This is a genomic window from Ferdinandcohnia sp. Marseille-Q9671 (assembly GCF_976954385.1).
The window spans coordinates 461,370-519,040 of the sequence record NZ_CDRJTA010000003.1; the positions used below are offsets into that span (position 1 = coordinate 461,370).

Genomic DNA, 57,671 nt, shown 5'->3' on the forward strand with positions numbered 1-57,671 from the left:
ATGCCAACTGGTGGAGTTAGCCTGGATAATATTGATCAATGGATTAAAAATGGCTGTGTAGCAGTAGGTGTTGGAGGTAATCTAGTAGCCCCTGCAAAAACAGGAGAATATGAAAAGATTACTGAGTATGCAGCGCAGTATGTAGCAAAAGTTAAAGAAGCAAGAGAGGCGTAATCGATGAAAAAGATTGTGACATTAGGTGAACCTCTACTTCGCTTATCAACTAATTTGGGAGAACGTCTTTTTCAATCAGACCAGCTCACCTTGCATTATGGTGGAGCAGAAGTAAATGTGGCCGCTTCCCTTTCGCACTTTGGCTATAATGTGTATTTTGCAGGCAAGGTACCCCATAATCCCCTAGGTCAAGCAGCTGAAAGGCACTTACGATCATTCGGTGTAAAAACGGATTACCTTTTAAAGGGCGGGGAGAGGTTAGGTACTTATTACTTAGAAACTGGTGTTGGTGAAAGAGCTGCACAAGTTACATATGACCGCAAAGGCTCAAGCTTTTCTCAGATTACGAGAGATGAACTGAATCTTGCTGAAATGCTACAAGGTGCAGACCTTTTCCATATTACCGGTATTACACCGGCACTTTCAGATTCATTAAAGGAAGTAACACTACAGGCTTTAAAAACTGCAAAAGAATTTGGTGTGACAACAAGCTTTGATTTTAATTACCGTGCAAAATTATGGAGTCAACAGGAAGCATCTGAGACGATAAAGCCGTTTTTACCATATGTAGATATTTGTTCCTGCGGTGAATTGGATGCGCTTTATCTTTTAGGATTAGAAAAGGCAGATGAATCTTTAGATAAATCTCAAAAGCTCGCTTTCTATTATCGAAAAATAACAGAAATGTATCCGAATATTACGTGCTTATATTCGACTTTCAGAGACGTATATTCAGCTTCACATAATACATTGCAAGGAAATTTATTTGTGAATGGTGAGCTGTATCAATCAAAGGTACACGAGATCAATCCGATTATCGATCGTGTTGGTGGAGGGGATGCATATTCTTCAGGAATCCTATTTGGATTGTTAGAAGAACATGATCCTTTGCAAACAGTTACTTTTGCTACTGCAGCTTCTGCTTTAAAACATACGATTCATGGGGATAGTAATGTCTTTTCGGTCGAGGAAATAAAGGCTTTTGCTGAGAATGCGCCTGGAAAAATCGTCCGTTAAAGATATTCAATATAAAATAACAAAACTTTAGGAGGAATTTGATTATGGAAACACGTTATGCAAATCATCCGGAGGAAATTAAAAGATTTAATACAGATGAATTAAGAAACCAATTTTTGGTTGAAACAATTTTTGAGCCTGGACAGGTACATTTAACATATACACATAACGATCGCATGATTTTTGGCGGAGTTACGCCTACTGATAAGGAACTAACAATTAAGCTTGATAAAGAATTAGGTGTGGAGTACTTCTTAGAGCGTCGTGAATTAGGAATTATCAACATTGGTGGAGAAGGCCTAGTTGTTTTAGATGGTGAAGAATACAACATGGTTCGTCAAGATGGGCTATATGTTGGTAAAGGAACGAAGGAAGTATTATTCCGTTCAAAGGATCCAAACAATCCTGCAAAATTCTATATTAATTCAACACCAGCACACCACAAATATCCAACTGTAAAAATTGATATTAACGAAATTACCCCTTTAGAAGCAGGAGAGCCAGGAACTCTAAATGAGCGTAAAATCTATCAATATGTACATCCAAATGTTTGTGAAAGCTGTCAGCTACAAATGGGATTAACGATGCTTTCACCAGGAAGTGTTTGGAACACAATGCCATGTCATACACATGAACGCAGAATGGAAGTATACCTATACTTTGATATGGAACCTGAGACTCGTGTATTCCACTTTATGGGTCAACCTGAAGAAACAAGACATCTTGTTATGAAAAACGAACAAGCTGCCATTTCACCAAGCTGGTCAATCCATACAGGTACTGCGACAAGCAACTATACATTCATCTGGGGTATGTGTGGAGAGAACATCACTTACACTGATATGGACATGGTACCAATGGATAAATTACGTTAATTTCAATCACAAGTAGTCCACTAGTACTGTGAGTGGATTGATAATTGCAAGAATCTATCAGTTTTAGTTGAGTTCAAGCCTTAGCTGAAAAAAGGTAATGCCTTAGGCGGAATGCTATGTTTTTGCATAACGAACGCAATTTCCGCCAAGGCGCATTTGAATTGGGGGATATTGAAATGACAACACAATTATCAGATTTCTCATTGGACTTTTTCTCATTAAAAGGAAAAGTTGCAATTGTTACCGGTGGTGCTACTGGACTAGGTCAAGGCTTTGCGGTGGCGTTAGCAAAAGCTGGAGCAGACCTGTTCATTACTACACATGGCACTAGCTGGGATGAAACAAGAGAATTAATTGAAAATGAAGGTCGACGTGTCGAATTTTTCCAAACAGATTTATCCAAACGTGAAAATGCTAGAGCAGTTGTTGCAGAATGTGTAAAAGCATTTGGAAAAGTGGATATTCTAGTAAACAATGCCGGTACAATCCGCCGTTCACCAATCCTAGAATATAAGGAAGAGGATTGGGATGCAGTTATTGACTTAAACTTAAACTCTCTTTACTTCTTAAGTCAAGAGGCTGCAAAAGTAATGGTTGAGCAAAAGAGCGGTAAAATTATTAACGTCGCATCTATGCTTTCATACCAAGGCGGAAAATTTGTTCCTCCTTATACTGCAAGTAAGCATGCTGTTCACGGACTTACCAAGTCATTTGCAAACGAACTTGCAGAATATGGCGTTCAAACAAATGCAATTGCACCGGGTTATGTAGCTACAAATAATACTACACAAATCCGTGCAGATGAAAAACGCAATGCAGAAATCCTATCACGTATTCCTGCAGCACGCTGGGCAACTCCAGCCGACCTTATGGGAACAGTAGTATTTCTAGCAAGCCGTGCATCTGACTATATGAATGGCCACACACTAGCAGTCGACGGTGGTTGGTTAGCAAGATAAAGGGAAGCTTCAAACAAAGGGGATAAAAGCTGTATCGCAGTTCATTGCGATACAGCATTTTTTATTTGGGTCAGAGGGACAGGTTCCCTGACCCAGAACACATTTGGTTTTAAGAAACATGTCGAATTGTTTTGACTTGTATAACGTAACAGTGTTATGTTACACTGTGTTCATAGGAAGGAGCCGTTTGAAATGAATGAAGAGTTGGTATCAAAAAAAGATTTACTGGAATTGACAGGCATTTCTTATGGTCAGCTATATAGATGGAAACGAAAAGATCTTATCCCGGAGGAGTGGTTTATCCGAAAATCCACATTTACAGGGCAAGAAACCTTTTTTCCAAAAGATAGAATCTTAGAACGAATTGAGAAGATTCAACAGATGAAGGAGAATCTTTCTCTTGATGAGCTGGCAGAAATGTTTTCACCGAGTATTGGGGAAGTAAATCTAAGTAAATTTGAAATAGTGAATCGAGGTCTTGCGTCAGAAGTTACAATGAATCTTTACCTCGAAAAAAGAAAATCTAGTCTCGAACAGTTCCATTTTGAAGAGATAGTAACAATTTACATTGTTGAAAAACTTCTGCAGTCAGGGGATATCAGTCTTGATGAAGCAGGAATGGTTATCCAGGTTAGTGAGGCTTACTTTTTAGAAAAGAGGCAGCAGTATGGAGAATTGCTCGTTGCAAGAAAATTAGGTGTTTCTATATGTTTAATTGTACCAAACGCCAATGAATTAGTTATCGAACAAGGCACAAAGATTATCGTCAAATACGCATTTGCAAAAGCAATAGAAGAACTGCGGTCAAAATTATAGGTAGTTATTATAATAAGGAGGTTAACATATGGTGAACGTAGAAAATCCAGGGAACTTACTGATTAATGGGATGGGATCGTCTGGTGGTGGCAGCTTTAATAAAGTTAGTATTAATGGAAAAGGTACTGTGCATGGTGATGTGGAATGCAATGAGTTTACCTTAAATGGAACCGTAACCGTTAATGGAAATCTTAAAGGGATTGATGGGAGAATAAGTGGAAGTGGAAATATAGATGGTTCGATAGACTTCGAGAGTTTTACCATTGATGGCACAGGTGGTATTCGCGAAAATGCGAAAGTGAATACGCTGAGAATTGCAGGTAAAGGAACATTCGGTGGTAGTGTAAAAGGGGACGAAATAAAAATTAGAGGAAAAGCAACAATTAAAGAGGATTGTGAAGCAGAACGTTTCAAGGGAGAAGGAAGTTTTACAATCGGTGGCCTGTTAAATGCAGATAGTATTGACATTTCAATTGCTGGTGAATGCAGTGCTCGTGAAATTGGTGGACATACCGTCAAGGTTAAGAAGGGGATATTCGGTTTACTCAATAATCTTATCAAGTCGATCTACCCAATTTCATTACGTGCGGAGATCATTGAGGGAGATGACATTGAGCTTGAATATACAAACGCCAAAGTTGTAAGAGGTAATAATGTTCTTATAGGTCCGAACTGTGAGATAGAAGTTGTGGAATATAAGGGAAAATATAACCAGGATCCGTCTGCTAAAGTAAAGGAAAGTAGAAAAATATAACAATGTTACGTTGATGTCCTTCATAATCATGTGAGGGACTTTTTAATGTGATGGTGTAGATATAGTCATTATTTTCGATTCCTTTTTTAACTGTCTAGTTAAATGAGATAGGTAATTAATGCGTTGGAAATCGGATTGCTTATGAGAGTCGTAACTTTCCAGGTATTAGTAGGGTGGTAAGGTTACACAAATCGCTTATGAAAGTAGTCATTCTCCAGAAATTAGGAAAGTGTGGTTACTCAAACCCCTTTAGAGAGCTGTCATCAACCAGAAATTAGGAGGTTAAGGGAGCCCAAATCACAATTGAGAGCCATGACTATCCAGAAATTAGGATAGAGACGAAACTCAAATCGCTTTTGAGAGTTGTTATTTTCCAGGTATTGAAGGATGCGGGTATTCAAACCCCTTTAGAGAGATGTTATCAACCAGAAATTAGGAGGTTGAGGGAGCCCAAAGCACAATTGAGAGCCATGACTATCCAGAAATTAGGATAGAGACGAAACTCATGTTGCATTTGAGAGTCGTCACTTTTCGGGTATTAGGGTGGTAAGGTTCTTCAAGAGTATTTTAGGCGAACTCTCATTCCATAAATTAGGAAACTGAAGCTCCTAAATTCACTTCTAAGAGACCCTGCTTTCCAGGTATTAGTTAGTAGGAGATGCTTATGCACCTACTAGCAAACAAAACCAATCCCGAGGCCTAAAGTAGTTTTGCACTTTACCCAAAAGATGGTTAGAATATTAACTAGTCAATTAAAAGCGAAATGAATAAGGCAGGTACATAAAATGACAAATTGGTCTCAGTTAGAAGCAATGAAACCGTTTTTGCAGACGGTATGGAAAGAATCCGGATTTGAAGCTCCGACAGGTATTCAGGAGAAAGCAATCCCTGCGATTTTAGAGGGGAAGGACGTTATATGCGAATCTCCAACAGGAACAGGGAAGACCTTAGCCTATTTACTGCCGGCTATCAACAAGCTTGATGAAGCAAAGAAGGGGATTCAAATCGTAATTCTAGCTCCATCCCGCGAGCTTGTTATGCAAATATTTGACGAAGTTAAGAAGTGGACAAAAGGTACTGAAATCATAAGTGCTTCCTTCATCGGTGGTGCTAATATTAAGAAACAGGTAGAAAAGCTGAAGGAACGTCCACAGATTGTAATTGGAACTACAGGGCGTATAGTCGAGCTAATTAAATTAAAGAAATTGAAAATGCATGAAGTTAGTACGGTAATCGTTGATGAAGCTGACCAGCTTGTGGCGAATGAACATCTATCCAATGTTCAAAGTATCATTAAATCAACACTCAGAGATCGCCAAATCTTATTTTTCTCGGCAACGATATCTGAACAAACGGAAAAGGTTGCAAAATCCATAATGAACGAAGCGGAGGTTATCCGTGTAGAGCAATCACTTGACCAAAGCAACACATCCCATATCTACTTTTTATGTGAACAGCGGGATAAGATTGATGTTCTTCGAAAAATCATGTTCACAGAACCAGAAAAGGCAATTGCGTTTATTAAAAGTCTTGAAAAAGTAGAAGAAATTGAAGCAAAATTAACCTTTAATAAAATTGATGTTGCAGTACTGGCTGGGGAAGCGAAAAAATTGGAACGACAGCAGTCCTTGAAAAATTTCCGGTCAGGTAAAATTCCATTACTAGTTACAACAGACGTTGCAGCTCGGGGATTGGATATTCAGGATGTCACCTATGTCATCCACTTTGATTTCCCGAAAACAACGAGTCAATATGTCCATCGTTCAGGGCGTACTGGAAGGATGGGAAAAAAGGGCGTTGTCATATCTATTGTTAATGCACGTGAGGAAAGTTTTCTCAAAAAAATGGGTCATGATTTAGGTTTAACGTTTACCAAAAAAGAGTTTTATAAAGGTGAAATAGTAGATGCTCGTGAAGAGAAAGTAGTGGCTCCTAAAAATCATAGGGCACCTGGGAATACTAAAACAAGCAAGAATTATAGTCAAAACCAAAAGAGAAAGTAATGAATACTTAATAGAAAAGGTAGCGGCCAACTTGTTCAAGACTGCTCCTGATAAACGTTGTCGAGAAGGGAAACCTTTCTCGGCTTTTTTTGTATCACATAAATAAAAGTGAGTATGGGGATACTAAAGTTCTTAAATGGACTACTAAAGCCTTTGACTTAATAAGTAGTTTGTGAACCAATGAGAGAAAACAAGGGGATCGGAATGAATCAAGAAAAAATAAGTGGACTTCAGCTTTTTTATGTAATAGTTGGCTTTGAGATTGGGAATACATTAATTTATGGTTTAGGTGCGGGAGCGAAGCAGGATGCTTGGCTCGTTTTATTGTTGGGTATGATTGGTGGGTTAATTTTAATGTATGTCTATACAAAATTAGCATCCTATTATCCTGGGGATACATTGGTAGAGATGATTCCAAAAATTATTGGAAAATTTCTCTCATATCCAATTATTATCCTTTATATCAGCTATTTTACCTACCTTGGTGCAAAAGCTTGTCGGGATTTTGGTGAATTACTAGCTTCGACAATCCTAGATGAAACCCCAATGATTGTTGTAATCATTAGTTTTATGGCATTGATGATTTATTGTCTTCGTGGAGGACTCGAGGTATTTGGTCGGATGGGGGAAATTATTTTTCCTGTTTACTTATTTTCTATTTTACTAATCTGGATTTTACTTGTAACAGTTGACCAATTTACTCTCTCGAACTTACTACCTGTAATGGGTAATAGTGTTCAACCTATTTTGAAAGAATTGTTTCCAACTGTTTTGACCTTTCCATTTGGAGAATCGATTATTTTAACCATGTTTTTTCCTTTTCTTACAACCAAACATAAGGTTAGAAAAATCGGCATGGCAATTATTCTCGTATCGGGGGTTTTATTAACATTTAATCTCATCATGATCCTTTCTGTCCTTGGACCTGAAATCTATAGCACGCAATTTTATCCGCTTCTCTCAGCTACCCGTATGGTCTCGATTGCAGACTTTCTTGAAAGATTTGATGCATTAATTATTTTATTGATGGTTGCGGGAGTATTTTTTAAGATTGGTGGCTGGACATACGGAGCAGTAATAGGTATTTCGCAGTTATTTAAACTGAAACAATCACATTCAGTGACATTTGGAATAGGTACCATTATTGTCCCCTTATCTCTTTTAGCAGCAACCAATCAAGTTAAATATAATGAAATTGGATTAGAATTTGTAACCTTTTACGTACATATTCCATTACAAATTGTTTTGCCTACTATCCTTCTTTGTATCGCATTCTTTCGTCATAAGTATGAAATTAGCAAAACTGCATAAACGTGCTCAGTTTATTTCGAAATGTATAACATTTCCTTTGTTGGAAAATAGTAAAAAAGAGATACCTTGTAAAACTGGAGTTATGACGCTTACTTTATGTAGAGTTTTTTATATGCTAATAGGGAGTTATCCAATAAATGAAAAAGGAAAATATAAGTGGAATCCAGCTTTTTTATCTAATGACTGGCTTTGTTTTAGGTACCGCACTCATCTTAGGAGTAGGTGGAGAAGTAAAGCAGGATGCTTGGTTATATACAGTAGTAGGAGTAGGGAGTGGCCTTATCCTGATGGCCATATATAGTCGGTTATCCACTTATTATCAAGGTGATACATTGGTTGAAATGTTGCCCAAAATAATTGGAAAATCTCTTTCATACCCTATTATCGTGTTGTATCTCGCACATTTTACATATTCAGCTGCTAGAGCATGTAGAGAATTAGGAGATTTAATTGGATCTACCATATTAACAGAAACACCAACCATCGTAATAATTGGTAGTTTTATGGTGTTGACGGTATATTGTCTTGCAGGTGGACTAGAGACTTTAGGGCGAATGTCGGAAATTGTTTTTCCTATATATTTCTTTTCTCTCATACTAATCTGGATCCTTTTGCTAACGGTTGAGCAATTTAACATGGGGAATCTTACTCCTATCCTAGGACAAGGTGTTTTGCCATTTTTGAAAAAGTCCATACCGAATTCCATCAACTTTCCATTTGGAGAAACAATCGTAATTATGATGTTTTTTCCATTTCTAGCTAATAAGAAGAATGTAAGAAAAATAGGAATGTTTAGTGTTCTTTTAGGTGGGTCGCTACTTGCCTTAAATTCGGTCATGGTCATATCCGTAATTGGTCCTGAAATTTTTAATGTCAACATTTTCAACTTTCTCGCAGCTGTCCAAATGGTTTCGGTTGCAGATTTTCTCGAACGATTTGATGCTATTGTTATTTTAATGATGGTAGCTGGAGTGTTTTTTAAGGTTGGAGCTTTTACGTTAGCAGCTACAATCGGAATCACTCAATTATGTAACGTAAAACAGACACGTACGATCGTACTTGCACTTGCAACCGTTATTACCCCATTATCCCTTATAAGTGCAACGAGTTATATAGAACATTTAGAAATTGGATTCAAATACTTTATTCCCTATGTACATACCCTATTACAAATCATTATTCCATTCCTGTTGTTATGTATAGCAATCATTCGCAAAAAGCTTGAGAAAAAAGAACGTTCCCAGTGATGGAAGGTTGTGAACCATGAGAGGTTATAGAAGGTTGCAGAAAGAGTATTTTTCTAAGACTAAAAAACAAAGCCAGGACAATCAACAGGAAGTAATGCCTGAACAAAACAATGAAAAAAACCTAACAGGGAACCTGCAAGAGGTTGGTAAGGAAATTAAGAGACTTTTTGAAGGAGCAGCCGATTTTAGTTATCGTGAATTCACTTTTAATGAAGGTAATACAGCAATGATTATCTATCTCGACGGGCTCATCGATATTGAGAAGATAGAATTACATGTGATTACTCCTTTAACAAAAGTTAATACTTCAGAAGATGAGCGGAAAACGTTAGAAGTGGACCATGTGTTAGAAAAGTTAAGCTCGGCAAATGTAAAGCTAGGTGATACTTTACAAGCGGTCATTGACCAAATTTTAGTTGGGAATACAGTACTACTAATTGATGGAATTACTAAGGCTATTTTTGTTAGTGAACAATTATGGGAGCAACGTTCTGTCAAAGAGCCTGTATCAGAAGCTGTGGTTATGGGCCCAAGAGAAGGATTCACAGAAAATATCCAAACAAATATGAGTATGGTACGAAGACGTTTAAAAACACCAGAGCTTAAATTTGAGGGAATGGAGATAGGAAAATTATCGAAAACATCGGTTATGATTACCTATCTTGAGAATATTGCACAATCCTCAGTTGTTGAGGAGGTTCGTACTAGATTAAAGCAAATCGATATTGATTCAATTGAGGACAGTGGGTACATTGTAGAATTTATTGAGGACAACCCTTATTCGGTGTTTCCGCAAGTACTACAAACAGAACGCCCAGATAGAGTGGTAGGAAATCTATTAGAAGGAAAAGTCGGTATTATTGTTGAAAATAGCCCTTTTGCACTTATCGTTCCCGTTACCTTTTTTCAAATGATGAACTCACCAGAAGATTATTATGGTAGATATATCATGTCTTCGTTTATACGATTTATTCGATATTTATTCTTATTTGTTGCATTGTTATTTCCCTCCATTTATATTGCCGTTACAACTTTCCATGTAGAACTTTTGCCGACTAATTTGTTGTTTAGTGTAGCGGCTTCAAGAGAGAAGGTCCCATTTCCAGCAGTTGTTGAAGCACTATTAATGGAAATAACTTTTGAAGCATTGCGAGAGGCTGGACTTCGATTGCCAAGACCAATTGGATCAACCGTCAGCATTGTAGGAGCATTAGTAATTGGGCAAGCTGCTGTTGAGGCGGGAATTGTATCTGCACCATTAGTTATAGTTGTTTCAACTACCGGTATTGCCTCCTTCATGTTTCCGAATTACCCATTAACAGGAGCAATACGGCTTTTGCGTTTCTTAATGATATTTTTAGCTGCAACGTTAGGATTTTACGGCATTTTACTTGGAGTATTTTTTATATTAGTACATCTTGTTCAGCTTCGTTCCTTTGGTGTCCCTTATTTGGCACCAATGGCCCCATTTAACCTAAATAATATGAAAGACATATTCATTCGAGTTCCATGGTGGAAGATGGATGAACGCCCAGAGCAAACAGGGAAGAGAAATAGAAAGAGGTTAGGTGTTCGACAACGAAAATTTTGAAGTGAAAGTGAGGAAAGCACTGATGAAAAAGATCAGAATGCTTCTGTTAGCGGTAATCTCACTGAATGTGTTAACAGGCTGTTGGGATCGTCTTGAAGTAAATGATATCGCAATTGTTACTGCAATTGGATTAGACCTTATTAAAGACGACCAGATTCGCTTATCACTACAAGTGGCCATTCCAGCAATGTTGGGACCAACCGGAGGTAGTGGAGGGGGAGGTCATGGTAAAAGTACATTTGTTATTTCGGAAACTGGTAATACTGTTTCAGAGGCGTACCGAAACTTACAAATGAAGATTTCAAGACGTATCTTTTTTTCACAAAGTAGGGTTTTATTAATTGGAGAGGACATGGCAAAGAAGGGTATTGCCAATATCATTGACTTTCATTCCAGATACCATGAACCCCGAATAAATAGTTATATCATGTTCACAAAGGGTGAAGCTACGGATACATTAAAAAGTCTCCCGAAATTAGAAAGTGTTTCTTCTGAAGAAACAAAAGAGCTTGTTAAGCTAAGTGTAGGGTTATCCGTTTATGTAAGGGATTTTTTGAACATGCTTCTTACGGATGGAATGGAACCATTTGCCCCCGAATTTGCCCTAACTTCATTAGAAGTAAATGAAGAGAAAGGTTCGGAAAAAACCCAAATTTTAAATGGGGTTGCAGTGTTTAAAGATGATAAACTAGTGGGTTGGTTAAATAAAGCTGAAACTAGAGGTATGCTATGGGTTCGGAATGAAATGAAGACTGGCGTTGTAACCGTAAAAGTCCCTGAGGAAGATGGGGGTGGGAATATTAGTATAGATATCATTCAAACACAGGTCGATGTTATTCCAATTATGGAAAAAGACAGACTCTCTATAACTATTGATGTTACAGCAAATATGAATGTCATGGAGAATGATTCAAAACTAGGTTTAGATGATTCTAAAGTAATTGAAGAACTGCAAAAGAAAGTTGAATCAGAGATTCAGGAGAGAATACAGTTAGTCGTTGATGTTGCTCAAAAGGAATACCAGTCTGATATATTTGGATTCGGACAAGCTATTTATAAAAAGTATCCAAGGGAATGGAATGCAGTCTACAAGCATAACTGGGAACAGGAATTTACGCAACTAGAGGTAGAAATTAAACCAGAGGTGTTCATAAGAAGAATCGGATTGAGTAAAAAATCAAATGAAATCTGAAAGGGATTATGAAGTTGATTAAACTATTGACGGTGATTCTTATATTTGTTGTACTCTTTTCTTTTGAAGCTAGAATGCTGATAAAGAAAAAGGAAATCAAAGAGCTATTTGTATTTTCTTTTTTACTTCTTATCGGATTTGTATTAAGTATCATAGCAGTCACCAAATCATATATTTAACGTTTAAAATACAAAAATCCCCGTTTTATTGGTAATAATGTAGTCACCCTTTTATAATAAGAGAGATAACGTTTACACACAAAATGGGGGAATGATTGTGACTCAGAAGGTAAAGTTTGGAATTGTAGGATCGGGACATATAGCGCATACACATATTAAAAGTATCTTAGAGAATAAAAATGCAGAAGTGGTTGCCATATATTCGCGTAATAAAGGGACTGTTCAGGAGCTTGGAGATACATATAACCTAAGAGCTTTTACTGATTACCAGGAATTTTTAACTACCTCCGGAGTTGATATCGTTTCCATCCTGACACCTCATGGAACACATGCTGATCTAGGAATAATGGCAGCAAAAGCTGGAAAACATGTCGTCGTGGAAAAGCCAATTGATGTTTCTATGGAGAAAACAAACCACCTTATCGAAGCCTGTGAAAAAGCTGGAGTAACATTAAGTGGGATCTTTCAGCATCGTTTTAATGAAAATGTACGCAATCTAAAGAAAGCTGCAGAAAATGGGGACCTTGGACAAGTAAACTTCGGTGCTGCTAGAACTACCATCTTTCGTTCGCAGGAATACTATGATAGTGGCAAATGGCGTGGGACTTGGGATATGGACGGTGGAGGACCCCTTATTAATCAAGGCATCCATTATATTGATTTACTTCTTTATATTATGGGGCCAGTTGAAGAGGTCCACGCTTATTGTGCAACACGGGCACATGAGCGGATTGAAGTTGAGGATATAGGAGTTGCTACTGTGAAATTTAAATCAGGTGCACTCGGATTAATTGAGGCAAATACAACAGCATATCCTGGCTATTCTTCTACTCTTGATATATTTGGTACGGATGGTAGTGTTGTACTTGAAAATGGTAATGTAAAGGAATGGAATTTTAAAAGTGGCTTAGAATATGAAGTTCAACAAAAAGGGAATGACACAACGTCGAATAAAACTTCATTTATCAGACAATATGAAGACGTTGTTCAAGCCATAATTGAAAATCGCAAACCACTTGTAACAGGTCTGGAAGCGAAAAAGTCATTAGAATTGGTCTTAGCCATGTATCAATCTGCACGAGAAGGACGACCAGTAAAATTAGGGTTGTAATAATTTATAAACTAACACGAAGCATGAATTTGTAAGTCTTACAAGTTCATGCTTTTTTTTATTCATTTCCTAGATTTCGGACAAGAAGGAAGAGGAGCGGTAAGCGACTATCTCCTGAGAAACCTTTCCAACAAGAAATGTCTATTGAAAAACAATGCGTTTTCTTTTATGATTAGAAGAGGTTAGTTTGTTTAGTAGCCGAATTAACTTAAAATAAAATATTTTCTTGGTATAACTTTAAAGGATATTGATAGTGAAGATGAAAGGATGACAGATATGAAGACATTTATTACTGATGATTTTCTTTTGTACAATGATGTAGCAAAAGAGTTGTATCATAATGTGGCAAAACATTTGCCAATTATAGATTATCATAACCACTTAAACCAGGTTGAGATTTTAGAGAATAAGAACTTTGATAACTTATCTGAAATATGGCTCGGTGGTGACCATTATAAATGGAGACTAATGAGAGCGAATGGTATCACTGAGGATTTCATAACAGGTAATAAACCTGACTATGAAAAATATTTAGCATGGGCAAAAACTGTTCCAAACACGCTTGGAAATCCATTATATCATTGGACCCATTTAGAATTATTACGTTATTTCGATATAGATGATTTATTAGATGAAACAACTGCTCCTGCTATTTGGGAGAAGGCTAACAAAAAACTAGCTTCTCCTGAGATGTCAGTTCGTTCTATTTTCGAAAAGTTCAATGTTGAATTTGTAGGAACGACTGATGACCCAACTGATGATTTAGCTAGCCATATTAAACTAAAAGATGAAGGGTATAAAGTCAATGTTTCCCCATCATTCCGTCCTGATAAAGGAATAACAATTGAAAAAGATGATTTCGTAGCATGGATTGAAAAGTTAGGACAAGTAACTAACCAAACAATTGAAAACTATGAAACATTCTTACGTGCATTATCATCCCGCGTGGATTACTTTGATGAACATGGTTGCAAGAGCTCTGACCATGGATTAAGCTTCCTTTTCTATGAAGAAGCTACGAAAGAAGAAGTATCAGCCATTTTTGATAAGAAGCTAAAAGGGGATCAACTCTCTCAAAAAGAGGTTGACCAGTTCAAAACATATACATTGGTTACATTAGGTGAACTTTATGCTGAAAAAGGCTGGGTTATGCAGCTTCATATTGGTGCAACTAGAAATAATAACACTCGTATGTTCAACATACTAGGACCAGATGCTGGTTTTGATTCAATTGGAGACATCATGATTGCACAGAAGCTTTCAAGACTATTAGATGCCCTTGATGTTCAAGATAAGCTTCCAAAAACAGTACTTTATAGTCTAAATTCAAATGATAATAATGTATTAGCTGCTATGGCTGGTAACTTCCAAGGGTCTGGAATTCCTGGGAAAGTACAGTTCGGTACAGCTTGGTGGTTCAATGATACAATCGATGGTATGGAAGACCAAATGAGAACATTAGCTAACATGGGATCAATTAGCAACTTTATTGGAATGTTAACAGATTCCCGAAGCTTCCTTTCATTTACAAGACATGAGTACTTTAGAAGAATCCTATGTAATATTTTAGGTACTTGGGTAGAACAAGGTAAAGCACCTAGAGATATGGCTTTATTAGAAAAATACGTTCGTGGAATTTGCTATGAAAATGCAAAACGCTATTTTTCTATCTAGAAATTAATAAGAGATAAAGATACAATAGAGTTTTGAGAGCGTAAAGACAAAATGGCAGTTTTTGAGAATGTTCAAAAGCTGCCATTTTTGGAATTGAGGAAATAGATAAAGTTCTTAAGATTTGAGGATATGCGTTTCGACATCCAGTTCCAGCGCCTAGCACCTCGAGGCAGACTCGTCGGACTTGCAGGATGTGCTGACATCAACGAACTCCACAGGACGTTGTGGATGTTAGTCGGTGTTGCTCTTTTGAGGCGCTTGCACCTTTGGTCATGAAGGGAGTGATGAGTGATACTCGAGTTTTTTAATATAGTAAGGGATATTATACTGCCTATATTTATCATTATAGCAATTGGATATGCCCTTCAAAGAAAATTCCAAATGAATGTATCAACACTAGCTAAAATAAATATGTACTTTTTGGTACCGGCATTTATCTTTGTGAAACTGTATAGTACAGAATTGTCGTTTCAATTATTTGGGTATGTTTTAGCATTTTTCATTGCGGTCATTATCATACTTTATATTATATCTGTTATTACAGCGAGGCTAATTGGACTAGAAAATGGAAAGAAAGTGTCATTTTCAAACAGTGCGATTTTTTTTAACTCAGGTAACTATGGAGTCCCTGTGAATGATCTCGTATTCAAGGGTGACCCTTTTGCAATGTCCATTCAAGTGATTGTGTTAACATTGCAAAACATATTAATCTTTTCATATGGTGTCTTTTCTTTGCAGTCTGTTAAGATTGGGAAGATAAAAGCATTGCTAGGGTATTTTAAAATGCCAGTCTTATATGCAATGTTAGCGGGTATTCTATTAAACTATTTACGAATTCCAATACCTTCATTTGTATGGGTGCCAGCAAACTATATAGCTGATGCAATGATTGGGATTGCGTTATTTACATTAGGTGCACAGGTTGCGCAAATCAAATTCAATGCTGGATTATCGAAGGTTTATTGGAGTTTGTTCATTCGTCTTTTAGTTGGTCCGGCAATTGCATTAGGAATGATATTTTTATTTCATATTGATGGGATATTTGCTCAAGCACTTTTTATTGCGTCAAGTATGCCTACTTCAGTTAATAGTGCGATTATTGCGGAGGAATATGACAATTATCCGGGATTTGCTGCCCAAATTGTATTGTTCTCGACCTTATTTAGTTCGATTACAATAAGTATTGTGATTTATCTATCAAGGTTATTATTCTAGAAAATAAAAATAACCCTGTCATTTTACTGACAGGGATTGTAAAAGTTTGTATAAGAAAATAGCAAATTTAGTACCTACGGATAAAAGTGTCTATACATAGTAAAGACCCTAACCCCTCGAGGTTTCTTTGTCAGACTTGCACTTTTGTAATTAAGCGGTTTGTTTTTCTGAAATGGTTAACTGAATTTCAGGAACATCTAAAAATCTTTGTATACCTAATGCGCAAGCACCGGCTACACATGAGTCGTTACCAAGGTCAGATAGGACAATCTCACCATATTCACTCACGGTGGAGACTAAGTGGCCCTTTATTTTTTCTATAGACTCAGGGTATAACTTTAGCAATTGGCTATTAATCACAATCGTTTCAGGATTGTATAAGTTTATGATGTTATTAAGGCCAATCGATACATAGCGTAAAAATTGGTCTAGTAAGCTATTAACTATCGCATGGTTATCTGATTTTAGTAAGCGATTAATATCTGTTATAGACAAATTGGTTAGACCGAGTTCTTCTTCTAAACTTTGGATGAGCCTTGGTTCAGCAGCATACATCTCCCAACAACCGTGATTTCCGCATCTGCATTCATCACCATTGGGGTTAATGATCATATGGCCCATCTCTCCAGCATAACCATGGAACCCTTTTTGTAACTCACCATCAACAATTATGCCTGATCCAATTCCAGACGTTAATATGACAGTGAGGAGGTTTTTGCTGTGATGATGTTTATAAACCTTTTCCGCATATGCAGATAAGTTAGCATTGTTTTCTACAAATATAGGAATACTTAATTCGTTTTGTAAATCTTCTTGGATGTTTTTCGTATGCCACTTGTATCTCGGGATAAAACGTATACTTTGATTTGTTTTATTTACGGTTCCGTGTATACCAATCACAACATTAACAATACCAAAAGGTTGGTCTGAATATTCAAGTTGGTAAACTTTAATTCTTTTAATTATTTCTTTTATAATAGATTCATAATCTGCAGAATCATTTTTGTATTCGTGTACGGCTACCTGTTTTCCATTAATATTGGCAATGGTATATATAATTGATTTGTAATCCAAATCGATCCCTAAAACATAGCCCGCATCTTCATTAATTGATAGCATGATCGGTCTTCTTCCTACTGAACTATGCTCCTGCTGCGTTTCCGAAATTAACCCTTCATCTAAAAGGTCAGCTACCTGTACGGATACTGTTGCTTTGTTCAAGCCTGTAATTTTTGCTAATTCCGCTCTAGATATTAATCCATGTTCAATAATCTTTTGTATAATTAAACTTCTATTTATTTTCTTAATATATTGACTATCCCCTGTCACCATTTTGACTACTCCTTTAAACCAATTCAAGTTACAAAAAAATGTTAAACAAACAATGTAAAGGTTTACAAAATAATAGTAATTAATTCGTTTGCTAGATAATCTAATTATAACAGATAAAGGGGAATTCGCCATGGAAATTCTTCGGTTATTGAATAAACTTTTAACTAGATAAAAATGCCATAATTTTGAAAGTAGCTAAAATTCGTCAAAAATTTTCCTAAAGTGCATTAAAAAAAGCATTCTGAGTCAATTTTTTATAGAAATTAAGCTTTCGAGGTCAAATAATTTCATATTTTTTGTGATATGATAAGTTTGTCAACATGATTGAAAGGAATGGTAGTGGTGAGACAACCCATATTGCCATTGTACCGATTAAATGGTAGGCAAGACTTTATACAGGATTACCATTCTCATCAGGAATATGAAATCTATTTTTTTCATAGTGGTTCTTGCCGTTATTTGATTAAAAATCAGATCTATGATCTAGTGCCAGGAGACATCCTCTTAATGGATGGAAAGTCCCTGCATAAACCGATTGTATCTCCTGAAAAAGAGTATATTCGTAGTGTTATACACTTTTCACCACAATGGATTGAAAGCGTTCTGAAAGAGCTACATGCTTTGGATTTGCTGGATGTATTTCGCAAACTACAGTATTGCCTAATTAGGACAAATGAAAATCAACAATCTATGCAGTTGGAGAAATTAGTTTGTTCACTAGACGAATTATATAGATTGTCAAATAACGACTCATCTAGGAATGAAACCGAAATGAAGGTCCTACTTATTCAAATATTAATTCTTGTGAATAAGATGGGACGGGCAAATTCATATAGGGAACCCGAAACAAAGGACGATAAGACTGACTACGTTGAGAATATCGTTACCTTTATTCAGGAACATTATATGGAGAAACTCACAATTGATTCAATTGCAAAATCACTTAATTTAAGCAAGTCATATCTTTCTCATTTATTTAAAGAGATGACTGGATTTACAGTTATGGAATATTTAATGGCTACACGATTAACACAGGCAAAATACATGCTCGTATTAGAGTCAGATAAGCCTTTAAAGGATGTAGCATTTGATTGCGGATTTGAAAGCGCATCGCATTTCAGCCGTTATTTTAAACAAAAAGTTGGAATATCCCCAAAGGATTATCGTAAAGGAACAAAATAATAAAGCTATAGAGAGGAAGTAAGAGAATGAAAAAAGTTAGATTAGGTATCGTTGGTTTAGGGGCACAAGGTGGAGCATACGCTGGGTTTATTGCAGAAGGAAGAGTTCCAAACATGGAAATAGGAGCAATTTGTGATATCGATCCAGAAAAGAAAGCAGTCGCTGCAGAAAAGTACCCAAATGTACCATTTTATGAAGATTATATTGAAATGATGGAAAGTGGAAATGTAGATGCAATTGTAACGACAGTTCCACATTACCTTCACCCAGAGATGACCATTGAGGCACTTAAAAGAGATATACATGCATTAGCAGAAAAACCAGCAGGTGTTTATACTAAACAGGTAAAAGAAATGAACGAATTTGCTGCAACTAAACCTGAATTAACATTTGCAATTATGTTCAATCAACGTACAAACGAGCTATACAAAAAGGTGAAAGAAATTATCGATAATGGAGAAATTGGTGATATTCGCCGTACGAACTGGATTATCACAACTTGGTGGAGACCACAAGGCTATTATGATCAAAGTGAATGGAGAGCAACTTGGGAAGGCGAAGGTGGGGGTGTCCTAGTTAACCAAGCTCCGCATCAATTAGACTTACTTCAATGGATTTGCGGTATGCCGAAAAAGGTTTACTCTAATGTAAAATATGGCTTCCAAAGAAATATTGCGGTTGAAGATGAAGTAACAGCTTTACTTGATTATGGAAATGGAGCTACTGGGGTATTTGTAACATGTACACATGATATCGTAGGTACAGATCGCTTTGAAATTTTAGGGGACAAAGGAAAAATCGTCGTTGATGACAGTAAGAAGGTAACGATTAAACGTCTTCAAAGACCTGAAAGTGAAATGAGTAACAGCATGAGCATGCAAGATGTTATGAAAATTTTTATGGGTCAAAGTGACGATACTATTTACACTGAAGAAGTAATAGAGTTCGAAAGTGTTTGGGGTGCACAGCATAGCTCAGTTTTAGAAAACTTTGCAGCAAATATTTTAGACGGAACTCCACTTATTGCCCCAGGTTCTGATGGAATCAACGGTGTAGCATTAGCGAATGCGATTCACTTATCAAGTTTCCTTGGAAAAGAAGTAGAAATTCCAGTTGATGAAGAGGTTTATTTAGCAGAATTAAATAAGCGCATTGAAGAAGAAAAACAGAATCCTATTAAATAATACTTAAACGAAACGGCATAAGTTTCGTATATAGTTTCAGATGTCTAGCTCCTGGCGCCATCGTCTCGAGGTCATAGGTCAATCGCTTCTGAAGGCAAATGCGCCTTCTGTCAGCGCTTGCCTTATGCTTGACGCCGATAATCGGGTGCCTTGCGCTTTTCTTATAATCTTCACTCTTAGAGGAGGAAGGATATCGTGCTTAAAGTAGCAGTTGTTGGCTTAGGAGATATTTCTAAGATTCATATCCCTGCCATTCAAGACAGTGCAAAGTCAGAATTAGTGGCAGTCTGTGATACGAATGAAGACCTTCGTAACACTGTAGAAAATGTGAATTTTTATACAGATTTAGAAGATATGCTTGAAAAAGAAGAGTTAGACTGTGTACATGTTTGCTTGCCGCATCATCTTCACTACTCTATTACAAAGACTATAGTAGAGAAGGGTGTCAATGTCTTTTTAGAAAAGCCATTAGCAAGAAGTGCAGAGGAAGGTATGTTTCTTGTGGATTTGGAGGAACAACATAAGGATGTAAAAATATGTGTTAGTCTCCAAAACCGACTTAATGAGACATTTATAAAGCTAAAGGAAATCGTGGATAGTGGGGAATTAGGTAGTGTTACAGGGATTAAAGGTCTTGTTACGTGGTTCCGTCCAAAATCCTACTACGATGTAAAACCTTGGCGCGGTATTATGAAGTTGGCTGGAGGGGGAGTTATGATTAATCAGTCAATTCATACACTTGATTTAATGCAACTAATTGGCGGAGAAATTGATACAATTCGTGGTTCGATCGATCAATTATTGGATTATGGCTACGAGGTCGAGGATACAGCTGTCGCCAATATTAAATTTAAAAATGGTGCAACAGGGCTGTTCTTTGCTACAACAACATATGCAACCAATTCTTCTGTTGAATTTCAAGTTATCCTTGAAAAAGGTAAATTAACGATAAAAGATAGTGTTCTTTCTATTACAAATAGTGAAGGTGTTAAAGAAAGACTTATTGAGGACTCAAAGCTACCAGGAAGTAAGTTTTACTATGGAGCTAGTCATGATACGTTAATTAACAAATTCTATGACGCAATTATTAACGATACACAAGATTATATACATGTTGAAGAGGCTCAAAGATCAATGGAGATGATTAGTGCGATTAGAAGATCTTCAGAGGTAAAAATTCCAATTCAAATGGAGGTATACAAATGAAAACTGGTAAAATTGGCGTTCAAATGATGATGCTCAAGAAGAAGGTAGAAGAAATTGGTGTTTATGAAACAATGAAAAAACTTCATGACCTTGGATTCGGAGCTGTGGAAGTTTCTCAAATTCCAATGACAGAAGAAAATGTAGCAGAACTAAAAAGAGCAAGTAAAGATTTTAATATAAAAATTGCTGCTTTATCTGCAGCTTTAGAACCAATGTTCGAAAATGCACCAGGTGAGGCTTTATCAACGCATTTCGATAAAATTGTAAATGATTGCAAAACATTAGACTGTAACTTCGTTCGTATTGGTATGCTGCCTTTTACAGTTATGGGTGACAAAGAAAAGATTATGAGCTTTATCGATCGAGCAGAAGCAATGGCACATCGTTTAGCTGAGCATGGAATTGAACTATACTATCACACACATCATGTTGAATTCGAGAAATATGATGGGGTATATTTATTAGACCTTATTAAACAAAACACAACAAAATTAGGCTTTGAATTGGATGTACACTGGATTCAACGTGCTGGTGAAAACCCGGTTAAGATTATTGAACAATATAAAGATCGTATCTCATTGCTTCACTTAAAAGACTATCGAATCACTAAATTTGAATTTAATCCAGAAGATATGAAGGATATGGCAGGATTCATGAACAAGTTCTCTAACATCATTCAATTTGCCGAGCTTGGAGAAGGAAACATGGATATGGCAGCTATGATAGAAGCAGGTCATAAGAGTGGAGTACAATACTACCTTATTGAACAAGATGATACGTATGGTCGCGATCCGTTCGAATGTCTTGAAGTATCTGCTAATCACTTAAGAAAAATTGGGTATGCTGACTGGTTTTAAATGGAAAAGCGTAAGGAGCCCGTCTATCGGCGACAAGCATAAGACGAGCGCTGACAGAAGGTGCTTTTTACCTTCCGAAGCGATTGGCTTATGACCTCGAACCGATGGCGCCTGGAGCTAGACATCGAAAACTATTTAAATATAAGCAAGCACCTGGTCCGTATTTTAGGTGCTTGCATTTTTGCTATCTAAACAATAGGAGTGATCGTACATGAGTAAAGATGGAATGAACTATGCACCAAAGGGAAAACCGAATCCTGTCGTAAAAGAGGGAGAGTTTTGCATTGCAGCTGTAGCTCTTGACCATGGACATATCAATGGTATGTGTAATGGTTTAGTTGAATCAGGTGCAACCTTAAAATGGGTTTATGATCCAGATCCAGAAAAAGTAGCGAGCTTTATTGAAGCTTTCCCAGGAGTAAAGCAAGCAGAGTCACTGGAGCAAGTTTTAGAGGATGAAGAAATTAAACTTGTTGCAGCTGCTGCAATTCCAAATAAACGAAGTGAATTAGGGATAAAAGTAATGGAGGCTGGAAAAGATTACTTTACTGATAAGACTCCGTTTACTACTCTCGAACAATTAGAGGAAACAAAGCAAGTAGTAGAGAGAACTGGCCAAAAATACATGGTGTACTTCAGTGAAAGACTGCATGTAGAAGGTGCTGTATTTGCTGGTGATTTGATTAAGCAAGGTGCAATCGGAAGAGTTATTCAAATAACGGGATTTGGTCCACATCGCCTTAAAGCAGACACTCGTCCTGATTGGTTCTTTAATAAGGAACAATATGGTGGCATCCTATGTGATATCGGTAGCCATCAAATTGAACAGTTCTTATATTACACAGGAAACAAGGATGCAACAGTACTTCATAGTAAAGTGGGGAATTATAACAACCCTGAGTACCCAGAATTAGAAGACTATGGAGATGCAACACTTGTTGGTGAAAATGGTGCAACTTTCATATTCAAGGTAGATTGGTTCACGCCAGATGGTTTACGAACTTGGGGTGACGGACGTACTTTCATAACAGGAACTGAAGGTACGATTGAAATACGTAAGTATATTGATGTAGCAAAAGACGAATCTGGGGATCATCTGTTTTTAGTAAACAAAGATGGTGAGAAACACTATGAATTACGAGGAGAAGTTGGCTTTCCTTTCTTCGGACAATTCATTCTGGATTGTGTGAATCGAACTGAAAACGCGATGACACAGGAGCATGCATTTAAGGCTGCTGAGTTATGCCTAAAGGCTCAAGATCAAGCGATTGTTGTTTCAAAATAATAGTGTAGCTGGTTAAACTGAAAGGTGGTTTAACCAGTTTTTTTGCTTGTTATTTGTTGGATAAACACTAGTCATAAACGAATTTGAAGAGTATATCTACGTCTACTTACATTCATTCATAGCTACTAATTAATTTATCTCCCATACAAACTAATTATTGGATAAAGATTAATTTAATGGTAATAGCCAAGCAATATAATAGTTTCTTATGTCGATTTATAATCAATATTATTCAACGTTTGTAGTATTTTGTAGAAAAAAGAGAAAGTTTTATAAAAAAGACTTGTATATAAAAGCGGTTTCATATAATATAAGTCCATAAGGTTAATTTGTTGGCCAAACAAATTATATATAGCACACAAATGAAAGCTCTGATATGTAAACGTTTAAACTAAAACAAAAGTATAACAATTTATAAAATAGAACAGTTTATGTAAGCGGTTGAACCGCTGAGGAGGGTTTATTCATGACAACAGGAGCTGTAAATAATCAACAATACAACAAAGCAAAACTATGGGAAATTGGTTTCTTTGCCTTAAATAATACCGCAACAAATCTGTATATGTTCATTTTAACATTTGTTTCGTATTACGCAGCTGGAGTAGCAGGTATTGCTGTAGTTGTCGTAAGTACAATCCTAATGAGTATGAGAATTTTTGACGGTATCACTGATCCAATTGTAGGATTCCTTGTAGATAAGACTGAAGGTAGGTTCGGAAAATTCCGACCATTCATGGTTATAGGAAATATCATCTTAGCTATTTCAGTGCTTGTGTTATACAACGTAACACATTTAGTTCCAGAATCTTTTAGACTAGTATTCTTTATTCTAATCTATGCAATTCATATTATCGGGTATACATGTCAAACTTCCATTACAAAAGCAGCACAAACAGTATTAACAAACGATCCTAAACAACGTCCTTTATTTGCAGTATTTGATGGCGTTTACAATACTTTACTTTTTACTGGTGGACAAGTATACGTTGCTTCTTATTTAATCAAAAAACATGGCGATTTCAATATGGGCCTATTTACTGAGTTAAACACATTAGCTATGATTCTTGCAGGTGTATTTACAGTATTAGCTGTTATTGGATTATCAAGCAAAGATAAGAAAGAATACTTTGGACTGGCTGAAGAAACTGTTCAAACGAAGTTCCGTGATTTCTGGCCACTTCTTAAGGACAATAAACCATTGCTAAAATTGATTACAGCTGTAACCGTTGACAAATTAGCGTTTTCACTTCTTCGTCATGCAGTAGTAGTTGTTATGTTATTTGGAATCTTAATTGGAGACTATGGATTAAGTGGTACAATCTCAATGATTACGATTATCCCAACATTATTAATAACTTTCTGGGCAGTAGGAATGGCTAGAAAAACGGGTATGAAAAAAGCTTTCTTATTCTCAACGTGGATCGCACTAGGTACGTTTATCGCATTAGTAGGAATGTTCCTGTTTATGGATACTTCAACAATGTCAATGAGCAATCTTGGATTCGCAACAATCTTGTTCATCGTGTTATATACAATGGCGTTGGGCTTTGGACAAGTACCATCAACTTTAGTAAACCCAATGATCGCAGATGTATCTGATTACGAAACAAGTAAGTCTGGTAGATATGTGCCAGGAATGATTGGAACATTGTTTTCTTTCATTGATAAATTAATTACATCTCTAGCACCAGCAATTGTTGGTTTTGCAGTAGCTATAATTGGATTTAAAGATGCTTTCCCATCAGTAACAGACACATTAACACCGGAATTGAAAGCTGTGACAATTATCTTAGCATTTGGTATTCCAGCTCTAGCTTTAGTAATATCAGGTCTAATCATGAGCCGTTATGAACTAGGTAAAGAAAAAATGGAAGAAATTCAAGAAACGATTGCTAAGAAAAAATCTAAGCATGGTGTTGCAGAAGAAAAAATTGCAAACTAAAAGACATATTCTATGAATACGTAAAGGTAGCAAACATCCCACAGGAAGTTCTGTGGGATGTTTTATTACTTAAAGTAATAAACACAATGCCATAACCGTTCCGACACTACTAAACAAGAAGGCAAACCCTATATTCCATAAGGTCACCTTATAGGAGTTAACATGTAATAAATCACCAGTAATCGAGACAGACACATTAAAAGGACCAGCAATTGTTGTTGATAACGCTGATGTAATCATTACAAGACTTAGGGATAGTGGATTAACAATATGTAAGATAGGTTCGACAATTGCAATCAATATACTTAACGTTACCAACGGATGAAACCCAGTTAGCGCAAGACCAAGGAATAAGACTTGAATAAACAAGAATAAGAAAACAGGGTAATGAGATAACTGTGTTAAAGGCTCTTGCAGATAATCAATAAAACGTGAATCCCCTAAAGTGCTTGTAAAAAAGCCAACCCCCAAAAATAAAACCATATTATTCTTCAAACCAATTGTACGAGTTTTCCAGAGGGGAATTGAAAACGCCACATATGATTTTAATCTTCTAATGGAGATTGCCCATAAAAACGAAAATGGAACAATAACGAAAGCAATGGTTTGTAAAAAGCCACTATTCAAAAAGTGATTTACACTTAAGATCACGACCATAAATAAAATCAGAAAAAAAATAAGTGAAAATACTTTTTGTTTCATTCGTTGGGTTAACACATTCCCTTGATCATGTTTTTCGGATTCTTTTAAGTCAAATTTTTTAAAGGATATAAAGCCTATCAACCAATTTAAAACAATCATGATGAATGTAAAAAGAAGTAACCACGGCAAGACTTTTAGATATGGTAAATGTGTGTATTCAACTGTTAATATAACCAACAATTCCATTGGTGAGATTACAATACTAAATAAATATCCTCTCAACATGGCTTGAGCGATAAATTTATTTCGAAGATTCTCGGTAATATGGGTTATGTTTTTTTGTATAACTGCTTTCACGAGAGGGAGAGTTGCAAGGTTTAGAAATCCTCCTAATAAGAAGGTTACTATAGATGTTCTTCCGTATAACTGCCCCATATGGGAAATCCGAACCTTTAATAGTTTACTAACCTGCATGTCATAACGACCAACAATGATAATCGAATTAATAAAAGGAAGTACATAAAAAATTGCTAATAATGGAATCATGGATATCGTATACTTTGGTAACTCAGTAATTGACTTTCCTTCTATGAAAAAAACGAAAACACCAGTGAAAACAAACATAATACTGATGATCCTGAATAACAAAGAAGACCCTTTAATAGAAAAAAGCCACGCAAGAATGGCGATAATACCCAAACAAGACGTAAGCAGGGAGGAATCAACTACTAAACTTAAAAAATACAATAAAAAAAGTAAACTATATAAAAATATCATGACAAAACTCCTTGGTATATTTGCCCCAGATTTTGAAATGGATTGTAGGTCAATGGCATTTGCCGGAGGCTACCTTTATTCAGTGGAAGACCTATCCTCGTTTGTGAAATAGGAGCTTCTGGAATAAAGTAAAGAAGGCTAGAAATTTATACTAGCCAATGTTACGTGTAAATCCTTGCTCGAGCACAAGAGACTCGTTCATGAATTTGAGGAGTTAATTGTTTAGATATCGGTGTCGTTTCTTTGGATTGTATTATGGTAAGAAGAGTTCTAACCATGGAAGTTCCAATTTCATCTATCGGGACACCAATACTTGTTAATGGAATTTCAAGATTTCCCATTTGTGGAATGTTGTCATAACTGATTACAGAAATATCTTTTGGAATGTTGAATCCTGCTTCTCGTAATGCACGAATAATTCCTGCACTAATATCGTAACTTGATCCGATAATTGCACTAGGTCTTTTAGTAGAATTCAGCAACTTTTTCGTTGCTATGTAACCATCATACCAATCTAACCCAGCTGTGTTAACTAAACTTTCGCTAGTTATAGGTAGGTTGTAACGATTCAAAGCATTTTTTATTCCATAATATTTTTCAATTTGTCTGTCATCAATTGGAGAAAAATCACCTAAATACGCAATACTTCTATGACCAAGTTGATATAAATATTCAACAGCCATTTCCATGGACAGTTGATGATTCACATCGATGATTGTATGTTTTTTATTTCTTCCAACCCCATACGTTACTAGCGGAATCGAGACAGTATCCAAAATACTATGGTTATGCTCATCAAAGACAATTACCCCGTCTACCTGAAAGCGCTTAAACATTTCGAGAGACTCCTCAATAGGGTTGATTGATAATATCATAGAATAGCCGTGTACTCGGATTTCTTCATTGACCTTAGAAACTAAAGTAGAGGGTGCAACGCGTTCTAATGTTGGCCATATTAGCCCAATTACTTTTGATTGCTTGGAAACAAGTTGCTGTGCTGCAAAATTTGGTTCATAACCAAGTTCCTTAGCAATTTTACAGATTTTTTCCTTTGTTTCAGGTCTCACCAATGGACTATTGTTTAATGCTTTAGAGACTGTTGAATAACTTACACCTGCTACCTGAGCGATATCCTTAATCGTTATATTCATGGAAGTCACCTTTATTATTTATAATGGGTTTTGGATAATTATACCATGTTGCTAGATTAGAAAGAATTATTAGAAAAAAATAACAACGTTATTATTATTTAGAGCTAAAAAAATATCTAAAACATAAAAATAAAATATATATTTAGTATTTTCACAGGTTTATCCCTTAATGTCAACGTTTTCATAGTTGATTTATCAAGGTTTTACAAATAATACTTGAAAACTAGTAAAGTTTATTTTATGATGTAGAAGAAATAACAACGTTGTTATTTTAGTTTTGAAGTCTATAATCATATAAATTTTTTAAAAAGAGATGAAAGCGATTACCTTCGTTTTCTGATTTTTTTCATAAAAAATGAAAGCGTTTCATTAAAAATGATTGATTTTATAGACTTTTAAAACAATAAAAATTAGAAATATAGGGGGAACGTTTTATGAAGAAGAAAGGCTTAGCAGTTCTATCTATGTCCTTTATGTTAGCTGGCTTATTAGCAGCTTGTGGCGGAGGCGATAATGAAGCTAATGGTAATGGCGGAGGCGATGGAGATGCAAAAGATCCTATCGTGTTAAAACTAGCAGACAATCAACCTGAAGACTATCCAACTGTTGTAGGAGATAAAGAATTTGCGAAATTAGTAGAAGAAAAAACAGATGGCCAAGTTAAGGTTGAAGTATATGCTGGCGGTCAGCTGGGTGACGAAAAGAGCGTAATTGAGCAGGTTCAATTAGGAACAATCGACCTAGCACGTGTTAATGCAAGTCCACTTGCTGAATTCTCTAAAGACCTAGGTGTTCTTTCAATGCCTTACCTATTTAGAGATGCAGATCATATGTGGAATACACTTAATGGTGAAGTTGGGGAAGATTTACTAGCTGGTATGGAAGAAGCGAATATGAGAGGTCTTGTATTCTATGATTCTGGTAGCCGTAACTTCTATAACTCTAAACATCCAGTAGAAACGCCTGACGATCTAAAAGGTTTAAAGATTCGTGTTCAGCAATCTGCACTAGTAGTAGACATGGTTGAATCACTAGGTGCATCAGCAACTCCAATGGCATATGAAGAAGTGTATTCTGGACTTCAAACTGGAGTTATCGACGGTGCTGAAAACAACTATCCAAGCTACTATTCAGTAAACCACTTTGAAGTAGCTAAATATTTAACATTAGATGCTCACTCACGTGTTCCAGAAATTCTAATGATTTCTTCAAAGGTATGGAATGATTTAAGCGAAGAACACCAAACAGCAATCAAGGAAGCTGCAATGGAATCACAACAAGCTCAAAAAGATTCTTGGGCTGATCTAGAGAACGAAGCAAAAGAAAAAGTTGAAGCTGCAGGAAATGAAGTAGTTGAAATTACTGATACAGCACCATGGCGTGAAGCTGTTCAACCAGTTTACGATAAGCATGGTAAAGCATTTAGCGAATGGATTGAAAAAATCGAAGCAGTAGAATAAAAACAAATTACTAGGACAAGTTGAAGTACAAATGGCAGTCATCCCTCCTTCAGGATTTATGTATAATGTCTTGTCGGAGGGCTGCCTCATAATTTTTGAAAGAAAGAATGATTTGTATTCTATGATTCTTTTCATAAAAACAGTTTACAAGTTAAAAAGGTAATGAAAAGCTTCGTTATTTTTTTAACGGATTCAGAAAGAATAATGCAACTTTTGCTTTGCTTTTCTTCTGAGTCCCGACAATCATCGAGTGTTCTTCTAAGGAGGCTAGTAAAATGGAACAGTTTAAAAAAATCAAAAGTATGTTTAATAATGGAATTGACAATCTGACTGCTTTTTTCATTGCGGTAATGTCCCTTATTGTAGCTGGAACAGTTTTTACAAGATATTTTTTCACCTATACTCCAAGATGGTCAACGGAGGTAGCTATGCTATTACTAGTGTGGGTAAGCTTCATCGGAATTGCTGTTGGTTTCAGAGATAAGCTTCATATTGGCGTAGGAGCATTAGTTGCGATATTTCCAGAAAAGTTACAAACATTATGTGACATTATCGCAAAAATACTAGTTATTATTGTTGCAATTATTTTTATTATCTATGGATTTAGATTTACATCACTTATGTCAACCTCCACAATGGCAGGAACTGGGTGGCCACAAAGTGTTTTATATGCTGCAATACCCGTTTCAGGTATCTTAATGCTTTTCTATGGTATTGAATTATTATTTAAAAAGGGTATGCACCAAGAATGGGACGATCAGATAGAGGAGTGAGATTAAAATGGAAGTATTAATATTATTAGGAAGCTTTGTTCTTCTCTTACTTATACGCGTTCCTGTTGCACTAAGCTTAGTAGTGTCATCATTTCTAACAGGAATTTATATGGATATTGATTTAGCAGCACTTGTACAACGTATGGTAGGTGGACTTAATTCATTCTCGCTCCTAGCGATTCCATTCTTTATTTTAGCAGGAGAAATTATGAATGAAGGCGGAATATCAAGACGCTTAATTAACTTAGCGAACGTTATGATCGGAAAAGTCCGTGGTGGACTTGCAATGGTTAACGTTTTGGCAAGTACATTCTTCGGCGGGATTTCTGGTTCTGCAGTTGCAGACGTATCGTCAATTGGATCAGTATTAATTCCGATGATGAAAAAAGCAAAATATGATGCTGACTATGCAGTAAACGTAACTGTATCCAGTGCCGCACAAGGGGTTATGATTCCACCAAGTCATAACATGATTATTTATTCAACTGCAGCAGGTGGGGTTTCAGTTGGTGCGTTATTTATGGGTGGAATTGTACCTGGTATTTTACTAGGATTAATTCTAATGGTTGTAACTTATTTAATCGCGGTTAAACGTAATTATCCTAAAGGTGAACCAGTTAAACGTGAAGAAATTCCAAAAATCGTTCGAGAAGGTTTATTAGGTCTTCTGACAGCAGTAATTATTATCGGTGGTATCATAAGTGGTATCTTTACAGCTACTGAATCAGCTGCAATAGGTGTTGTATATGCATTCATTATCACATTCTTTGTATATCGAGATATTCCACTATCAAGAATGCGTATTATTTTAGTAAGAACTTCTAAAACGTTATCAATGGTACTTTTCCTTATTGCTGCTTCATCAGCATTTGGATGGTTATTAGCATTATTAAGAGTACCAGCAATGGTTACTGAAGGGCTTCTTGCGTTTTCACCAAATGACATCGTTACATTATTGATTATCAACTTAATTTTATTAGTTCTGGGTATGTTTATGGACATGGCTCCACTTATCTTAATTGCAACTCCAATTCTATTACCTGTTGCAACAGCAGCTGGTATGGATCCAGTGCAGTTTGGTGTAGTGCTTATCCTAAACCTTGCGATTGGCTTAATTACACCTCCAGTAGGAACCTGTCTATTTGTAGGTTGTGCAATCGGCCAAATACCGATAGAGAAAACAGTAAAAGGGATGCTTCCTTTCTACGCAGCGATGATTGTAACATTACTACTAGTTACATTCGTACCGCAGTTTTCTCTCTTCCTACCAGATCTACTAATAGAATAGAGAAATGGGGTGTCTATCTTAGATACCCCTTTACCATTAATAGTCAAGTAACAACTTCCAATTATGGTTGTAACTACCAATTTATTGGGTTACTATAAAATAAAAAAAGCAGGGGGAATAAAAGTGAAAAAGTTTATGGATGAAACATTTTTATTATCTAATGACACAGCAGTGGCTCTGTACAATAATTTTGCAAAAGATATGCCTATTATTGATTATCACTGCCATCTAAGTCCAAAAGAAATCTATGAAAATAAGACATTTAAAAATATCACAGAAGCATGGCTATATGGTGATCACTATAAATGGAGAGCATTGAGAGCAAATGGTATTGATGAAGAGTTGATTACAGGTGATGCATCTGATTATGATAAATTTGTTGCTTGGGCAAAAACTGTGCCACTGACAATTGGAAATCCATTATTCAACTGGACTCATTTAGAACTTCAACGCTTTTTTGATGTTCACGACATCTTAAATGAAAAATCAGCACCAGCAATCTGGGAAAAAGTAAATAGCCAGCTTACTGGTGAAGGATTTGGGGCTAGAGATTTAATCGTAAAATCTAATGTAGAAGTAGTTTGTACGACAGATGATCCAACTGATTCCCTTGAATACCACAAGCTTATTGCTGAAGATGCAAGCTTTGACGTTAAGGTATTACCAAGTTTCCGTCCTGACAAAGGTTTAGAAATTAATCAAGATGGATATGTTCAGTGGGTGAATAAACTAAGTGAAGTGGCTGATGTTGAAATCTCAAACTATGATGATTTCTTAAAAGCAATCGAGGCTAGAATTGAATTCTTCCATTCTCTTGGTGGACGAGTATCTGACCATGCACTAAATACAATGATGTTTGAAGTAGCAACAAAAGAAGAAGCTGCAGCAGCATTTGAAAAAGGGATTAAAGGTGAAAAGGTATCTCTTGAAGAAGAGAAAAAGTATAAATCCTATACATTAGTTTTCTTAGGAAAAGAATATGCGAAACGCGATTGGGCGATGCAATTACATATTCATGCATTGCGTAATAACAACTCTAGAATGTTTGGTAAACTCGGACCTGATACTGGTTACGACAGCATCAATGATGGAGAATTAGCAAGACCATTAAATCAGTTTCTTGATGCACTAGAAAGTGAAGATGCACTTCCAAAGACAATTCTTTACTCATTAAACCCTAATGACAATTATATCCTTGGAACAACAATTGGAAACTTCCAAGGTGGAGGTAAACCAGGAAAGATCCAATTTGGAACTGCTTGGTGGTTTAATGATCAAAAAGAAGGAATGCTAGATCAAATGAAAGCATTAGCTAACCTTGGGTTATTTAGCCGTTTCATTGGAATGCTAACTGATTCTAGAAGCTTCCTATCTTATACAAGACATGAGTACTTCAGACGCCTCGTATGTAATTTAATTGGTGAATGGGTAGAAGATGGAGAAGTGCCTTATGACATGGATTTACTAGGAGATGTCGTAAAAGGAATCTGCTATCAAAATGCGAAGGAATACTTTGAATTTTAATAAATAGAAGTGGGCTATCCATAAGTCGAATTCGGCAAATGGATGGCCTTTTTTGTGTGAATTGTTAGGAGAAATTACCGATACATCGATGTTGAGAATCCTATAACACTTCATGGAATAGTGAAATTGCAATTACGAAATCGTTAAAATCATATGAAAAGAGGGTAGACAGGAAAAGCAGAATCGGATTGGGACTACCAAGCTTTCTATGCAGAAAAGAACAAAGATTGGTATACTAGCGATAATGAAAGTTGAAACGAAAGGAAAGATCTAGATGGATAAACAACATCCACCCAATCATGAACACATTGATGATCAAATGATAAAACTCGAAGTGAATCTTGATAACATGTCCGGTGAATGGTTAGGTTATGTTATGGACTTATTATTTGATGCAGGGGCGAATGATGTATATTACACTCCTATTTATATGAAAAAAAACCGTCCGGCTGTTCTTTTACAGCTACTTTGCTCACAAAGTAAGCTCGATAAAATAAAGAGAATCCTTTTTGCAGAGACGACAACACTTGGGTTACGGTATTATCCCTTAGTTGTCCATCGACTAGAACGAACTTTCACAGAGGTAATGACTTCGTGGGGGAAGGTTACGGTTAAGGAAGGGCTTTTTGAAGGAGAAACTGTCCAAAAATCTCCTGAATACGAAGATTGTAGGATTATTGCCGAAGCGCATGGCATCCCATTGAAGAAAGTATACGAAGAGGTTTGGAAGGAATACAATAAAAAGGATTGATAAAAAGTAATTCTCTACGATTTATTTCGCTAGCAGACCAAATACTGTCACTATTTTGGAAATACTGTCACTATCTTGGAAATACTGTCACTATCTCAGAAATACTGTCACTATCTCAGAAATACTGTCACTATCTCAGAAATACTGTCACTAGCCGGTAAACTAAAAAAACCCACTGAAGCCAGTGGGTTACATATCATTCAGTTCCATCTGTATATATTTTTTTGTACTCGGGCCATATATTCCATCATCTGCAAGTGCAGCATACATGGATTGAAACCTACGTACGGCATCCTCTGTTAAAGGACCATAGCTACCGTCTACAAATTTTGGATCAAAATGAATATGCTTTAGCGCACGCTGTATCATACGAACCTCTTCACCTTTGTCTCCTCTACCCCAAACTCCATCAGGAAGTGGAAACTCATCATCGGCAGAATTGGTTTGTCTAAGCACTTCCTGTAGTTTGTTTAAGGTGCTTTGACCGACTAACCCATCCACAGTCAATCCGTATCGTTTTTGGAAACGCATCACAGCATTTTCCGTTTGAGGACCAAAACTTCCATCTGCGCCATAGCGCGGTAATGCAAAGCCAGCCTCTATTAGATCTTGTTGCACTTCCTTTACAAATGGACCTTTGTCACCTCTACGTAGCGGGAGCCTCGTTGAAACACCAGCTACAACCGGTTTAGGATTGGGAGTAGGCACCCCTTTGAAATCACGGTTAAAAGATTCCTGAACATCATTTATAAACTCTTCCCAAGAAATTCCTCTAGGGCGCAATGCATTTTGTGGGTCCGATCTTCTTGCGGGATCCAAGGTACTATGGGCAACAATATGTCTCTTAGGATCTAAATTGTATTGATCACATAAATAGGCGTGATACCAGACATATCGGTTATATGCCTCTTGAAAATTAATTTTTCCCCCATGACATAGCTCCACGCCAATTGCGGCATCATTCGCATCATCACCAAACCTCTGGTTGTCGGTTGAGATATTATAGCGAACATGCCACGCTTTTTCATTTAGCGGGATTATTTCCAGTATATATTTATCATCAATAAATGTATGTGCCGAAGCATTTGGTTGAGAGCGGTCAAAATAGTTCCGGTTACCATATGCTGTTGAACCAGGATTGCCTGTATCATGACTCACAATAAAACGTACCTTTGCTATCTTTTGACCTGAACGAGAATTTCCAAAACGAATATAATCTCTTGTAATTGGATACTCCATGTCATTCACCTCCATGAATTATGAGTATAAGCAATCAATTCATTTTATGCGTTACATCTTTGTTACGTGTTAAAAATATGCTTACGTCAATTGGAGGTGGGGAGGAGACCTTAATAAAAAGTAAAAACCGAAGGATATTTCCCTTCGGTTTGGATTACATGTTACTTATTTCTTTTTCCGCTTCTTTGCTCTTGCATCAGCTGCATTGGAGCGTGCTAGAGCCTCTAAATCATCCTGGTCAGCGAGTTCACGTGAAAATTCAACATCGCGACCATCAGATTTCATGTTCTTAGGTAAGCTTGCGTTGTTTTTATCACGAGTTTTCTGGCCTTTTGCTTTGCCCATTAGTATACACCACCCCTGAAAGAATGGAGAGGTTGTAGTTACAACCTACTCACTTATAGGATGACCTTGATTTTTCTCTTCTATGTAAAATTAGTGACGTGCTTGCTTCCTTGTATACCCACCAGCTTGATCAGCCATTTTAAAATCCCTAGAATATGAAACCTCTTGCATACTACTTAGCGTACTTTTCGATTTGTTATCGCGCTTTTTTTCTTTTGCCATTTTAGTTTCCTCACTTTCTAAGTAATGTATTATTATTTTGTCCATTCCAAAAAAATCCAAACAAAAAAAGTTAGATTAAGCCTAACTGAAAAAATCCAACAAAATAATTTGAAAATTTTTTAAATAAAGTTATTGATTTTTAAAACATTTAAATGATCCAAAAAAAAGACCACTTTATATGATTTTTGATGGGGCATACAATGCGTTGCTCTTCACTGGTGGGCAAATTTATGTATCAAGCTATTTAATTGCAAAATACAGTGACTTTACACTTCCGTTATTCATTGAACTCGTTGCAACCATTATTATTCTTTCGGGAGTTCTAACAGTGTTAGCAATTATAGGAATTTCTAAAAAGGATAAAAAAGAGTATTACGGTTTAGGTGAGGATACAGTTGAAACATCATCTATTCGTGAATACTGGCAAGTAATTAAAGGAAATCGTCAATTACAGTTACTTACACTTTCTGCTTCAACGGATAAGCTGGCAACATCATTAATGAGAGAATCAGTAGTAACAGTAATGCTATTTGGAATATTACTTGGAGATTATGCGTTAAGTGGTACGATTAGTGCTGTAATCTTAATTCCAGGGTTATTGGTTACCTTCTTTGTCACATGGTTAGCAAGAAAAGCTGGTTTGAGAAAAGCGTATTTAATTTCTGCATATGCAGGTATGTTTGCACTACTAGCATTCTTCCCGTTTTTTATGTTGTTAGATGATCCAACTACTGCAATTTCTATGGAATCAATTGGATTTGTAGCAATCATGTTCATGGTGTTACGAATTGTTTCTCAGTCATTTGGGGGAGCTCCTACAACTCTAGTAGTTCCGATGATTGCTGATGTGTCAGACTATGAAACTGCTAAATCTGGTCGCTATGTTGCAGGTATGTTTGGTACTATTTTCTCATTTGTTGATCAATTAGTATCTTCGCTTGCACCAGTAATTGTTGGTTTAGTGGTAGCATCAATTGGCTTCAAAGATGCATTCCCAACTGTAAATGATGCGTTAACAACACCTCTATTTGTAGCAACATTAGTTTTAGCGTTTGGCGTGCCGGCATTATGCTTATTAATTTCCATTATCACCATGCACTTCTATAAACTAGATAGAAAGACTATGGAAGATGTTCAAGCGAAAATTAATGAGGTTAAAACAAAGGGGAAAAATAATAATGTAGCGATCTAATGAAAAGGCTTACCTTCTTATAAGTTCGCTAGTAGCACAGACTAGGTCATGGTTTGTGCTACTATTTTTTTTTGTTTATTGAGATATAAAAAAGCAAGTTGAAAAAACAACTTGCTTTTGCTTAATAGATTTATAATCGTTCTTATAATTATGCTTCTTTTAATTGTTCTTCTTCTGTTACATGTCCAACACGCATTGTGTGGAGTGTATATAAATCTTTCGAAACTTCAAATAAATTATAGACGTCTCCATTCGCATTTAGCTGGTCAAGTAATGCTTTTCTTGTTTCATTTGCGAATGTTACGAATGGTAGCTTTTGAACTGCCTTTGCCGAGCGAACATTTACCTTTTTTACTCTCATAAAGATTGTTTCAATCCCTAACTCATAAAAGAGTTCCGTAAAGAACGCATCCTTGGCCGCTTGGTTGTAACCTTTTCCATGATATGGTTTGCCGAGCCAAGTACCAAGAAAACCTGCGTTGTCTTGGATATCGAATAAATTAATTGTGCCGATTGGAGAGCCCCATTCATCTAAGATGGTACGTGAAATCAATTCACCACGCTCTTCTGACTCAATCGTTTGCTTGGTTAAAAACATAAACTCTTCATACGAATTTGCCTTTTGACGCACAAATGGGAAGACATCCGGGTGCACCATTAAGTCGTAAAGAGCTTGACTATCTTGAAGTTCACGCTTTTTAAGCATCAGTTTCCCCTCCAAAGAGGACAGACCGGTAGTAATCGATCCACCCTCGAAATTTTTTGTAATGTAAAAAAATTTCGGGGTGGGAATCGAACCCACTAGAACCAGAAAACTGGTGGCGCACCATTTGCCTTCCCTAAAAATAACCAATCTGTAATTGGCCAAATTTTAGTTTTTCTATATGTTGTTTTTAGATTAACAAGAGAATATTTTCACTTCACTTAAGGTATCATACTCGAATTTATTGTAAAAATAAATAGGTTTTTTGTGAATTTTTTTTATCAAATTTATGGCAATTTCGACGTTTAGAAATGAATCTTGTCATAACATGATATTTCACGTCGAATTTTTGAAATGAAGGTAAGTTTTTCATGATGAATACAGAGGTTTTTGCACCCTATTTGATTACAATATTTTTTTGAAAAGAACTTGAATACCGTCACTTTTCAAAATCAAATAAGGTGAAGCACATGAAAATCAATCAAATATATCCTCTAACGCTTCCTCTAGAGTATCGTATGAAAAAGTAAAGCCATGATCCTCAAGCTTCTTTGGAAGCACTCGCTGTCCCTCTATTACTAAGATACTCATTTCACCAAGTAAAAGTCTTAAAGCAAATCCTGGTACAGGTAACCAATGGGGGCGGCGAAGAACTTTGCCTACTGTTTGTCCGAAGGCTTTCATTTGTACAGGATTTGAAGCTGTAAAATTAATTGGACCAGATACTGTTTTATTTTGTAAAAGAAATTCTACTCCCTTCACGACATCTTTAATGTGGATCCAGGAAAGCCACTGTTTACCTGACCCAATCGTTCCGCCGATGAAGAAACGATAGGGGAGTACGATCCGATTCAGTGCACCACCTTTATCACCTAATACAACACCCAATCGCAGGAAACAGGTTCGCACTCCAAGTCGAGATGCTTCTTTAGCTTCTTGTTCCCATAGGGAGACAGTCGTTGCTAAAAAATCAGAGCCAAGGCTAGAATCTTCAGTATAGGATTCCGTTTCCGATGTTCCATAAATACCAATTGCACTTGCATTTAGTAAAACTTCGGGTTTCTTTGGAAGAGAAGAAATAATCCGAACGACCTCTTTTGTTGCTTTAACACGGCTTTCAATAATCCTTTGCTTCCGGCTTTTTGTCCATCTCCCACTATTCAAAGATTCACCAGCAAGGTTCAGAAATGCATCAATTCCTTGGAGCTGTTCTTCAGGATTACTAGAAGTTGTAAGCCATTCCACATAGGTCAGATTTGGATGATCACTTGTTTTGGATGCATCTCTTGTTAAAACGAGAACTTGATGCTCCTTCTCGAGAAGGTAATTCGTAAGTGACTTCCCAACAAATCCAGTCCCGCCGGCAATTGCAATCCTCATTTTATATCTTCCTCTCCATCATATTTCCTATATATTTCAATAAGTTTTTCATATATCCTTTAATTTTCTTATGCTACTATTAAAGGGAGGTGTAATGAAAATGGCTATACTAACAAAAATCACAACTCAAAAGAAAAACGCTGAACGATTTAATATTTTTTTAGATTATGGAAAAGGTGAGGAATATGCTTTTAGTGTCGATCAAGATGTCCTGATTTCATTCCAATTGAAAAAAGGAATGGAGCTTGACGACTTAGATATTTCGGAGATCCAATTCGAAGATGAAATAAAAAAGGCTTTTAATTTGGCACTTAATTATTTATCATACAGAATGCGTTCAACGAAAGAAGTCGTTGATTATCTGAAGAAAAAGGAAATTGATGATCCTATTATTCCTGATGTAATCCATAAGCTTTCTGACTATAGATATTTGAATGATGAAGAATTTGCAAAAGCTTATGTTCAAACTCAGGTCAATACTACAACTAAAGGGCCTGAAGTTATCAAACAGGAACTCCTAGAAAAAGGAATTGATCCTGAAATACTGTCAAAAGCACTTGAATTGTTCTCAAAGGAAGAACAAATACAAACAGCTAGTAAACTCATTACAAAAACAATACCTAAAAATAAAAAAGTATCAGAGCGACACACAAAGCAAAAGCTTGAACAAACACTCCAACGCAAAGGTTTCACATGGGATATCATCCAAATCGCAATGGAAGAGGCATCAATAGAAAAGGATCACGATGAGGAGTGGCTAGCTTTAGAGCACCATGGTTTAAAAGCTCATCGAAAATACGAGAAGCTTGAAGGTGCCGAGTATAACCAAAAAATGAAACAGGTCCTTTATCGAAAAGGCTTTTCAATAGAGATGATTGAGGCTTTTATTGAACAATTACAGGATGGGGAGAAGTAGCATGCAAGAAAAAAGATATAGCCAGATGACAGATTATGAATTAAATCAAGAAATTGCAGCATTAAAAGAAAAAGCCCGTAAAGCTGAACAGCTTGGAATGGTTAACGAACTAGCTGTATTAGAAAGAAAAGCAGCTATGGCAAAAGCTTATCTTCTAGATCCTAAGGATTTTAAACCAGGTGAGGCTTATGAAATTGAAGGCGACCCTGGAAGCTATTTTAAAATCAACTACATGAATGGTGTGTTTGCTTGGGGATACCGCATTGGTCAAGAAAACCAGGAAGAAGCATTACCAATTTCATTACTGGTTAGATAATAAAAACCAGAGAGACAAGCTCTCTGGCTTTCTTGTGTATAAATTAAAAATTAGTTTTTCTGCGCCCAGCTCAAGCGCCTAGCCCCTCGAGGTCATAAGCCAATCCGTCAGTCAAGAAGGTTAAAGAGCAACCTTCTCGCCGTCTCGTCTTAAGCTTGTCAGGGCTGTACAAGGTGCTTGAGCTTTTGTTTTTAGGACTGTTTTCGTGTTTGATGTTCTAAAATAATGAGGTTTTGCGTACGTCTTGTTTCACCATTTACCTGTGCCCAAGCATGTTTCGGATTCGCCCATGCTTTTTGGAAGGGACTTGAATAATGGTTATTACTATATCCTTTTTTACCCACAACACGCACCTCCAAGTAGTACTCGATTTTGGCCAACAAAGACCTTGTATGGCGTTCTTAGTCTTTGATCATAAGAACTTCCTTTAAAAATCGTGTCGTTCACTTGAAGCTTTCATTCGTTCCTGTGGATGTGTGTTAATTGATCCATCTGCTCTAGTTGAGGCGTATTCAGCTTTTGCTCTAGGTTTACCCTGAAATTTATTACCACTTTGATTCGGGAATCCTCTTTTTTTGTTCCGCATGCGAATCCCTCCTACAAGCAAAATTGGATACCGTGCTAAAAGGCTTATTTCCTTTAAACACGTATTACTAGTATGGAGTTCTTTCTTTGTTAACATGTAAAATCAAGAACGTGAATTTATGGAAAAAGGAAGAAAACCCATAACAAGTGTTATGGGTGCAAAATGTTAACCAGGAATTAACTCTAGTTTTTTACGGAGCTTTTCTTCACTGAAGATCCACCCGGTATAGGATGTAATAATATTTAAATCAATGTCTAGTTGTACTACTGCAACAAATGGATAATGGCCTTTGCTACGGTATCGAAGGTCAATAAAACGCACTTCATAATAGTCATCGTATTCATCTACCTCCCAACGGTAGACGGGAGAAAAGGAAAGGAAAGCGGCAAGATTCTTATCCTTCTTAGCAGCATTGATAACGGGAGTATCTGGGATCGGACGTTTTACAAATTGATCGTGTATAATAATTTCATCTTTCTTTGCACGGGCCACATAAAAGAAGTCTTCCGTTACAACTGCAACATGCCATTGATTGAAACGGTATGTTGGTGAAATAATGATTTCTGTTATATTATTTATTTTTGCGCGAATTGTAGCCTCAACCTTATTTCGCATCCGAAATCGGATGATATAATAAAGTAAGAGGATTGCATACACTGAAAAGAATGTTACGCCGGGATGGACTCCTACTTTCCATACAACAATTCCTAGTAAATGCATAAGGAAGATAAAGGGATCAAACGTATTGATAACACCCAGTGCTACCCATTTATGTGAGAAGGGACGTAAGGCTTGCGTGCCGTAGGCGTTAAAGATGTCGACAAACACATGGAGTATTACGCCGATGAAGGTCCACATCCACAGATGAAGTAAATTGGCTTCTGGGAAAAACAATAATAGAACTCCTGTTATCAATATCGGCCATAACAATACAGCTGGGACTGAATGCGTGATTCCACGATGGTTTTTTATATAGTGTGCATTGTTTCGTAATTTAAGAATCGTATCTAGGTCTGGTGCCTGTGAACCAATTAAGGTACCAAAAATAACTGCCTGGGTTGTTACAGGATCTATTGTAACAACTGGGTCGAGGGTGGCAATCCCTCCTAATGCAAGACCCATGACGACATGTGTTCCTGTATCCACAAGTTGACCTCCTTTTCCAATCGTATCTATATATAATGTAACCAACAATATTGATTTCAAAAGCGCTTTGGAAAAATGCATGTAGTATTTACTGTTTTAAATAAATTTCTTTAATTTTAACACCTTGAGAGAGGAATTGGTAATGATAAATGAAGATGTTAGAAGGTTTTTCGATTGATCATTTTCAAAATGATTTAATCGAATGGTTTGAAAAAGAACAAAGAGATTTACCATGGAGAAAGGATCAGGACCCATATAAAGTATGGGTATCTGAAATAATGCTACAGCAAACGAGGGTTGAAACAGTCATTCCTTATTTTAATAATTTCATTTCCACATTCCCTACCATAGAAGATCTTGCAGAAGCAGATGAGGAAAAAGTACTTAAGGCATGGGAAGGACTAGGCTATTATTCCAGAGTAAGAAACCTTCAGTCCGCGGTAAAAGAAGTGGCTGAGAGATATGATGGTCAAGTTCCTAACACCGTGGAGAAAATATCAAGCTTGAAGGGCGTAGGTCCTTATACTACGGGTGCTATCCTTAGTATTGCTTATGGTATACCCGAACCCGCAGTAGACGGAAATGTAATGAGAGTTCTCTCAAGAATCCTGTCGATTTGGGAGGATATTGCAAAGCCGAAAACGAGAAAATTATTTGAAGATATAGTAAGAGAACTGATTTCAAAGGAAAATCCATCAGCCTTTAATCAGGCTCTGATGGAGTTAGGTGCTTTAATATGTATTCCGAGTAACCCTGCATGTCTGTTATGTCCTGTGCAGGAACATTGTAAAGCATTTGCGGAAGGCGTTCAAAAGGAACTCCCTGTTAAAAGTAAGAAAAAGGCACCAACTGCTAGTACGATGGCAGCAGTTGTCTTACAAGACGAGGCAGGTAGATTTCTTATTCATAAGAGACCGGAAAAAGGTCTATTAGCAAATTTATGGGAGTTCCCAAATCACGAAACGGTAACAGCGCTCCAAAGCCAAAAGGAACAACTTTTGGAGTTTCTCGAAACAGAATTTGAGATTAAGGGGAAAATTGGACAAGCATTCACAACCATTCAACATGTTTTTTCCCATTTGATTTGGAATATAACTGTATTTGAGGGGAGAATTATTGGAAAGGTGAACGAGACAGATACATTAAAGCTCGTAACTTTGGAAGAATTAAAGGAATACACCTTCCCTGTGTCACACCAAAAAATATTAAAGAGTTTCCTTGAACAGAGATAGGAATAATCAGGGGGGAGTAAGAAGACCCCCACTGATAAAAGTACCTTTGCAAAATAAAAGGAGGTTAATCGTACGAAAGCCTCGTGCCATGTGTATAATCGGCTTCGGTTCGATGAAAACCACCTCGTGATTCAATTTCTTGGATAATTTCTCGGTGAAGGGACTGACCTTCCGCATTCAAATATGGAACGATTTGTTGGAAGGAATGGTGGAAAAAAGCAAGCTCACTTTCCTTCCATTCGCTTTTTGGGAGCATTGATAAATGAGTCATATCTCGACCAACATACATATTCAATAACCCTCCTTTGAAATTTCATTTCTATTAAAGATTATCCAATATAAGAAAAATTATCCACATTATTCATTTTATTCACAACTTCCTCATCAAATTCTTTAGTTATGAGAAAAGCTCTGCTAAATATTTTTTTAAATGGTTATTACTGAACTAGGGATGGCAATTCTAGTTCAAAGATACTGTAATAGTAGATGTTCTTTACTCGGCTAAAATATACTTCATTTTTTAATAAAATCTTTGGATATTAAAATCACTTGTGGGACAAATTAAGTGTCGTGGAGGTGATTACAATGGCTAAACAACCAAACAAAACTTCAGCTGGAACTAACGTACAACAAGTAAGACAACAAAACGCTCAATCTCAAGGTGCTGGTGGTCAATTCGGTACTGAGTTTGCAAGCGAAACAAATGCACAAGAAGTTAGACGTCAAAACCAACAGTCTCAACAAGGCTCTGGTCAAGGTCAATTCGGTGCAGAATTTGCAAGCGAAACAAATGCTCAAGAGGTTAGACGTCAAAACCAACAGTCTCAGTCTAACAAAGGACAAGGCTAATTTTATAATACTTAGTACAAAAAACACTTCCTACTTCCGTTAGGAGGTGTTTTTTCTTTCCGTCTAGCTTCAGTACCTAGCCCCTCGAGGTTAATACTTGCACAAGGAAAGCATCGAAAGCATAATCATCACACGAAGAAAGTACATGGCATTTTCGAGGATGGGCTGACATTGGCGTTTGCCAAAGGACATGGCGGATGTTAGTCGGTGTTCCTCTTTCAAGGCGCTTCTGCTATTGATTTGACAAAACCTCCTAATTCTCTACATACAAAGACAAAGGAAATTGAGTCTATTTACAGAAATAATAGGATATAACAGTTAATGATGTTTCAACTTTAATCATCAGCGGATGCAACGATTTTTAGAAAAAATTTCCCGCATTAACTAGCAGTTGGCCATTTACCGGGCAACTGCCAGTAAATGCCCGATTGGTTTCATAGGACCGAAGTCTAAAGACGCCACATCCTGTGGCAACATTTTCAAGATTCATCTCATTTGGGACTGAAAATCAAGCGCAAATAAACCAATGCGCATTTGATCGACAATTAGGAGGGCAGCTTAATGAATAATTTTAATGAACTTGTTGGTGAACAGTTAAAAACCATGGATAAACTTCTTTTTATTCAATCGGAAATTGAAAGATGTCAAGAAATAGAGGCTCAAATTTTGGAACTTCAGAAAGAAACTGAGCTTCAGTCGATCCAAGATGAAATCAAGCGAATGCAAAAAGAATTACTTCAAATTCATGAATTATTCCATCAGCAAACTGAAGAAGTCATTAAGTCCTATCAAGGAAAAGTCTACCAAACAGTTTAATCCTAAAAGGGTCATCGAAAATTCCGGTGGCTCTTTTGTTTTAAAATCCAAGTTGAACCGTTATAATAAGAAGAAAAGGTTTTACTTTGTTTTTGTACATTCTAACTGGAGTTCGGAACTACCAAAATCGTACATAATTTAAACTTTGGAATTACTTACAAATAGAGTCAAAAAGGTGTATAAGACAAAGCTGCCCAAAAGTGAAAGTAGGGAGAGAGAATGGGTATTCCCATGGAAGGAGATAGAATACAAATACATAGCTATAAGCATAATGGCCATATTCACCGTGTTTGGGAAGAAACAAGAGTGTTAAAAGGAACACAAAGCCTTGTCATCGGTGGAAATGACCGCACTACAGTGACTGAATCAGATGGCCGTACGTGGATAACACGTGAACCTGCTATATGTTATTTTCATGCAAGGCACTGGTTTAATATTATCGGTATGATACGTGAGGACGGAGTGTACTATTACTGTAATATTAGTTCACCTTTTATTTCGGATGACGAAGCTTTAAAATATATTGATTATGATTTGGATATTAAAGTTTTTCCTGATATGACATATATTCTATTGGACGAGGATGAATATGAGCGTCATCGTCGCGAAATGAACTATCCTGATGTAATCGATAAGATTCTTAAAAACAATGTGGACAAGCTTATACAATGGATTCGTGGACGGAAAGGTCCGTTTGCCCCAGATTTTATAGATATTTGGTATGAGCGTTATTTGACATATCGGAATTAATATATTTAGTGTAACCTGTTGATTGTAGCAACAGGTTTTCATATTTTTTTAGGTTACTGACAAACTTATATAGTAGGAACTAAAAGCAGGCTACTTGGATTGCTACCAAAGCCATTACAACTATGAAGGAAGGTCAGGGGTTTGGGGAGTACTAGGCGTTATATGAAATTTGTGAAACCCTACCGGTTTCAAATAATTGTTACCATCTTTATTGGTATTATTAAATTTTCCATTCCGATGCTAACTCCATTACTACTAAAATTTGTATTGGATGATGTCATTGGTGCAGAAAATCTTGCACAAGATGAGAAGCTTTCAAAGCTTTATATAGCAATGGGGATCATGTTTTTAATATTTCTTGTGTTACGCCCACCTGTCGAATATTACCGACAATATTATGCACAATGGGTTGGAAGTAAAATACTATACGACATTCGGGATCAGCTCTTTGATCATATTCAAAAGCTTAGTCTGAGGTACTATGCAAATACAAGAGCTGGTGAGGTTATTTCAAGAGTTATCCATGATGTGGAACAAACGAAAACATTTGTAATAACGGGACTTATGAATCTATGGCTGGACCTTTTTACAATTGTGATTGCGATTGCAATTATGTTCACACTAGATGTACCGTTGACAATTGTATCCATTATTCTATTCCCACTCTATGGATTTTCAATTAAGTATTTCTACGGGAGGCTTCGTCACCTCACGAGATCTCGCTCACAAGCATTAGCAGAGGTTCAAGGTTATCTACATGAACGTGTTCAGGGAATACCAGTTATCCGCAGCTTTGCTATTGAAGACCATGAGCAAAAGCGATTTGATAAGCAAAATAGCAATTTCCTACAGAAGGCCCTCGATCATACGAGCTGGAATGCGAAAACCTTTGCAGTTGTAAATACGATTACAGATCTTGCTCCATTACTTGTGATTGGGTATGCAGGTTATCAAGTCATTCAGGGAGATTTAACAGTAGGGACATTAGTCGCATTTGTTGCTTATATTGATAGACTATATAATCCGTTACGACGGTTGGTAAACTCGTCAACTACATTAACGCAGGCACTAGCCTCAATGGATAGGGTGTTTGAATTTATTGATGAAAAATATGATATTGAGGATCAACCAAACGCGGTCGAGTGTAAGAATGTCTCCGGGAATGTAAGCTTCGAGAATGTTTCGTTTACATATGATGACGATGATGATCATATTGTCCTTAAAGATATCAACTTACATATTAAGAGCGGTGAAACAGTCGCCTTAGTTGGGATGAGTGGTGGAGGAAAATCAACACTTGTAAGCTTAATCCCGCGTTTCTATGACGTATCTGGTGGCAGAATTTTAGTAGATGGAACTGATATTCGATCTTATAAAGTACGAAGCTTGCGTGATAAGATTGGGATGGTATTACAAGATACATTTTTATTTAGTGAATCTGTTAAGCAAAATATACTACTTGGAAAGCCTGATGCTACTGAGGAGGAAATCATAGAGGCAGCCAAAGCAGCAAATGCCCATGAATTTATCGAAAACCTTCCACAGGGTTACGAGACTAAGGTGGGGGAAAGAGGCGTTAAATTATCGGGTGGTCAAAAGCAACGAATAGCTATCGCTAGAGTATTTTTGAAAAATCCTCCGTTACTAATTTGGGATGAAGCCACTTCGGCATTGGATCTTGAGAGTGAGCATCTGATTCAGGAATCATTAGAAGAGTTAGCTAAAAAGCGGACTACTTTTATTGTAGCCCACCGCTTATCGACGATTACGCACGCAGATAAAATTGTATTGATTGAACATGGGGAAATTGTAGAAGTAGGGACACATCACGAACTAATGAATAAACAAGGACATTATTTTAATCTATTTCAGGTTCAACAATTGGATAATTAATTCTAAATCAGAAGACACGAATTTTCGTGTCTTTTTTTGTTATTTCCACGGAAATAGTGTCTAAAAATGTCTATTGTATATTTTGTCAACCGAACCTTTTTTTACAAACTTGTAATAATTAAGACAACTAGTTAATAAAAAGTATTGTAAAGGCAGGTGTGATGGATGGGGAAAAAAATTATAAAAGTAGCTGGTCTCCGTACTTCATTTTTTACGGATAAAGGTGAAATACCAGCTGTTGACCATGTTGATTTCTATATTAACGAGGGTGAGATACTTGGAGTGGTTGGAGAATCAGGATGTGGAAAGAGTGTTACTTCACTTTCAATTATGGGACTAGTTCCCTCACCTCCTGGAAAAATTGTTGGTGGTGAAATTCTTTTTAATGGGCAGGATCTTGTGAATTTCTCTGAGAAAAAGATGCGGCAAATAAGAGGAAATGACATTGCAATGATCTTTCAAGAGCCCATGACATCGCTGAATCCTTTGTTTACGATTGGGGACCAGATGACAGAGGGGATAAAAATACATATGAAATGGGACAAGAAGAAGTCCTGTTCAAGAGCAATAGAAATGATGAAACGGGTCGGTCTACCTCGTGCAGAGGATTTAATGAATGAATATCCGCATCAACTTTCAGGTGGTATGCGACAGAGAGTAATGATTGCCATGGCAATGGCTTGTAACCCGAAGCTATTAATCGCAGATGAGCCAACAACAGCTTTAGATGTTACCATCCAAGCACAAATTTTAAAACTGATGAAGGATTTAAACGATGAAATGAAAACGGCAATTATGTTAATAACGCATGATTTAGGGGTTGTTGCTCAGATTTGTGAACGTGTCATTGTAATGTATGCCGGAAAAATTGTGGAGGAAGGTGAAGTTTCATCCATATTTAAAGATCCAAGGCATCCATACACGAAAGGATTATTAAAATCAGTTCCTGATATCCGGACTAAAAATGAACGGCTCTATTCAATTCCAGGTAACGTTCCGAAGCCTGGATCGATAAAACAGGGATGTCGATTTGCAGAGAGATGTGAATTTGCTTTTGATAGATGTTTCTCAGAAAATCCAGAACTATACGATATAGATAAAAAGGGACATCGGGTTCGGTGTTTTCTACATATTGGGGAGGGGGAAAGTAATCATGACAGAGCCTTTACTTCAAGTAAGTAATTTGAAAAAGTATTTTCCGATAAAGGGTGGAGTACTCGGGAAGAAAATTGGAGAGGTAAAGGCGGTTGATGGACTTTCCTTTTTGGTTAAAAAGGGAGAAACACTTGGAATTGTTGGAGAAAGCGGGTGTGGAAAGTCGACAACTGGAAGACTAATCTTGCGCCTATTAGAACCAACGGATGGTAAGGTTTTATTCAACAATAAAGAGATTACTTCTCTTTCAAATTCAGAAATGAGAAAGCTACGACGCGAAATGCAAATTATTTTCCAAGATCCATATGCATCGCTTAATCCTAGGCAAACGGTTGAAAAAATATTAGAAGAGCCTCTAATCGTTCATGGGATTGGAGATAGGGAGGATAGAAAACGTAGAGTTAGAGAAATGCTAGAGGTTGTTGGCTTAAGTAGTTATCATGCCAAAAGGTATCCACATCAATTTAGTGGTGGACAAAGACAGAGGATTGGCATTGCTAAAGCCTTAATGACAAACCCATCGTTAATTATTGCGGACGAACCTGTTTCCGCACTTGACGTTTCAATTCAATCTCAAGTATTGAATCTAATGGAAGATTTACAAAAGAAATATGGTCTCACCTATATATTTATTGCACATGATTTAGGGGTGGTTCGGCATATAAGTGATAGGGTAGGGGTCATGTATTTAGGAAGAATCATAGAATTGACTGATAGCGAGAAACTTTATAAGAAGCCACTTCATCCATATACGCAAACCCTGTTGGATGCTGTTCCCATTCCGGACCCTGATTACAAAAAGGAGTCAATTGAAATTAGTGGAGAGATACCTAGTCCATCTAACCCACCTGCTGGCTGTGCATTTCATACACGTTGCAGGAGTTGTATGGAAATCTGCAAGACAACACGTCCTGAGTTTCAGGAAGTGGAAGAAGGCCATTATGTTGCTTGTCATCTCTATTAGGGGATATTCAAAAAGTCCGGTGAAAATGACACATCAGTAGAGGATCTTTGACTAAATACCGACACGTCCTGTGTCGAACGTCGAAGTCACCACATCCTGCGGAAGCTCGTTGGCTTGCTTTTCCGGCGTGTGAAGCTTATTCAAGGAAGAGTAGTCTGTGCTCACGTATTAAAAGCTTACGTTCCGCTACGCAGGAGCTGCGCCGCCTCGAACTTTCGACATGACAGGAAGTGCCAGTGTCGACAAGACATAAGGACGTGGCGTTGTTGTCGACGAGGTCCTTTTCATCCTCCTTTTTGAACAAATACTATTAGGGGGGACTGCAACATTCATGATAATAAAAAGGCATAAAGGGGGACTATCTTTGTTGAACAAGAAACGCTTTATTCTCTCACTTTTATTCCTTCTCTTACTATCAACAGCTTTGGTTGGTTGTAGTGGAGGAAGTGAAAAGGAAAGTGAAAATACCAATGAGGGAGATACAACGAAAGAAGAAACACCAGCAGCTGAGGTTCAAAAAGAACTAGTATTCGGTCGTGGTGGTGACTCTGTTTCTTTAGATCCGATTTCAACGACTGAAGGGGAAACCTTTAAGGTAACAGTTAATATTTTCGAAACATTAATTAACTATGGCGAACAAGATACAACATTACACCCAGGCTTGGCAACCGAATGGACCCCCTCAGAGGATGGTCTTTCATATACGTTTAAGCTACGTGAGGGAGTAAAATTCCATGATGGAACTGATTTTAATGCGGAGGCAGTTGTTACGAATTTCGAGCGTTGGATGAATGGGGATGCTGATCAATTCCCTTACTACACAATGTTTGGTGGATTTAAAGGGGACGAAGGACATGTTATTAAGGAAGTAAAAGCTGAAGACGAATATACTGTTACATTCACATTATATCGTCCTCAAGCACCTTTCTTAAAGAACATAGCAATGTCACCATTTGGTATTGCAAGTCCGGCTGCACTTGAGAAATATGGTGATGATTTTATGAAGAACCCAGTAGGTACTGGTCCATTCAAATTTGTAGAATGGAAGGAAAATGACAGAATTACACTAGAAAAGAACCCTGATTATTGGATGGAAGGCTATCCTAAGTTAGATAGTATTATTTTTAGATCAATCCCAGAGAACTCAGCTCGTCTAAATGCATTGCTAGCTGGTGAAATTGATTTAATGGATGGGGTGAATCCGTCGGATTTAGACCAGATTAATGGAAATCCGGATTTGAAGACATTCGAACGTCCTTCCATGAATGTTGGATACTTAGGATTTACAGTGACTAGACCACCATTTGATAACAAACTAGTACGTCAAGCCTTAAATCATGCCATAGATAAAGAAGGGATAATTGAGGCGTTCTACAGTGGACTTGCGGAGCCTGCAAAAAATCCACTTCCACCAGCGTTAGAAGGATACAATGATGAAATCGAACCTTATCCGTATGATTTAGAAAAAGCAAAGCAATTATTAGATGAAGCAGGCTATCCAGATGGTTTTGAAATGGAGCTATGGGCAATGCCTGTTCCAAGACCATATATGCCAGACGGAATGAAGGTGGCTGAAATCATTCAATCAAGCTTTGCTGAAATCGGTGTAAAAGCGGAAATTAAATCCGTTGACTGGGGTACTTATTTAGAGCAAGCAGCTAACGGAGATTTCGACGCATATATGCTTGGTTGGACAGGGGACAATGGGGACCCAGACAACTTTATCTATACTTTATTAGATAAAGATAGTATCGGAAGTAATAACTACTCATACTACAGTAATGATGAGCTTCATGATATTTTAATTGAAGCACAAACCATTACAGACCAAGATCAACGAAATGAATTGTACAAAAAGGCACAAGAAATTATTCATGAAGATTCGCCGTGGGTACCATTAGTTCATTCCACGCCTTTACTAGCAGGTAAGAAAAACCTATTAAATTTATTACCACATCCAACCGGTTCAGATATTTTAACAAAGGTTGAGTTCGAGTAAAAAAGTGTTTGAGAAGTATTGAAGGGGAGTATTTCAGCTCCCCTTTGAAACTACATTTCCAAACAAAAGAGGTGATAACCTTGTTGGCATATACAATAAGAAGAGTGGGGATGGTACTACCAGTTTTAATAGGAATGACACTTGTTGTCTTTTCTATTATTCATCTAATTCCAGGGAATCCTGCTCAAATTATCCTTGGACAGCGCGCTACTGAGGAAGCAATTGCAGCTCTAACGGCTAAGCTTGGCCTCGATCAACCCTTGTATACACAATATTTTGAGTATATAAAAGGGCTTTTAACTGGAGATTTAGGTGAATCAATCCGTACAAAAACACCTATTAGTGAGGAGATTTGGCCATATCTAGCAGCAACGATAGAGTTAACCATTGTTGCTATGATTATTGCAATTGTAATAGGAGTTAACGCAGGTATCATTAGTGCTTGGTTTCAAAACTCATGGTTTGATTATGTTGCCATGGTCCTTGCATTAATCGGTGTATCTATGCCGATTTTTTGGTTAGGTTTAATGGAACAATGGGCATTTGCGATTCAGTTAGACCTATTACCAACTACAGGTAGGGAGAATGTACGTGACCCGGTTGAATCAGTTACTAGTCTTTATTTAGTAGATACACTTATTAATGGGAGAACGGACCAGTTTGTTACTGTATTAAAGCACTTAATCTTACCTAGTGTAGCGCTAGCAACCATTCCAATGGCAATAATCGCTCGTATTACTCGTTCAAGTATGCTTGAGGTTATGCGTTCTGACTTTGTAAGAACAGCTCGTGCAAAGGGAGTTAAAATGTTTTGGGTAGTGTACAAGCATTCTTTGAAAAATGCAGTTATTCCAATATTAACAGTCATCGGCTTACAAACTGGTTTATTACTAGGAGGAGCGATATTGACTGAGACCATTTTTGGCTGGCCTGGTATTGGAAGATATATTTATGAAGCTATTAATTATCGGGATTATCCTGTAATCCAGTCTGGTATTTTGGTGGTCGCAACCTTCTTTGTTTTTATCAATTTAATCGTAGACCTATTATACGCTCTTATAGATCCTAGGATTAAATATAACTAAAAAATAAGGAAGGGGTGATTAGATGCCAAATATAGCTAGAAATGATGTACCTTTAAACTCTAAAAAAGACAACGAAGAGGTTGCTTCTCCATGGAAAGAAGCGTGGAGAAACTTCCGGAAAAATAAACTAGCTCTTGTAGGGACCTGTATCGTATTTTTTTTCATCATTCTTGCGATTTTTGCACCGTTAATTGCTCCTCAAGGGATTGATGAAAAAGAGCTAGCAAACAGACTTAAGCCACCTTCTGGTGAGAATTGGCTTGGAACGGATGATTTTGGAAGAGATATTTTATCAAGGATTATTTATGGAGCAAGAATATCTTTATGGGTAGGCTTCTTTGCAGTACTGGGCTCAGCAGTTATCGGGAGCTTTCTAGGAATTATAGCCGGTTATTATGGTAGATGGATAGATAATTTGATTAGTAGGATGTTTGATATTTTACTTGCCTTTCCAAGTATACTGCTTGCATTAGCTATTGTAGCAATCCTTGGTCCATCCCTTCAAAATGCATTAATTGCGATTGCCATCATTAATATTCCAAACTTTGGAAGACTCATTCGATCAAGGGTATTAAGTGTTAAAGAAGAGGAGTATATAACAGCAGCAAAGGCAGTTGGAATGAAGGACAGGAGAATATTATTTTACCATATTCTGCCGAATAGTATGGCGCCAATCATAGTTCAGGCATCATTAGCAATAGCTACAGCTATTATCGAAGCAGCTGCCCTAGGGTTTCTAGGGATGGGGGCACAACCACCAAATCCTGAATGGGGAAAGATGCTCGCCGACTCTAAAAACTACTTAACTCAAGCACCATGGACCATGATTTTTCCTGGTATTGCCATCATGCTAACAGTTCTTGGTTTTAACCTTATGGGTGACGGGTTGCGTGATGCATTAGATCCAAAAATGAAGCAATAAAAAACAGCTAACTTTTTGTTAGCTGTTTTCCTTATGCGTTACCTTTATCCTCAACAATTACTTCGTTGTGGAAATTTTGAAAGCTATCAACTAACGTTTCTAGTCGCTCAAGTTGTTCAGAATACTCAAGGATGGCCGATACTAAGGTCATTAACTGGTACCAGTTTTCTTGATCCTCATCATCTTGTGGATGCTGGTTCTCCAGGAAGGTATCAATCACCTTTTTTCGATCAAAAGCAAAGTCCATTTTTAACTCATCTGGAGCCTGCACTTTCACTTTCCCAACGAATTTCAGTAGAATTTGTTCGTGCGAATGAATGAGGTCGTCGATTTCCTTTACAAATAACTGTTGAAACGGTATAGGCATCACCTGGAACTCATTCTCATGCCTATGGAGCTTACGAAGTGTTTCTAATGCTCGGTTTGTACAAACAATCATTTGTCTGAAGAGAACAAGCTTTCTAGACTTTTCGTATTCTACCTTTTTGAAATAATTTCGTTCCTCTTTATATAGAAGAAATAATTGATCGATATTGATAATGTTTTCTTTTATCTTCTCAATATCCTCTTTTAATGTGTTATATTCGGAAGCATGTCTCGTACTAACACGTACCCATTTAAAAATTTCCTCACTTTGCTCCACAATTGAATCATATAGTTTTTTCTCATATTTCGGTGGTATGAACACCAAATTTACAAGAAATGCGGATAAAATCCCTAATAGGATAGAGAGAAATCGTAAGCTTGCAAACTCAAAGAACTGTTCGCTAGGACTCTCCATAATGGCAATAACCGTTACAATGGCCACAGGAATCGTCTTTTCCATCTTGAATTTTAAATTAATCGCAATAACTAATACGACGGTTAGCCCAATAATAAATGGATTGTTACCAAAGTACATCCCAAATAAAATGGCAAATAACGCACCGATAATATTAGCCTGAATCTGTTCCACAACTGTTAAGTAAGAACGGTAGATGGAAGGTTGAATTGCAAATACTGCAGCAATTCCCGCAAATACAGGCGAAGGTAGTTCTAAAAGCTTCGCTATCACTAGAGCTAAAGTAATGGCAATTCCCGTTTTTAGCATGCGGGCACCAAGTTTCATTTATTCGAATCCTTTCTATAAAAAAGCTGTTTTATTATACTTAGCTTTTTCTACATAATCTAAACCAATACAGTATCATACATTGATTTTATGTTTATAGCAAGGGAAACATGTCCCGTATTGGTGCCCGAAATTAACCTCTTGAGATGTGTAAAATGATCCTTTTTATATAATACTGTCACTATCCCAGAAATACTGTCACTATCCAACTAATACTGTCACTATTTCAGAAATACTGTCACTATTCCCAAAATACTGTCACTAATGAAAATGCAAAGAAAAAACCTGCCAATTCAGCAGGTTTAACTATATTTGATAAGAAAGCATAAAGTTTCGCACGTAGTTTTTGGTGTCTAACTCCAGGCGCCATCGGCTCGAGGTCATAAGACAATCGCTTCTGAAGGCAAACAGCGCCTTCTGTCAGCACTTGTCTTATGCTAGTCGCCGACAGGAGGGCGCCTTGCGCTTTTCTTATTATTTATTCATTAATTGTTTAAATGCCTTTTCAACAGCAGCAAGTGTTTCAGTAATATCTTCCTCGGTATGTGCAATAGTTAGGAACCATGCTTCGTACTTTGAAGGTGCTAGATTAATCCCTTGATTCAACATTAATTTGAAGAATCTAGCAAACATCTCACCATCCGTATTTTCTGCCTGCTCATAGTTTATGACCTTTTCATTTGTAAAGTAGACAGTCAACGCACCTTTTAATCTGTTTATCGTAATCGGTACATTGTAAGTAGCAGCATGCTGTAAAATTCCATCTTCAAGTAAAGCTCCAAGCTGATCTAGCTTTTCGTATAATCCTTCTTCTTGAAGTACTTCTAAACAAGCGATACCAGAAAGCATGGATGCTGGATTTCCGGCCATTGTTCCAGCCTGGTACGCAGGTCCTAGTGGAGCAACCTGTTCCATAATTTCCTTTTTCCCGCCATACGCACCGATAGGGAGGCCACCACCAATAATTTTTCCTAATGCTGTTAAGTCCGGTGTGATTCCAAGCATGTTTTGAGCGCCACCATACATAAAGCGGAAAGCAGTAATAACCTCGTCAAAGATTACAAGTGCACCAGAATTATGGGTAAGTTCAAGGACCTCCTCTAAGAATCCTTCCTTCGGTTCAACAATTCCAAAGTTCCCAACGATTGGCTCAACTAAGACGGCTGCAATTTCAGTACCCCATTTATCTAGGGCTTCCTTAAATGGTTCGATATCATTGAAAGGAACAGTAATCACTTCTTGGGCAATGCTTTTTGGTACACCAGCAGAATCAGGTGTTCCTAACGTCGAAGGTCCAGAACCTGCAGCAACAAGCACAAGATCTGAATGACCATGATAACATCCAGCAAATTTAATGATCTTTGTCCTATTTGTATAAGCACGAGCAACGCGAATTGTCGTCATTACCGCTTCTGTGCCTGAATTAACGAAGCGAACTTTATCCATTCCTGGAATGGCTTCTTTTAGCATCTTTGCGAATTTCACTTCATGTGGTGTTGGGGTGCCGTATAATACACCAGTTTCGGCAGCCCTTGAAATCGCTTCTGTTATATGTGGATGAGCATGACCTGTAATAATTGGTCCATATGCGGCCAAATAATCTATGTATTTATTACCATCAACATCCCAAAAATAAGCACCTTTTGCTTTTTCCATAACAACCGGTGCTCCACCACCAACTGCTTTATATGAGCGAGAGGGGCTGTTCACTCCACCAACGATATGTTCCAGAGCTTCCGTATATATTTCTTCTGATTTAGAAAAATTCATCTTGATATTTCCTCCTAGCTTTGAACTCAACGATTCTATTTTAGCACGAAAGACAAGAAAGGAAAAAAGTCATCTAGATATGATGAGTCAGTTATTTGTATATCACTCTGAAATTATGTAACCTATTAATAGGAGAAAATTAGGAGGTTATTTACGATGACAATAGAAGTTGGACAAAAAGCACCTGAATTTACTGTGATGGCAAGTAACGGAGAAAACGTTTCATTGGCAGACTTTAGAGGGAAGAATGTAGTCCTTTATTTTTACCCAAAGGACATGACGCCAGGCTGTACAACAGAGGCTTGTGAATTTAGAGATGCACACGAAAGCTTTAGTAGTCTTGACACTGTAATACTCGGTGTAAGCACAGATTCGTTTGATAGACATACGAAATTTATTGATAAATACGATTTGCCCTTCCTATTATTAGTAGACGAAGATCATAAGGTAGCAGATGACTATGGTGTCTGGAAGCTAAAAAAGAACTTCGGCAAGGAGTACATGGGAATTGAACGGTCAACCTTTGTCATTAATAAAGAGGGAATTCTAGTCAAAGAGTGGAGAAAAGTATCGGTTAAAGGCCACGTAGAAGAAGCTCTAACATACATAAAAGAAAACCTTACCTGAGGCGCACTGTTATTGAGATTGTGAACCTTTTGTGAAAACTCCACTAAGGTATAAAGTAAAACTAGCGGGGCAATAGGACTGGGGGTGATAGCGGAATCACCCCTTAGTAATTCTATATTGATTTTAGATTTTTCTTTCTATATAATGAAGTTGTATTAGTAATGATAATCGTTTTCAATTGTCTTACTGAAATAAACAGGTTATGAGGATTACAAATGAGACTTTGGATGTTAATAATCGCAAGCATAATACTCTCCTTCATCTCGTTATTTATTGGTGCTATTGATATCAAACCATTAGATTTACTCGATTGGGAATCAGATGAGACTCAGATTTTCCTTATAAGTCGGGTTCCGCGTCTTATCGCGATTATATTGGCGGGCGCAGGAATGAGTATTGCAGGATTAATTATGCAAAGCCTAAGTCGAAATAAGTTTGTTTCGCCAACAACAGCTGGAACGTTGGATGCAGCAAAACTAGGGATATTAATCTCCATGCTGTTTTTTACTAACGTGACGTATACACAACAAATTATTTTCAGCTTTGCTTTTGCTTTAGTAGGAACGCTTGTGTTTATGCAAATATTAGATCGAATTAAATTTAAGGATGTCATCTTTGTACCATTAATTGGAATAATGTATGGGAACATCTTATCATCAATTACTACATTTCTAGGTTATGAAGCAGACCTTCTTCAAAACATTTCTTCTTGGTTGATGGGGAGCTTCACATTAGTTATATCTGGTCGCTATGAGTTGTTATATGTTAGTATTCCGGCGGTCATATTAGCCTATCTTTTTGCAAACAAGTTTACTGTCGCTGGTATGGGTGAAGATTTTGCGAAAAACTTGGGATTAAGTTATAAGTGGGTTTTAAACAGTGGTCTTATTCTTGTAGCTATCATTTCAACCACGGTGGTTTTAACCGTTGGGGTTATTCCATTTCTAGGCCTTATTGTACCAAATATTGTGTCCCTCTATTTAG

General features: G+C 37.0%; 55 protein-coding genes and 1 pseudogene (2 of these 56 cut by a window edge). 41 read left to right on the forward strand and 15 right to left on the reverse strand.

What is annotated here, in order from left to right; all coding sequences use genetic code 11:
* From ACWNMY_RS14850 to ACWNMY_RS14915, 14 genes are all read left to right on the forward strand, one after another.
* Positions 1–174: the final stretch of a bifunctional 4-hydroxy-2-oxoglutarate aldolase/2-dehydro-3-deoxy-phosphogluconate aldolase gene (locus ACWNMY_RS14850; RefSeq protein WP_449539044.1), read on the forward strand. The gene continues 471 nt to the left of window position 1, outside the view; the window shows 174 of its 645 coding nt (coding positions 472–645); its start codon lies off the left edge, out of view; the stop codon is at positions 172–174.
* 3 nt (positions 175–177) lie between these two features.
* Positions 178–1,191 carry a PfkB family carbohydrate kinase gene (locus tag ACWNMY_RS14855; protein ID WP_449539045.1) on the forward strand — a complete coding sequence of 338 codons (1,014 nt, stop codon included), beginning with the start codon at positions 178–180 and terminating at the stop codon, positions 1,189–1,191.
* Between the two features lie 44 nt (positions 1,192–1,235).
* Positions 1,236–2,066, forward strand: coding sequence for a 5-dehydro-4-deoxy-D-glucuronate isomerase (gene kduI / locus ACWNMY_RS14860; protein WP_449539046.1), 831 nt, complete (start codon positions 1,236–1,238; stop codon positions 2,064–2,066).
* Positions 2,067–2,242: 176 nt separating this feature from the next.
* Positions 2,243–3,025, forward strand: coding sequence for a 2-dehydro-3-deoxy-D-gluconate 5-dehydrogenase KduD (kduD, locus tag ACWNMY_RS14865; protein ID WP_449539047.1), 783 nt, complete (start codon positions 2,243–2,245; stop codon positions 3,023–3,025).
* 192 nt (positions 3,026–3,217) lie between these two features.
* Positions 3,218–3,841: a YhbD family protein gene (locus ACWNMY_RS14870; RefSeq protein ID WP_449539048.1), complete on the forward strand. Its 624-nt coding sequence runs from the start codon at positions 3,218–3,220 to the stop codon at positions 3,839–3,841.
* A gap of 28 nt (positions 3,842–3,869) precedes the next feature.
* Positions 3,870–4,595: a cytoplasmic protein gene (locus ACWNMY_RS14875; RefSeq protein ID WP_449539049.1), complete on the forward strand. Its 726-nt coding sequence runs from the start codon at positions 3,870–3,872 to the stop codon at positions 4,593–4,595.
* Positions 4,596–5,380: 785 nt separating this feature from the next.
* A complete protein-coding gene (locus tag ACWNMY_RS14880) occupies positions 5,381–6,598 on the forward strand; it encodes a DEAD/DEAH box helicase (RefSeq protein ID WP_449539050.1) in 1,218 nt (405 codons plus the stop codon).
* Positions 6,599–6,802: 204 nt separating this feature from the next.
* On the forward strand, positions 6,803–7,909 hold the full coding sequence (locus ACWNMY_RS14885; RefSeq protein WP_449539051.1) for a GerAB/ArcD/ProY family transporter: 1,107 nt from the start codon (positions 6,803–6,805) through the stop codon (positions 7,907–7,909).
* 137 nt (positions 7,910–8,046) lie between these two features.
* A complete protein-coding gene (locus ACWNMY_RS14890; RefSeq protein ID WP_449539052.1) occupies positions 8,047–9,156 on the forward strand; it encodes a GerAB/ArcD/ProY family transporter in 1,110 nt (369 codons plus the stop codon).
* Between the two features lie 16 nt (positions 9,157–9,172).
* Complete coding sequence (locus ACWNMY_RS14895) at positions 9,173–10,747, forward strand: spore germination protein (RefSeq protein ID WP_449539053.1); 1,575 nt, start codon at positions 9,173–9,175, stop codon at positions 10,745–10,747.
* Between the two features lie 22 nt (positions 10,748–10,769).
* Entirely contained in the window at positions 10,770–11,939 is a 1,170-nt protein-coding gene (locus ACWNMY_RS14900) for a Ger(x)C family spore germination protein (protein ID WP_449539054.1), read from the forward strand.
* 276 nt (positions 11,940–12,215) lie between these two features.
* Positions 12,216–13,229 carry a Gfo/Idh/MocA family protein gene (locus ACWNMY_RS14905; RefSeq protein WP_449539055.1) on the forward strand — a complete coding sequence of 338 codons (1,014 nt, stop codon included), beginning with the start codon at positions 12,216–12,218 and terminating at the stop codon, positions 13,227–13,229.
* 276 nt (positions 13,230–13,505) lie between these two features.
* On the forward strand, positions 13,506–14,903 hold the full coding sequence (gene uxaC, locus ACWNMY_RS14910) for a glucuronate isomerase (RefSeq protein ID WP_449539056.1): 1,398 nt from the start codon (positions 13,506–13,508) through the stop codon (positions 14,901–14,903).
* Between the two features lie 291 nt (positions 14,904–15,194).
* The gene (locus ACWNMY_RS14915; RefSeq protein WP_449539136.1) at positions 15,195–16,118 is read left to right on the forward strand and encodes an AEC family transporter; all 924 of its coding nucleotides are present in this window, start codon (positions 15,195–15,197) and stop codon (positions 16,116–16,118) included.
* Positions 16,119–16,268: 150 nt separating this feature from the next.
* On the opposite strand, the gene ACWNMY_RS14920 is transcribed toward ACWNMY_RS14915, so the two are convergent.
* A complete protein-coding gene (locus ACWNMY_RS14920) occupies positions 16,269–17,450 on the reverse strand; it encodes an ROK family protein (RefSeq protein ID WP_449539057.1) in 1,182 nt (393 codons plus the stop codon).
* A gap of 342 nt (positions 17,451–17,792) precedes the next feature.
* Between ACWNMY_RS14920 and ACWNMY_RS14925 the strand changes: the two genes are divergently transcribed.
* The 6 genes from ACWNMY_RS14925 (at position 17,793) to ACWNMY_RS14950 (ending at position 25,106) form a co-directional block, all read left to right on the forward strand.
* On the forward strand, positions 17,793–18,632 hold the full coding sequence (locus tag ACWNMY_RS14925; protein WP_449539058.1) for an AraC family transcriptional regulator: 840 nt from the start codon (positions 17,793–17,795) through the stop codon (positions 18,630–18,632).
* 26 nt (positions 18,633–18,658) lie between these two features.
* Positions 18,659–19,816, forward strand: a complete 1,158-nt coding sequence (locus ACWNMY_RS14930) for a Gfo/Idh/MocA family protein (RefSeq protein ID WP_449539059.1) — start codon at positions 18,659–18,661, stop codon at positions 19,814–19,816.
* A gap of 195 nt (positions 19,817–20,011) precedes the next feature.
* The gene (locus tag ACWNMY_RS14935) at positions 20,012–21,022 is read left to right on the forward strand and encodes a Gfo/Idh/MocA family protein (RefSeq protein WP_449539060.1); all 1,011 of its coding nucleotides are present in this window, start codon (positions 20,012–20,014) and stop codon (positions 21,020–21,022) included.
* Positions 21,019–21,879, forward strand: a complete 861-nt coding sequence (locus ACWNMY_RS14940; protein ID WP_449539061.1) for a sugar phosphate isomerase/epimerase family protein — start codon at positions 21,019–21,021, stop codon at positions 21,877–21,879. Before ACWNMY_RS14935 ends, ACWNMY_RS14940 begins: the two co-directional genes overlap by 4 nt.
* Before the next feature lie 211 nt (positions 21,880–22,090).
* A complete protein-coding gene (locus ACWNMY_RS14945; RefSeq protein ID WP_449539062.1) occupies positions 22,091–23,164 on the forward strand; it encodes a Gfo/Idh/MocA family protein in 1,074 nt (357 codons plus the stop codon).
* Positions 23,165–23,630: 466 nt separating this feature from the next.
* Positions 23,631–25,106 carry an MFS transporter gene (locus tag ACWNMY_RS14950; protein ID WP_449539063.1) on the forward strand — a complete coding sequence of 492 codons (1,476 nt, stop codon included), beginning with the start codon at positions 23,631–23,633 and terminating at the stop codon, positions 25,104–25,106.
* A 69-nt stretch (positions 25,107–25,175) separates the two neighbouring features.
* On the opposite strand, the gene ACWNMY_RS14955 is transcribed toward ACWNMY_RS14950, so the two are convergent.
* Complete coding sequence (locus ACWNMY_RS14955) at positions 25,176–26,372, reverse strand: hypothetical protein (RefSeq protein WP_449539064.1); 1,197 nt, start codon at positions 26,370–26,372, stop codon at positions 25,176–25,178.
* Between ACWNMY_RS14955 and ACWNMY_RS14960 the strand changes: the two genes are divergently transcribed.
* The gene (locus ACWNMY_RS14960; protein ID WP_449539065.1) at positions 26,359–26,637 is read left to right on the forward strand and encodes a hypothetical protein; all 279 of its coding nucleotides are present in this window, start codon (positions 26,359–26,361) and stop codon (positions 26,635–26,637) included. The genes ACWNMY_RS14955 and ACWNMY_RS14960 overlap by 14 nt on opposite strands.
* Positions 26,638–26,686: 49 nt before the next feature.
* Here ACWNMY_RS14960 and ACWNMY_RS14965 read toward each other — a convergent pair whose 3' ends face one another.
* Positions 26,687–27,676 (reverse strand): LacI family DNA-binding transcriptional regulator, encoded by a 990-nt coding sequence (locus ACWNMY_RS14965; protein WP_449539066.1) that lies wholly within the window; start codon positions 27,674–27,676, stop codon positions 26,687–26,689.
* 434 nt (positions 27,677–28,110) lie between these two features.
* Here ACWNMY_RS14965 and ACWNMY_RS14970 point away from each other — a divergent pair, with 434 nt between their 5' ends.
* From ACWNMY_RS14970 to larC, 5 genes are all read left to right on the forward strand, one after another.
* Positions 28,111–29,136: a TRAP transporter substrate-binding protein gene (locus tag ACWNMY_RS14970; RefSeq protein ID WP_449539067.1), complete on the forward strand. Its 1,026-nt coding sequence runs from the start codon at positions 28,111–28,113 to the stop codon at positions 29,134–29,136.
* A 275-nt stretch (positions 29,137–29,411) separates the two neighbouring features.
* Positions 29,412–29,909, forward strand: coding sequence for a TRAP transporter small permease (locus ACWNMY_RS14975; RefSeq protein ID WP_449539068.1), 498 nt, complete (start codon positions 29,412–29,414; stop codon positions 29,907–29,909).
* A gap of 7 nt (positions 29,910–29,916) precedes the next feature.
* A complete protein-coding gene (locus ACWNMY_RS14980) occupies positions 29,917–31,197 on the forward strand; it encodes a TRAP transporter large permease (RefSeq protein ID WP_449539069.1) in 1,281 nt (426 codons plus the stop codon).
* Positions 31,198–31,332: 135 nt separating this feature from the next.
* Positions 31,333–32,721 (forward strand): glucuronate isomerase, encoded by a 1,389-nt coding sequence (gene uxaC, locus ACWNMY_RS14985; protein WP_449539137.1) that lies wholly within the window; start codon positions 31,333–31,335, stop codon positions 32,719–32,721.
* Positions 32,722–32,995: 274 nt separating this feature from the next.
* The gene (larC, locus tag ACWNMY_RS14990) at positions 32,996–33,472 is read left to right on the forward strand and encodes a nickel insertion protein (protein ID WP_449539070.1); all 477 of its coding nucleotides are present in this window, start codon (positions 32,996–32,998) and stop codon (positions 33,470–33,472) included.
* Positions 33,473–33,661: 189 nt separating this feature from the next.
* Here larC and ACWNMY_RS14995 read toward each other — a convergent pair whose 3' ends face one another.
* The 4 genes and pseudogenes from ACWNMY_RS14995 to ACWNMY_RS15010 form a co-directional block, all read right to left on the reverse strand.
* Complete coding sequence (locus ACWNMY_RS14995; protein ID WP_449539138.1) at positions 33,662–34,180, reverse strand: peptidoglycan-binding domain-containing protein; 519 nt, start codon at positions 34,178–34,180, stop codon at positions 33,662–33,664.
* A gap of 18 nt (positions 34,181–34,198) precedes the next feature.
* Positions 34,199–34,711, reverse strand: a pseudogene (locus tag ACWNMY_RS15000) (peptidoglycan recognition protein family protein); the annotation flags it as partial.
* 165 nt (positions 34,712–34,876) lie between these two features.
* Positions 34,877–35,056, reverse strand: a complete 180-nt coding sequence (locus tag ACWNMY_RS15005; RefSeq protein WP_449539071.1) for a YfhD family protein — start codon at positions 35,054–35,056, stop codon at positions 34,877–34,879.
* 90 nt (positions 35,057–35,146) lie between these two features.
* The gene (locus tag ACWNMY_RS15010; RefSeq protein WP_449539072.1) at positions 35,147–35,278 is read right to left on the reverse strand and encodes a YfhE family protein; all 132 of its coding nucleotides are present in this window, start codon (positions 35,276–35,278) and stop codon (positions 35,147–35,149) included.
* Between the two features lie 178 nt (positions 35,279–35,456).
* On the opposite strand from ACWNMY_RS15010, the gene ACWNMY_RS15015 reads away from it, so the two are divergent.
* The gene (locus ACWNMY_RS15015; protein ID WP_449539073.1) at positions 35,457–36,470 is read left to right on the forward strand and encodes an MFS transporter; all 1,014 of its coding nucleotides are present in this window, start codon (positions 35,457–35,459) and stop codon (positions 36,468–36,470) included.
* Positions 36,471–36,618: 148 nt separating this feature from the next.
* On the opposite strand, the gene ACWNMY_RS15020 is transcribed toward ACWNMY_RS15015, so the two are convergent.
* Both ACWNMY_RS15020 and ACWNMY_RS15025 read right to left on the reverse strand, forming a co-directional pair.
* Positions 36,619–37,176, reverse strand: coding sequence for a GNAT family N-acetyltransferase (locus tag ACWNMY_RS15020; protein WP_449539074.1), 558 nt, complete (start codon positions 37,174–37,176; stop codon positions 36,619–36,621).
* Between the two features lie 474 nt (positions 37,177–37,650).
* Entirely contained in the window at positions 37,651–38,553 is a 903-nt protein-coding gene (locus ACWNMY_RS15025; RefSeq protein WP_449539075.1) for a TIGR01777 family oxidoreductase, read from the reverse strand.
* A gap of 100 nt (positions 38,554–38,653) precedes the next feature.
* Here ACWNMY_RS15025 and recX point away from each other — a divergent pair, with 100 nt between their 5' ends.
* Both recX and ACWNMY_RS15035 read left to right on the forward strand, forming a co-directional pair.
* Complete coding sequence (gene recX, locus ACWNMY_RS15030) at positions 38,654–39,469, forward strand: recombination regulator RecX (protein ID WP_449539076.1); 816 nt, start codon at positions 38,654–38,656, stop codon at positions 39,467–39,469.
* A 1-nt stretch (position 39,470) separates the two neighbouring features.
* Positions 39,471–39,785 carry a YfhH family protein gene (locus ACWNMY_RS15035; RefSeq protein WP_449539077.1) on the forward strand — a complete coding sequence of 105 codons (315 nt, stop codon included), beginning with the start codon at positions 39,471–39,473 and terminating at the stop codon, positions 39,783–39,785.
* Positions 39,786–39,976: 191 nt separating this feature from the next.
* Here ACWNMY_RS15035 and ACWNMY_RS15040 read toward each other — a convergent pair whose 3' ends face one another.
* From ACWNMY_RS15040 to ACWNMY_RS15050, 3 genes are all read right to left on the reverse strand, one after another.
* Positions 39,977–40,129 carry a YpzG family protein gene (locus tag ACWNMY_RS15040; RefSeq protein ID WP_449539078.1) on the reverse strand — a complete coding sequence of 51 codons (153 nt, stop codon included), beginning with the start codon at positions 40,127–40,129 and terminating at the stop codon, positions 39,977–39,979.
* Between the two features lie 83 nt (positions 40,130–40,212).
* Complete coding sequence (locus ACWNMY_RS15045) at positions 40,213–40,371, reverse strand: small, acid-soluble spore protein K (RefSeq protein WP_449539079.1); 159 nt, start codon at positions 40,369–40,371, stop codon at positions 40,213–40,215.
* A gap of 165 nt (positions 40,372–40,536) precedes the next feature.
* Positions 40,537–41,517 (reverse strand): metal-dependent hydrolase, encoded by a 981-nt coding sequence (locus ACWNMY_RS15050; protein ID WP_449539080.1) that lies wholly within the window; start codon positions 41,515–41,517, stop codon positions 40,537–40,539.
* 149 nt (positions 41,518–41,666) lie between these two features.
* Between ACWNMY_RS15050 and mutY the strand changes: the two genes are divergently transcribed.
* On the forward strand, positions 41,667–42,749 hold the full coding sequence (mutY, locus tag ACWNMY_RS15055; RefSeq protein ID WP_449539081.1) for an A/G-specific adenine glycosylase: 1,083 nt from the start codon (positions 41,667–41,669) through the stop codon (positions 42,747–42,749).
* A gap of 64 nt (positions 42,750–42,813) precedes the next feature.
* Here mutY and ACWNMY_RS15060 read toward each other — a convergent pair whose 3' ends face one another.
* The gene (locus tag ACWNMY_RS15060) at positions 42,814–43,038 is read right to left on the reverse strand and encodes a hypothetical protein (RefSeq protein ID WP_449539082.1); all 225 of its coding nucleotides are present in this window, start codon (positions 43,036–43,038) and stop codon (positions 42,814–42,816) included.
* Between the two features lie 296 nt (positions 43,039–43,334).
* On the opposite strand from ACWNMY_RS15060, the gene ACWNMY_RS15065 reads away from it, so the two are divergent.
* The 9 genes from ACWNMY_RS15065 (at position 43,335) to nikC (ending at position 53,182) form a co-directional block, all read left to right on the forward strand.
* The gene (locus ACWNMY_RS15065; protein WP_449539083.1) at positions 43,335–43,598 is read left to right on the forward strand and encodes a gamma-type small acid-soluble spore protein; all 264 of its coding nucleotides are present in this window, start codon (positions 43,335–43,337) and stop codon (positions 43,596–43,598) included.
* A gap of 561 nt (positions 43,599–44,159) precedes the next feature.
* A complete protein-coding gene (locus ACWNMY_RS15070) occupies positions 44,160–44,414 on the forward strand; it encodes a YgaB family protein (RefSeq protein ID WP_449539084.1) in 255 nt (84 codons plus the stop codon).
* A 219-nt stretch (positions 44,415–44,633) separates the two neighbouring features.
* Complete coding sequence (gene ntdP / locus ACWNMY_RS15075; RefSeq protein WP_449539085.1) at positions 44,634–45,164, forward strand: nucleoside tri-diphosphate phosphatase; 531 nt, start codon at positions 44,634–44,636, stop codon at positions 45,162–45,164.
* A gap of 141 nt (positions 45,165–45,305) precedes the next feature.
* The gene (locus tag ACWNMY_RS15080; protein ID WP_449539086.1) at positions 45,306–47,057 is read left to right on the forward strand and encodes an ABC transporter ATP-binding protein; all 1,752 of its coding nucleotides are present in this window, start codon (positions 45,306–45,308) and stop codon (positions 47,055–47,057) included.
* 165 nt (positions 47,058–47,222) lie between these two features.
* A complete protein-coding gene (locus tag ACWNMY_RS15085) occupies positions 47,223–48,239 on the forward strand; it encodes an ABC transporter ATP-binding protein (protein WP_449539087.1) in 1,017 nt (338 codons plus the stop codon).
* Positions 48,211–49,176, forward strand: a complete 966-nt coding sequence (locus tag ACWNMY_RS15090; RefSeq protein ID WP_449539088.1) for an ABC transporter ATP-binding protein — start codon at positions 48,211–48,213, stop codon at positions 49,174–49,176. Before ACWNMY_RS15085 ends, ACWNMY_RS15090 begins: the two co-directional genes overlap by 29 nt.
* 367 nt (positions 49,177–49,543) lie before the next feature.
* Complete coding sequence (locus ACWNMY_RS15095; RefSeq protein ID WP_449539139.1) at positions 49,544–51,175, forward strand: ABC transporter substrate-binding protein; 1,632 nt, start codon at positions 49,544–49,546, stop codon at positions 51,173–51,175.
* An 80-nt stretch (positions 51,176–51,255) separates the two neighbouring features.
* On the forward strand, positions 51,256–52,260 hold the full coding sequence (locus tag ACWNMY_RS15100) for an ABC transporter permease (protein WP_449539089.1): 1,005 nt from the start codon (positions 51,256–51,258) through the stop codon (positions 52,258–52,260).
* 22 nt (positions 52,261–52,282) lie between these two features.
* Positions 52,283–53,182, forward strand: a complete 900-nt coding sequence (gene nikC / locus ACWNMY_RS15105) for a nickel transporter permease (protein WP_449539090.1) — start codon at positions 52,283–52,285, stop codon at positions 53,180–53,182.
* 31 nt (positions 53,183–53,213) lie between these two features.
* On the opposite strand, the gene ACWNMY_RS15110 is transcribed toward nikC, so the two are convergent.
* Both ACWNMY_RS15110 and ACWNMY_RS15115 read right to left on the reverse strand, forming a co-directional pair.
* The gene (locus ACWNMY_RS15110) at positions 53,214–54,290 is read right to left on the reverse strand and encodes an FUSC family protein (protein ID WP_449539091.1); all 1,077 of its coding nucleotides are present in this window, start codon (positions 54,288–54,290) and stop codon (positions 53,214–53,216) included.
* Positions 54,291–54,764: 474 nt separating this feature from the next.
* Positions 54,765–56,060: a glutamate-1-semialdehyde 2,1-aminomutase gene (locus ACWNMY_RS15115; protein WP_449539092.1), complete on the reverse strand. Its 1,296-nt coding sequence runs from the start codon at positions 56,058–56,060 to the stop codon at positions 54,765–54,767.
* 156 nt (positions 56,061–56,216) lie between these two features.
* Between ACWNMY_RS15115 and bcp the strand changes: the two genes are divergently transcribed.
* Positions 56,217–56,687: a thioredoxin-dependent thiol peroxidase gene (gene bcp / locus ACWNMY_RS15120; protein WP_449539093.1), complete on the forward strand. Its 471-nt coding sequence runs from the start codon at positions 56,217–56,219 to the stop codon at positions 56,685–56,687.
* Positions 56,688–56,902: 215 nt separating this feature from the next.
* Positions 56,903–57,671, forward strand: partial view of an ABC transporter permease gene (locus tag ACWNMY_RS15125; protein ID WP_449539094.1) — the 5' portion only. It continues 185 nt past the right edge of the window; 769 of the gene's 954 nt are visible here — the first part of the coding sequence; its start codon is at positions 56,903–56,905; its stop codon lies beyond the right edge, outside the window.

Coding starts and splice junctions, on each gene's coding strand:
- ACWNMY_RS14855 (WP_449539045.1), top strand. CDS start 178: ATGAAAAAGATTGTGACATTAGGTGAACCTCTACTTCGCTTATCAACT.
- kduI (WP_449539046.1), top strand. CDS start 1,236: ATGGAAACACGTTATGCAAATCATCCGGAGGAAATTAAAAGATTTAAT.
- kduD (WP_449539047.1), top strand. CDS start 2,243: ATGACAACACAATTATCAGATTTCTCATTGGACTTTTTCTCATTAAAA.
- ACWNMY_RS14870 (WP_449539048.1), top strand. CDS start 3,218: ATGAATGAAGAGTTGGTATCAAAAAAAGATTTACTGGAATTGACAGGC.
- ACWNMY_RS14875 (WP_449539049.1), top strand. CDS start 3,870: ATGGTGAACGTAGAAAATCCAGGGAACTTACTGATTAATGGGATGGGA.
- ACWNMY_RS14880 (WP_449539050.1), top strand. CDS start 5,381: ATGACAAATTGGTCTCAGTTAGAAGCAATGAAACCGTTTTTGCAGACG.
- ACWNMY_RS14885 (WP_449539051.1), top strand. CDS start 6,803: ATGAATCAAGAAAAAATAAGTGGACTTCAGCTTTTTTATGTAATAGTT.
- ACWNMY_RS14890 (WP_449539052.1), top strand. CDS start 8,047: ATGAAAAAGGAAAATATAAGTGGAATCCAGCTTTTTTATCTAATGACT.
- ACWNMY_RS14895 (WP_449539053.1), top strand. CDS start 9,173: ATGAGAGGTTATAGAAGGTTGCAGAAAGAGTATTTTTCTAAGACTAAA.
- ACWNMY_RS14900 (WP_449539054.1), top strand. CDS start 10,770: ATGAAAAAGATCAGAATGCTTCTGTTAGCGGTAATCTCACTGAATGTG.
- uxaC (WP_449539056.1), top strand. CDS start 13,506: ATGAAGACATTTATTACTGATGATTTTCTTTTGTACAATGATGTAGCA.
- ACWNMY_RS14920 (WP_449539057.1), bottom strand. CDS start 17,450: ATGGTGACAGGGGATAGTCAATATATTAAGAAAATAAATAGAAGTTTA.
- ACWNMY_RS14930 (WP_449539059.1), top strand. CDS start 18,659: ATGAAAAAAGTTAGATTAGGTATCGTTGGTTTAGGGGCACAAGGTGGA.
- ACWNMY_RS14940 (WP_449539061.1), top strand. CDS start 21,019: ATGAAAACTGGTAAAATTGGCGTTCAAATGATGATGCTCAAGAAGAAG.
- ACWNMY_RS14945 (WP_449539062.1), top strand. CDS start 22,091: ATGAGTAAAGATGGAATGAACTATGCACCAAAGGGAAAACCGAATCCT.
- ACWNMY_RS14950 (WP_449539063.1), top strand. CDS start 23,631: ATGACAACAGGAGCTGTAAATAATCAACAATACAACAAAGCAAAACTA.
- ACWNMY_RS14955 (WP_449539064.1), bottom strand. CDS start 26,372: ATGTTTGTTTTCACTGGTGTTTTCGTTTTTTTCATAGAAGGAAAGTCA.
- ACWNMY_RS14965 (WP_449539066.1), bottom strand. CDS start 27,676: ATGAATATAACGATTAAGGATATCGCTCAGGTAGCAGGTGTAAGTTAT.
- ACWNMY_RS14970 (WP_449539067.1), top strand. CDS start 28,111: ATGAAGAAGAAAGGCTTAGCAGTTCTATCTATGTCCTTTATGTTAGCT.
- ACWNMY_RS14975 (WP_449539068.1), top strand. CDS start 29,412: ATGGAACAGTTTAAAAAAATCAAAAGTATGTTTAATAATGGAATTGAC.
- ACWNMY_RS14980 (WP_449539069.1), top strand. CDS start 29,917: ATGGAAGTATTAATATTATTAGGAAGCTTTGTTCTTCTCTTACTTATA.
- uxaC (WP_449539137.1), top strand. CDS start 31,333: ATGGATGAAACATTTTTATTATCTAATGACACAGCAGTGGCTCTGTAC.
- larC (WP_449539070.1), top strand. CDS start 32,996: ATGGATAAACAACATCCACCCAATCATGAACACATTGATGATCAAATG.
- ACWNMY_RS15005 (WP_449539071.1), bottom strand. CDS start 35,056: ATGGGCAAAGCAAAAGGCCAGAAAACTCGTGATAAAAACAACGCAAGC.
- ACWNMY_RS15010 (WP_449539072.1), bottom strand. CDS start 35,278: ATGGCAAAAGAAAAAAAGCGCGATAACAAATCGAAAAGTACGCTAAGT.
- ACWNMY_RS15015 (WP_449539073.1), top strand. CDS start 35,457: ATGATTTTTGATGGGGCATACAATGCGTTGCTCTTCACTGGTGGGCAA.
- ACWNMY_RS15020 (WP_449539074.1), bottom strand. CDS start 37,176: ATGCTTAAAAAGCGTGAACTTCAAGATAGTCAAGCTCTTTACGACTTA.
- ACWNMY_RS15025 (WP_449539075.1), bottom strand. CDS start 38,553: ATGAGGATTGCAATTGCCGGCGGGACTGGATTTGTTGGGAAGTCACTT.
- recX (WP_449539076.1), top strand. CDS start 38,654: ATGGCTATACTAACAAAAATCACAACTCAAAAGAAAAACGCTGAACGA.
- ACWNMY_RS15035 (WP_449539077.1), top strand. CDS start 39,471: ATGCAAGAAAAAAGATATAGCCAGATGACAGATTATGAATTAAATCAA.
- ACWNMY_RS15045 (WP_449539079.1), bottom strand. CDS start 40,371: ATGCGGAACAAAAAAAGAGGATTCCCGAATCAAAGTGGTAATAAATTT.
- mutY (WP_449539081.1), top strand. CDS start 41,667: ATGAAGATGTTAGAAGGTTTTTCGATTGATCATTTTCAAAATGATTTA.
- ACWNMY_RS15060 (WP_449539082.1), bottom strand. CDS start 43,038: ATGTATGTTGGTCGAGATATGACTCATTTATCAATGCTCCCAAAAAGC.
- ACWNMY_RS15065 (WP_449539083.1), top strand. CDS start 43,335: ATGGCTAAACAACCAAACAAAACTTCAGCTGGAACTAACGTACAACAA.
- ACWNMY_RS15070 (WP_449539084.1), top strand. CDS start 44,160: ATGAATAATTTTAATGAACTTGTTGGTGAACAGTTAAAAACCATGGAT.
- ntdP (WP_449539085.1), top strand. CDS start 44,634: ATGGGTATTCCCATGGAAGGAGATAGAATACAAATACATAGCTATAAG.
- ACWNMY_RS15085 (WP_449539087.1), top strand. CDS start 47,223: ATGGGGAAAAAAATTATAAAAGTAGCTGGTCTCCGTACTTCATTTTTT.
- ACWNMY_RS15090 (WP_449539088.1), top strand. CDS start 48,211: ATGACAGAGCCTTTACTTCAAGTAAGTAATTTGAAAAAGTATTTTCCG.
- nikC (WP_449539090.1), top strand. CDS start 52,283: ATGCCAAATATAGCTAGAAATGATGTACCTTTAAACTCTAAAAAAGAC.
- ACWNMY_RS15110 (WP_449539091.1), bottom strand. CDS start 54,290: ATGAAACTTGGTGCCCGCATGCTAAAAACGGGAATTGCCATTACTTTA.
- ACWNMY_RS15115 (WP_449539092.1), bottom strand. CDS start 56,060: ATGAATTTTTCTAAATCAGAAGAAATATATACGGAAGCTCTGGAACAT.
- bcp (WP_449539093.1), top strand. CDS start 56,217: ATGACAATAGAAGTTGGACAAAAAGCACCTGAATTTACTGTGATGGCA.